Source organism: Trinickia sp., from assembly GCF_051953405.1.
Taxonomy (GTDB): domain Bacteria; phylum Pseudomonadota; class Gammaproteobacteria; order Burkholderiales; family Burkholderiaceae; genus Trinickia.
In genome coordinates this window covers 112228-154859 of record NZ_JBQCIV010000012.1, presented here as the reverse complement: position 1 = coordinate 154859, position 42632 = coordinate 112228, and the positions used below count along the sequence as shown (strand labels likewise).

The window sequence follows — 42632 nt, the reverse complement described above, 5'->3', positions numbered from 1 at the left end:
ATCGCTAATGGAGCGCAGCCATTTGTCGAAGACGTCGATGCCGGCTTGGACGTCGGCAGGATGCAGCTTGTAGAGCGGCGACACGAACACGTCGGTCGGTTTGGGGATTAAGACGCCCGAATCGGCCATGATGGGGTTCTTCTTTGTTCTGGTTCTGTTGTTTTAGGTGGCTTGCGCGATGAAAGGCTCGTTGGCGCGATGGGTCAAAACGATCTCGGTATCGTGGCCAACGCGCGGCCGTTTTGCATCGGCTGCTGCGCGTTCCATTGCGTAAAGCCGCGGACTCTCAGGCGCAATCCGGTTCGATGGAATCGGATTACCGATTGCGCTGCGCGCCACCGTACGATGTCGCGTCGTAGAGCATCGTGGCCCTCATCTCGCCTTTCCATTTATTGCAAGCTTGTTCTTTTAATGCAAAGGCGAGATTCTAATCGATGATTGCCGACGGGCAATCGGTGCATCGAAAAACCACTTAGTTTTCGTGCAACGACCGGACACAACGATTTGCATGCGGCAAAAAATTCCGCGGTCTAGGACTGTTCGGGTGAGCGCTGCGGCATCTTTTGCCGAGTGTGCCGCCCCTCAGCGCTAACCGGTCACGCTAGGTTTTCATTGGCGACGCTTGCTCTACCGCGGCTTGGCCGCACCACTGCGCGAGGTCGCCAACGCGCTTGAGCTGCCGGTGGGGCGTACCTACGTGCATCGCCCAGAGAAAACGCAGCCCCGGCCCAACACGGCTCAAACCACACAAGCTCAAGGTGTGAAATCAATGATGACGCCACGCGCTTAACTCGGGTGGATTGCCGCGACCGCGCGGTGACATGACCCGATAATTCCGGGACAATGGCGAACATCGGTGCTTTTCATCGAAAATTTCCGCGCTAGTTGCCGAGCGGTCTGATACTTATCTATGTGACGTGAAATGGCTGTACACCTAATGTGGAAAACCCTTGTGCCATTTACTCTGGCCGTTGGATTCGTGACCGGTGCCGCCGCGAGCGATGCCGAGGGCGTTAAATATCGCTGTACGGCAGACAAAAACACTGTAAGTCACTACCTAACTGTCCAGGTGAGAGATGGAAAGGTTGGCACCTTTAGCTATACGGCGGCGACGCCTGCAGATGGGATGGTCAATTCCTGTACAGTCGATTCGAGCGGCGCAAAGCAGGCCGATATCGGACCCGGTATGCAGTCATTCCAGACGGACGCTGGGCAGGTCGTCGTGGCCCGGAAGGGGCCGAGGTTCGACTTTGATTTCACGAAGATTTCCATCGGCGATGTGTGCGGCCAATCGTCGACCATAGCTGCCCATATTGAACTCACGCTTGGTTCCAAGCGCTGCACGGAAGTTACGAACCGAGACTGAGTATAGGGTTGAACATATTGTCTATCCCGTTCTTCACGGATATTGCTAATGAAAAAGTTTCTTAAGCTCGTCGTATCCGCAGTGATCTTCTCCTCTGTCGTAGCCCACTCGGCGTTCGCCCGCGATCTGGACAAGAGCGACCCTGACCGCGCGCAGATCCTCGCCGCGGTACACCGCCTAAACGCCCGCGATCCCAATCTAAAGGACAACCGCTATGTTGTGGTCGATCTGGTGAAGGACCATGACGCGGCGTTCGTTTGCGTGGCACTGGCGGAAAAGGACGGCGGCTTGGAACTGACAGACGACCAGGCAGAGATCATGACCTTTGTACTAGCGAAGCGTAACGCGCAATGGACGGCGGTCGCCCTCAACGGCGGGGGATTTGCCCAAGGCGCGAAACCGGCGCAGTCGGATTGCTTCGCCGGTGGTCGTATCGTGAATACGCGTGCCGATATCGACGCTGCGTTGAAGGCGACGGGGCACAAGCCATTCGCTAGCCACTGAACATCCAAGGCTTCGGGCGATGGACATGACTATAGCCACTCGAGTCTCGTTGCTGGCCGCTGGGTTGCTGTTTTCCCAGCAGATATGGAGCGCGCCGGATCGGTTCGAGATAGATTATTCGAACCACGCGCGACTGGTGTACTCGGCCCCGGTTTCGCCTGTCCTCAGTCGTACGTTCGGACCGGGGTGGACACGTCTCACGGTCACTCGACCGGATGGCAGCACATGGCCGATCATGCCGGACGAAACACTCGGTGCCGATGGCGGCGTTATTTTTTCGACCGTCGGAGCTAACGCCCGTTCGCGCGACGGGCGCTATGTCGTGCTCGACGTCGCTCGCAACGGCGTGACGGAAACCGAGGACGGCAAACCTAGCGTCGAGAGTCGAGCGTTTTGTCCGATCCTCGACACCCGAACGGGCTGTGTCGCGCGCGATGACACGGGCGCGGTTTGCGCTGGAGCGTGGGACGATAAGAACGCCGTTTGGCATAGCCAGCTCGATTCCGGCAAGAACGAGTCGCTATCGATGACGACCTTAGAAAAGCCGACAGCGAAGGCGGTATGGACGCAGTTCAGCCAGGCAAAATCCTCTGATATCAAGCCGTTCTTGCGCGTGGCGCTAGGCTTTGAAAATCTTCTGGCCTGCGATCCCCCGAATGCGGAAAACGCAGGCTATTACGCGAAGATTCGAGCCGTGCTGGGTCCCGCGGCCGACGCGGCGAGCGATCGATCGGCCGGTGGATCGATGCCGGCGAATGTTGATGCATCGCCGACATGGACCGTGAAAGTCGACCGATCATGGCTCTATGAGCGGCCTTCGGTGGGAAGTAACCGGCGTGGATATCTGATCCGCGGCGACCATGTTGCCGTCATTGGGGAACAGAAGCCGGATTGGGCGAAAGTTCGCTACGCCCGCGCCGGGAACCCGCCTATCGAGGCCTGGCTAAAGCGAGAGGATCTGTCCAGCTTGCCTATCGCAGCAACGCAGTCCGAACTCCGGTTTCGCTTGCCGGGTGGGGCGACGATTGTCTACAGCAAGCCTGTCAACCCCCAAGATTCCTTGCCCGAACGTGTCTGGAAAACAGCCGTCTTCCGTTTCCCGAATGGAACGTCGTTCGGCCTGTTGCCAAGGACGGGCGAGTCGAACGCCGATGCGGGAACGCAAATGGAACCGCCGAGCGACAGCAACATCTCGCCGTCGGGCCAATACGTTGTCGTCGCACGAGATGAACAGGGAACGGTCTCGACGGGGCCTGGCCAACCGGAGTCCGAACAGGACCGGGAGTACTGTTCCATGATCGAAATACGCACGGGATGTATTACGGCCGATCAAACCGGCGAAATATGTGGGGCTGGTTGGCGGGCTGGCCGGCCTGCGCAGTGGGGAACAGACGAGCAGACTCGCTCCATGCTGACGGGCGACCGGCCATCGGCCAGCCGGCAACTCGCTTTCATCCGCGCCGGTCAACCGCCGAAGCTGACGATCCGCGACGATTCCGGTGCCGATAATCTGCTGCGTTGCGATCCGCCCTCGCAGGTGAACCGCGAGATCTATCGAAAGATCGCGACCACGCTCGAAGCAGCCGGCGCACACAACGACGCGCGGCTGATCGACCGCGCTATGTCCAATGCGGGAGACAACTAGCGATCGAGCTGTGTCCGCCCCGGCCAACCCAAGCGTCGCGCTACGTTGCCCAAGCCACCAAAGCATCGCCTGAGCGCTCCTACACTTGAAGGCCCCCCACGGCCTTTAAGCAAGGAGAAGGATCATGCGTATGCTTCTCAACGTACGAATTCCCCATGAGCCGTTCAATGCCTACGTGCGCGACGGCACCATCGGCGAGGTGATGGACCGGATACTCCAAGAGACGAAACCGGAAGCCATCTACTTCACCGAGCAAGACGGAACACGCGGAGCCATAATCATCGTCAACCTGGACGAGCCCTCGCAGGTTCCCGTCTTCGCCGAACCTTGGTTTCTCATGTTCAACGCCGACTGCCAGTTTCGCGTGGTGATGGTGCCCGACGACCTGAAGAAAGCCGGGCTGGAAAACATCGGATCGAAATGGAAGAAATAACGTAAGCCGGCATGGCAGGGCGCATGCCGGCTTAATCGTTCAGGCTTCTACCGCGCTCAAGTCTTGCGCCGTCTCCGCCACTTCGGGCGTGCGGATCAAGTAATCGAACGCGCTCAAGGCCGCCTTCGCCCCATCGCCTGCGGCAATCACGATCTGCTTGAACGGCACGGTCGTGCAGTCGCCGGCCGCGAACACGCCAGGCAGATTCGTCTGCCCCTTGGCATCCACGACGATTTCGCCGAAGCGGCTCAGTTCCACCGTCCCTTTGAGCCATTCGGTATTCGGCACGAGGCCGATCTGCACGAACACGCCTTCGAGTGCGACCGTATGCTCGGTCCCACTCGTACGATCCTTGTAGCGCAGGCCGTTCACCTTGTTGCCGTCGCCAGTGATTTCGGTCGTCTGCGCGTTCACGTGCACGGTCACGTTCGGCAGGCTGCCGAGCTTGGCCACGAGCACCGCGTCGGCCTTGAGCTGATCGTTGAATTCGATCAACGTGACGTGCGCCACGACACCGGCCAGGTCGATCGCCGCTTCGACACCGGAGTTGCCTCCGCCGATCACCGCCACGCGTTTGCCCTTGAAGAGCGGACCGTCGCAGTGGGGGCAGTAAGCCACGCCCTTGTTCTTGTACTCCTGCTCGCCCGGCACGTTGACGTTGCGCCAACGCGCACCGGTCGAGACGATGACGCTGCGGCTTCTCAGCATGCCGCCGTTTTCCATCCGCACGCTCACGAGGCCGCCCGGTTGCGTGGCCGGAATCAGTTCGACGGCACGCTGTTGCGACATGATGTCGACGCCGTAATGACGCACTTGCGCCTCGAGCGCCGAGGAGAATTTCGGGCCGTCGGTTTCGAGCACCGAGATGTAGTTCTCGATCGAGAGCGTGTCGTTGACTTGGCCGCCCATCCGTTCCACGGTGATGCCCGTATCGATCCCCTTGCGCGCCGCATAGACGGCAGCCGCCGATCCGGCCGGCCCGCCGCCGACGATCAGCACGTCGAAGGCCTGCTTGGCATCGAGCTTGGCCGCCTCGCGCTGCGCGGAGCCGGTGTCGAGCTTGGCGACGATTTCCGCGAGATCCATGCGGCCCGCACCGAACATTTCGCCGTTCAGATAGACGCTCGGGACGGCCATGATCTGGCGTTCGTCCACTTCGCTTTGGAACAGCGCGCCGTCTACCACGACGGTTTTGACGCGCGGGTTGAGCACGGCCATCAAGCTCAACGCTTGCACGACGTCCGGGCAGTTATGGCAGGACAGCGACATATAGACCTCGAAGCGGTAGTCGCCGTCGAGCGCCTTGATTTGCTCGATCAGCTCCGGCTCGACCTTGGGCGGATGACCGCCGGTCCAGAGCAGGGCGAGTACGAGCGAGGTGAATTCGTGACCGAGCGGGATGGCCGCAAAGCGCAGGCTTTGCCCGCCGCCCACCGGGGTCAGGCTGAACGACGGCTTGCGCGCGTCGTTGCCGTCGGTGCGCACGGTGATCTTGTCCGACAGCCCGGCGATCGTCCGCAGCAGTGCTTCGAGTTCGCGAGAGCTGGCTTGCTCGTCCAGCGATGCCACGAGTTCGAACGGCTGGTTCACGCGTTCCAGGTAGGCCTGCAATTGGCCCTTGAGGCTATCGTCCAACATAGTGATCCTCGATGCTTGAGAGATGACGAACGGGGTATATCGATGCCGGCCGGGGCGGGGCCCGGCCGGCGCGTCGATTCACGACTTCAATCGACGGCGATGAGGCTGCTTAGATCTTGCCGACGAGGTCGAGCGACGGGGTCAGCGTTTTCGCGCCTTCCTTCCACTTGGCCGGGCACACTTGGCCGGGGTTGGCGGCCACGAATTGGGCAGCCTTGAGCTTGCGCAGCGTTTCGGAGACGTCGCGAGCGATCGCGTTGTCGTGCACTTCCATCGTCTTGATCGTGCCTTCCGGGTTGATGATGAAGGTGCCGCGCAGGGCCAGGCCTTCTTCCGGGATATGCACGCCGAAGGCGTTCGTCAGTTGATGCGTCGGGTCGCCCACGAGCGGGAACTTGGCCTTACCCACGGCTTCCGACGTTTCGTGCCACACCTTGTGCGAGAAATGCGTATCGGTCGTGACGATGTAGACTTCCGCGCCGGCCTTTTGGAACTCGGCGTAGTTTTCCGCCGCGTCCTCGACTTCGGTCGGGCAGTTGAACGTGAACGCAGCCGGCATGAAGATCACGACCGACCACTTGCCCAGGAGCGACTGTTCCGTCACTTCCACGAACTTGCCATTGTGGAAAGCTTGTGCCTTGAACGGTTGGACTTGGGTGTTGATAAGCGACATAAAGTTTCCTCGAGAAGGGTTGGTGCTACGTTTGCCTGCGTTTGCCGTTTGACGGACTCTATATTGAAGAAAACTAACATTATACGCTAGTTGATAGTTTCAATCTAAGCGATAGGGAGGAGCTAACGACGCCATAGGGACACATTGGCTCTCGCGTATGCGAGGTTCGACGTCTAACAGGCGACGTTAGTCGCGATGTTGCCGGTCGAACGAAAGAAAGAAGCACGCGGTGCTCCTGCATAGCGGTGCGAGCGGTACCCCAGGTAGCGATGGCGCTGACCCATCCCGCGGCGCGGTCGTCGATTTTATACCGGTTGAGCGGCAACTTCCTGTTGGCCCAATTTCGTCGCTGGACATGTTGCGGCTAGTCTGCGATGGCACTATTCAGGGTTTCGCGGTATTCGCGCCGCAGAAATCGTGCTCGGTCGAAATCGCTAGCGGGCGCGTGCGATAGATTGTCTGGCCATGCCAGCCGGCATGCCCGTGCATCGCTGCGATCGACCTCGCGGACGCCGGCAGGACAGAACATTGGATTCAAAAGAAAAGGCCCTGCGTCGTACAGGGCCTTGAAGAACTGGGGGCTTGAGCCAAGCTTAGACCGAGCGGTTGCCACGGAGGCTGCCTCGATCAAAACGCCGCCAGACCGCCTTTGCCACCGCGGCCGATTCGAATGTGCAATGGTTAGCGTGCGCTGTGTGCGAGCGACATAGCCAGCCCTACGCCGACAACAACGACCCACTCCGATAAGCTGTCGCCCCCGCAATCCTCGCCACTTCCATCCCCGCAGTAGCAAAGCGCGTGCGATGCCGTGCATACAGCACACCCGCCGTCCCGGCCTTGAGCGTTTCAACCCGATCGGTAAGCGGATCGACGATATCGGCAATTTCCTGACCTTTCTCGACCCAGATCCCCGCCGGCGTGCGAAACACGAGCACGCCCGAGATCGGAGAAACGAGCGGTTCGGTACCGGCCAGCGGCGTAGCGGGGAAGGCAAGCGGCGGCAAATGCGCCGCCGTCCCCTCGATCAACCCGCGCTGCGTCAGGTATTCGACGATCGCCTGCGAGTCGTGTTCCGCGTGCGCATACGTCACATCGGCCTGACCGCGCAGCTCGACCGTGACCGAAATCGAGCCGTTCGGAATCGGAAACCGGCTGCCGAAGCGCGCGCGCAGTTCCGACCAGCAGAAGCTGTGGATTTCATCGAACGGATTGCCGATCGAATTGAGCGCCAACAGCGAGGCCTTCGCATCGAGGTAGCGGGCGAGCGGCTCGACGTCGGCCCACAGCTCGGGATTCGTATACAGATGCATCGCGCCTTCGAAGTCGCAATGCAGGTCGAGCACGATGTCGGCGTCGCAAGACAGCCGCTGCAGCGCGAGGCGCTGCGATTCGAGTTCCGTGCGCGGCGTTTGTGCATCGAGCGCTTCGCGCATCGCGGCGCGCACCGCACGCAGATTCGCATCGGCGTCGCCCGTCAAGCGGGTTTCGATGCGCGGCATCACAAGCGCCGCGAGATCGTAGAAGTTGCGGTTGAAGTTCGTCGCCGTGTTCGCTTCGAAGCGGCCGATCATTTGCCCCAGCACGTGCTGGCTCAGCCCGATCGGGTTCGGGACCGGCACGACCACGATTTCCGCGTGCAGCATGCCCGCGGCTTCGAGCGCGGCCAGCTTGCGGCGCAGTTCCCAGGCCACGAGCATGCCCGGCAGTTCGTCGGCGTGCAGCGACGATTGCACGTACACCTTCTTGCCGCCCGTCGGGCCGTAATGAAAGCTCGTCAACGTGCGCTCGGTACCGAGCGAAGGGGAAATCAGCGGATGGATCTTCTTTTGCATGGCGATCGGCGGCGCCTGCCCTGCACGCCGCGCAACGAGAATGGTGTTCGATTGTACGTCGGCGCGCGCCCGGCGTTCTATGGGCGAGGCGACGCACAATATAAAAAAGGCCCCGCTTCGAACGCGGAGCCTTTTGTTTCGAGCACCGGGCGCTCACGCCCGGCCGACGATCAGCCCTTCGGGGCGACGTCGAAGTCGAAGTACTTCTTCTCGATCTTTTGGTAGGTGCCGTCCTTCATCATGCCGTCGATCGCCTTGTCGACTTCCGCCTTCAGATCCGCATCTTCCTTGCGCAGACCCATTGCCGCCGCACCGCTCGGGATCGAATCGCCGACTTGCGCGAATTGCGCGCCGCGCGGCTGCTTCAGGAAGCCGAGGTCGGCTTGCACCTTGTCTTGCAAAGCGGCGTCGAGACGGCCCGAGATCAGATCCTGATAGACCTGGTCTTGGTTTTGGTAGGGAACGACCTTCACGCCCTTCAATTCCCAGTTCGATTTCGCATACGATTCTTGGATCGTGCCTTGTTCGACGCCCACCGATTTACCCTTGAGCGAATCGGCCGTCGGCATAAGGCCCGAGCCCTTCTTCGCCACGAGCGCCGTCGGCGTTTCGAACAGCGGCTTCGAGAAGGCGATCTGCTTTTCGCGCTCAGGCGTGATCGTCATCGACGACAGCACGCCGTCGAACTTCTTGGCCTTCAAACCGGGGATCATGCCGTCGAAGTCGTTTTCGACCCAGACGCACTTCGCATGCAGACGTTTGCAGATCTCGTTCCCGAGGTCGATATCGAAGCCGACGAGCTTGCCGTCGGAGGCTTTCGATTCGAAAGGGGCATAGCTTGCGTCGACGCCGATACGAATTTGCTTCCAGTCTTTCGCTTGCGCCACACCGCTCGATACGGCGAGCGTGGCGATGGTCACGGCGGCTAACAATTTTTTCACGTTGACTCCTCGAGTGGTTCGATCGACCTCGATGCGGCGTCAACCAGCATCGAGGTGCCGCTTGCGCGTGGCTTGCGGCCGGTGGTTTTCCCGGGCTGCTTGTGGCAGGCAGCGCGGCGCACAGCATACCGCGTCAAAATAACGGCGCTGCTAGTAAAACACCGGATGACGGCGAAATGCAACATCTCGAAAAACGCGCAATGTGCATTGAATCGAGCGTGTGGCATTGCGTCGCTGGTCGCTTTGTGCTTAGCCAGGCGTCAAGCCGCAATCGCATCATTTCGAAATCCGCAATAAATCAACGTTTTAAATCGCGATTCAGCTTAAATCCCCATACACAGATACTTGACGACGACGTATTCGTCGATCCCGTAGTGCGACCCTTCGCGACCGAGGCCCGATTGCTTGACGCCGCCGAACGGCGCGACTTCGTTCGAGATGATGCCCGTGTTGATGCCGACCATGCCGTATTCGAGCGCTTCGGCTACGCGCCAGACGCGGCCGATGTCGCGGCTGTAGAAGTAGGCGGCTAGACCGAACTCGGTATCGTTGGCCAGGCGCACGACTTCGTCGTCGCTCGCGAACTTGAAGAGCGGGGCCACGGGGCCGAACGTCTCTTCTTTCGCGATCAACATGTTCGACGTCACGCCGGTCAGAATGGTCGGTTCGAAGAAGTTGTGCCCGAGTGCGTGACGTTTGCCGCCCATGGCGAGCTGCGCGCCTTTCGACAGCGCGTCGGCGATATGCGTCTCGACCTTCAGCAACGCTGCTTCGTTGATGAGCGGACCTTGCGTCACCCCCGGCTCCGTGCCGCGGCCAACCTTCAGTTGCTGTTCCACTGCCGCGTGCAGCTTGGCGGCGAACGCGTAGTAGATTTTTTCGTGCACATAGAACCGGTTCGCGCAAACGCACGTCTGGCCGCTGTTTCGGTATTTCGAGGCGATTGCGCCGGCCACGGCCGCGTCGAGATCGGCATCGTCGAATACGATGAACGGCGCATTGCCGCCGAGTTCTAGCGAGAGCTTCTTGACCGTCGCGGCGCACTGCGACATCAACAGCCGACCGACGGCCGTCGAACCGGTGAACGACAGCTTGCGCACGAGCGGGTTGCTCGTCATTTCGGCACCGATCGTCTTCGGATCGCCCGTGACCACGCTAAACACGCCGGCCGGTACGCCAGCGCGTTCGGCCAGCAGGGCCAGTGCCAGTGCCGATAGGGGCGTGGCTTCGGCCGGCTTGACCACGATCGGACAGCCCGCGGCCAGCGCGGGGCCGACCTTGCGCGTGATCATCGCGGCCGGGAAGTTCCACGGCGTAATCGCCGCGCAGACGCCGACCGGTTCCTTGACGACGACAAGGCGTTTGTCCGCCGTCGGGCTCGGAATCGTATCGCCGTACACGCGCTTCGCTTCCTCGCCGAACCACTCCAAGAAGGACGCGGCGTACTGAATCTCGCCCTTGGCTTCGGCAAGCGGCTTGCCTTGCTCGGCGGTCATGATCGCGGCGAGGTCGTCTGCGTGGGCGAGCATGAGGTCGTACCATTTGCGCAGGACAGCGGCGCGCGCCTTGGCCGGCTGCGCACGCCAAGCGCCCCAGGCCGCGTTCGCCGCTTCGATTGCGCGGCGCGTCTCGGCCGCGCCCATCAAAGGCACGCTCGCCAGCACGCGGCCCGTCGCCGGGTTACGCACGTCGAACGTGGCGCCGTTTTCGGCGTCTTGCCAGCTTCCCGCCACGAATGCCTGCGTTTTCAGCAAGGACGGGTCTTTCAGATCGATCGATTCCAGGTTTTGCATATCCACTCCAACGGCGTCTATCGGGAGACTGGAAAGAAACTACTCTACGCCATCGCGCCGACGCTTTCTTTCAACACTTCTTCGAGCAGCCCGAGCGCTTCGTCGAAAATCGCGGCCTCGATCGTCAGCGGGAACAGGAACCGGATGACATTGCCGTAGGTGCCGCACACGAGCAGCAGTAGGCCGCGCTCGAGCGCGCGCGCCTGGACCCGCTTGACGAACGCTTGATTGGGGTTGCCGGTACCGGGTTCCAAGAATTCCGCCGCCACCATGGCGCCGGGGCCGCGCACGTCGGCCAGTTGCGGAATCTCGCCGCGCAACGCTTCGAGCCGGGCTTTCAAGGTGTCGCCGAGCTGTACCGCGCGCTCGCACAGGCGTTCGTCGTCGATCACGTCGAGTACGGCATGGGCCGAGGCCAAGGCCAGCGGATTGCCGGCGTAGGTGCCGCCGAGCCCGCCCGGGGCGGCCGCGTCCATCAAATCGGCCCGGCCGACGACGCCCGACAGCGGCATGCCTCCCGCCAAGCTCTTCGCCATCGTGATGAGATCGGCCGCGACATCGTAGTGCTCCATCGCAAAAAGCTTGCCGGTGCGGGCGAAGCCGGTTTGGACTTCGTCGGCGATGAGGACGATGCCGTGCGCATCGCAGAGGCGGCGCAACCCGCGCACGAACTCGGGCGGCGCGATGTTGAAGCCGCCTTCGCCTTGCACCGGCTCGAAGATGATCGCGGCAACGCGCGACGGCTCGATGTCGGCCTTGAACAGCGTTTCGACGGCATCGAGCGCATCGGCCGTCGAAATGCCGTGCACGCGATTCGGGAACGGCGCGTGATAGACGTCGGACGGGAACGGGCCGAAGCCGATCTTGTACGGCGCCACTTTGCCGGTGAGCGCCATGCCCATCAGCGTGCGCCCGTGAAAACCGCCTGCGAAGGCGATGACGCCGGGGCGGCCCGTCGCGGCGCGCGCGATCTTGACGGCGTTCTCGACGGCTTCGGCGCCGGTAGTGAAGAAGGCTGTTTTCTTGGCGGCGGCACCCGGAGCGCGAGCATTGATTTTTTCCGCCAGTTCCACGTACGATGCGTACGGCACGACCTGGTAGGCGGTGTGCGTAAAACGCTCCAACTGCTGCGCGATCGCGGCGACGATGCGCGGATGACGGTGGCCCGTGTTCAAGACGGCGATGCCCGCGGCGAAATCGATGAAGCGCCGGCCCTCGACGTCCCACAGCTCGGCATTCTCGGCGCGCGCCGCATAGAAGTCGCACATCACCCCGACGCCGCGCGGCGTGGCGGCGTTCTTACGGGCCTGCAGATCGGAATTGCTCACGGTGTTCTCCTCGTCTTGCCGGATCGATGGTGGCTGGATCGGCCCGGTTACCGGCCGACACGGTACGGCGACTATAGCCAGCTTTGGTTCTTAGCTTTAGATCCATTTTGGTGGAAGCGATGGAGCCACTTTGGGCGTGGCGGCCGATGGCACCGTCCTGCACCATCGCCCGAATTGATCGGTGGCCACTCTGAAAAGCCCGGAAAACGGCCTATATTGAGTAAGTCTCAATCGGGTCGTTCGCCGCGACGGCCCACCTCCTTTCGATCGACGCCCGGGCCGCAAGCGATGACTGCCGTTCTTCCCTCGTTGCCCGAGACCACGTTCGCGGAATACGAAGCGCTCATGGCGATCTTGGACGCCGGCAGAGCGCGCATGGCCGTGAGCATCGTGGGCGAAGCGAACGCGCGCGGACGTGCCTTCCCGATTCACGTCGTCACCCTGGGCTCGCTCGATCCGCAAGCGCCCGCGATCGGCTTCTTCGCCGGCATTCACGGGCTCGAGCGGATCGGCACCCAACTGCTGCTCGATTACATGCGTTCGCTCGTCGCTCGGCTCGAATGGGACGAGCTTTTGCAAGACGAGCTGCGTGCCGTGCGGCTCGTGTTCATGCCCATCGTCAATCCCGGTGGCATGTGGGCCATGACGCGCTCCAATCCGAACGGCGTCGATCTCATGCGCAATGCGCCGCAGAACGCGGAGGGACGCGTGCCGTTCCTCGCCGGCGGGCAACGGATCGGTCGTTGGTTGCCGTGGTATCGCGGCGCGAGCGGCGCGCCGATGGAAATCGAGGCGGCTACCTTGCTGCGTGTCGTCGAGCAAGAGCTGTTGCCGCGGCCGCTCAGCTTTGCGCTCGATTGCCACTCGGGCTACGGCTTTCGCGACAGCATTTGGTTTCCCTACGCGAAATCGACGAGGCATATCGGGCATCTGCCGGAGATGTTCATGCTCAAGGCGATGTTCGAGCAAGCGCATCCGCATCACGGCTACGTGTTCGAGCCGCAGAGCATGCAGTATCTGGCGCACGGCGATCTGTGGGACTACGCGTACGATCGATGCCCTGCGTCGTCGATCTTTCTGCCGCTGACGCTCGAACTCGGTTCGTGGCTGTGGATCAAGAAAAATCCGCTGCAGATCTTGCGACGCGAAGGCATGTTCAATCCCATCAAGGCGCACCGTACCGAACGCGTGCTGCGCCGGCATACGAATCTGCTCGATTTCCTCGCACGTGCGGCCTACGGATCGCAGCGGTGGCTGCCGTGCGGTGCGAGCCGCGACCTCTTGATGACGCGCGCGGTCGAGTATTGGTATCGGAGGCCGCGGCGATGAGCGCATGGATCTTGCTGCGCGGGCTGACGCGCGAAGCGAGACATTGGGCGCAGCTTCCCGAGCGCTTGCGCACGCGCGGGCTGGACGGGGAGATCGTGTGTCTCGATCTGCCCGGTAGCGGCCAATGGGCGGGCGAGCGTGCGCCGACGAGCATCGCGGCGACGACGGATTTCGTGCGCGCGCGGCTCGCGGCGCTTGGGCCCGCGCCGCCGTATCGCATCGTCGCACTTTCGCTCGGCGCGATGGTGGCCGTGGATTGGGCGCAGCGCTTTCCGTTGGAGATCGAGCGGCTCGTGCTGATCAACACGAGCCTGCGCCGCTATAGCGAACCGTTCGAGCGGTTGCGGCCGAGCGCATGGCCGCAGGTGCTGCGCGCGGCGTGGTGTTGGCATAAGGGGGCAAGGCGAAGCGCGGAGGCAGCGATCCATGCGCTGACCTGCCGTCGTTCGGACACGCGCGAAGCGGATCTGACAGCCTGGACCGCCCTGTACGACGATGCGCCGCCGAGCCGCGCGAATGCGTTGCGGCAACTCGCGGCGGCGGCGCGTTTCGAGGGGCCGGCTTTGCCGCCGTGTTGCCCGTTGCTGCTCCTCGTTTCGCGTGCCGACGCACTCGTGCATCCGGCTTGCTCGGTCAAGCTGGCGGCTCGCTGGGGCGCCCCGTTGATCGAGCACCCCTGGGCCGGACACGACCTGCCGCACGACGACCCGGCCTGGCTAGCCGATACGATCGCGGCGTGGGTGGGGAATGTCTTGGCTGTCGCCGTGCCGGCGGCGAGCGCATAATCGCGCTTCAGTTGGCCGAGCCCTTTGAACGTCGAGCATCGTCACCCGCCTGCGGAGGCCCCATGCTGTCGAACAACGAAGAAGCCGTCGCTCATCTGCTGACAGACGTCGTCGAATACGCGAGCGGACGCTGGTCGGAGCCCGCGTTCGAGGCGATCGAGTCGCTTCTGCGCTTTTACTACGAACTGGCTGACGCGCAAGACTTACAAAGCCGCAGCATCGCCGATCTATACGGCGCGGCGATGGCGCATTGGCAGACCGCGCAGCGATTCGTCTCGGGCACCGCGGCCCTGCGCGTCTATAACCCCGTGCTCGACGAGCATGGCTGGCACTCCGATCACACTGTCATCGAGATCGTCAACGACGACATGCCGTTCCTCGTCGATTCGGTGACGATGGAAGTGAATCGGTTCGGGCTGACATTGCACTCGGCGATCCACCCTGTCTATCGCGTCTGGCGCGACGCGCAAGGTGCCATCGCGCGTATCGAGCCCGGCGGCGCGGGGAACGGCGAGGCCGATTCGGGGAATCGCTCGCGGCTCGAGTCGTTCATCCACTTCGAAGTCGACCGCTGTAGCGAAGCGGCTAAATTAGCCGAGCTGCGCGCCAACATCGCGCTCGTGCTCGCCAACGTACGGGCGGCCGTCGAGGATTGGCCGAAGATGCAGGCCGTCGCCAAAGAGACGATCGCGGCGCTTGCCGCGCGTGGTTCCAACGACGAGGCGTCGGAGGCGAAGGCGTTTCTCGAATGGATGGCGGCCGATCACTTCACGTTCCTCGGCCTGCGCGACTATGCGCTCGTGCCGCACGAGGGCGGCTTCGCATTGCGCGGCGTCGATCATACCGGCGCGGGGATCTTGCGCGAAAGCTTGCGTCGTCCCGATGCGCCCGATCTCACGCCGCTGCCGCGCACCGCCGCCGCGATCATCGATGCCGACGCGCCGATCTTTCTCACGAAGGCCAATTCGCGTGCGACCGTGCATCGGCCCGGGTATCTCGACTACGTGGGCGTGAAGCTCTTCGGACCCGACGGGAAGCTCGTCGGCGAACGTCGCATCTTGGGGCTATATACGTCGACGGCCTACACGGGATCGATCAGCGATATCCCGATCGTCCGGCGCAAATGCGCGAACGTCGTGCGCCGTGCAGGGTTCCTGGCAAAAGGGCATTTGCATAAGTCGCTCGTCACGGTGCTCGAGCAGTATCCGCGCGACGAACTCTTCCAAGCGAACGAAGACGAGCTTTACGATATCGCGCTCGGTATCTTGCGTCTGCAAGAGCACCAACGCACGCGGATGTTCGTGCGGCGCGACCGCTTCGAGCGCTTCGTGTCGTGTCTCGTCTTCGTCGCGCGGGAAAAGTACAACACCGATCTGCGGCGCCGCATTGCGAAGCTGCTGGCCGGCGCATTCAACGGCACGAGTGTGGAATTTACGCCGCTGCTCTCGGAATCGCCGCTGGCGCGGATCCATATCGTCGTACGCACGAATACGGGCGTATTGCCCGAGGTCGACACGCGAGAACTCGAAGCGCGCCTGGTACTTGCGACGCGGCGCTGGCAGGACGATCTTGCCGATGCATTGCTCGAACGTTTCGGCGAAGAGGAGGGCAATCGTCTGCTGCAGCGCTACGGCGATTCGTTTCCCGCCGGTTATCGCGAAGACTATGCCGCCCGCACGGCGGTGCGCGATATCGAACTCGTCGAAGCCGCGCAGCGCAATGAGACGCTATCGATGAATCTGTACCGGCCCATCGAAGCGAAGCCCCGCGCCTTTCGCTTCAAGGTCTACCGTGCCGGGCAGTCCATTGCGCTGTCGCGCAGTTTGCCGATGCTCGAACATCTGGGCGTGCGCGTGGACGAGGAGCGGCCCTACGTGATCGAGCCGGCCGGATCGAGCCCGGCATGGGTGCAAGACTTCGGCCTGGAATTGACGGACGATGTCGAGTTCGACATCGAGCGTGTGAAGACCTTGTTCGAGGAAGCGTTCGCCCGCGTGTGGTCGGGCGAAGTCGAGAACGACGATTTCAATCGGCTGGTGCTGCGCGGCGGGCTCGCGGCACGCGAGGTGTCGATTTTGCGCGCCTATGCGAAGTATTTGCGACAGGTCGGGTCCACCTTCAGCGATGCATACATCGAACGCGCGGTGACGGGCAATCCGGCGCTTGCCCGAGGGCTCGTCGATTTGTTCCTGACGCGCTTCGATCCCGCGCTCGGTCCCGCGCGCGCCGAGCGCATTGCGGCGTTGCTGCAAGGCATCGAGGCGGCGCTCGATCAAGTGCCGAACCTCGACGAAGACAGGATCTTGCGACAGTTCCTGGGCGTCATCGATGCCAGTATTCGCACGAACTATTTTCACCGGGATGCCGACGGCGAGCCGCTGCCGTACCTCTCGTTCAAGCTCGACCCGTCGCGCGTGCCGGGGTTGCCCGAGCCCAAGCCGATGTTCGAGATCTGGGTCTATTCGCCGCGCGTGGAAGGGGTGCATTTGCGAGGCGGCCGCGTCGCGCGCGGCGGCTTGCGCTGGTCGGACCGGCGCGAGGATTTCCGCACGGAAGTGCTCGGGCTGATGAAGGCGCAGATGGTCAAGAACACCGTCATCGTGCCGGTCGGCTCCAAGGGCGGCTTCGTCGTCAAGAATCCGCCCGCGGCCGGCGATCGAGAAGCCTTCATGCGCGAAGGCATCGCTTGCTACCAAACCTTCCTTCGCGGCTTGCTCGACGTGACGGACAACCGCCAAGCAGGAACCATCGTCGGTCCGCCGGACGTAGTGCGTCACGATAGCGACGATCCTTATCTCGTGGTCGCCGCGGATAAGGGCACAGCTACCTTCTCCGATTACGCGAACGCGATCGCACGCGAATACGGATTTTGGCTCGACGACGCCTTCGCCTCGGGGGGCTCGGTTGGGTACGACCACAAGAAGATGGGTATCACGGCACGCGGCGCGTGGGAATCCGTGAAGCGTCATTTCCGCCAGATGGGCGTCGATACGCAGACCACCGATTTCACGGTAGTGGGCATCGGCGACATGTCGGGCGACGTGTTCGGTAACGGCATGCTGCTCTCGCGCCATATTCGTCTCGTGGCCGCGTTCGATCATCGCCATATCTTTCTCGATCCCGATCCCGATCCGGCAACGAGCTTCGCGGAGCGCGAGCGCATGTTCGCCCTCGAACGATCGAGCTGGGCCGATTACGACCACACGAAGATTTCCGCGGGCGGCGGCGTATTTCCGCGCACGGCGAAGGCGATTCCGATTTCGCCCGCCGTGCAGGCCGTGCTCGGCATCACGGCCTCGGCGCTGGCACCGAGCGAATTGATCCGCGCGATTTTGCTCGCGCCCGTCGATCTGCTCTATAACGGCGGGATCGGCACCTACGTCAAAGCCGCGCGCGAGACGCACGCGCAAGCCGGCGATCGCGCGAACGACGCCGTGCGTGTGAACGGCGCGCAACTGCGCGCGAAGGTGGTGGCCGAGGGCGGCAATCTCGGGCTCACGCAGTTGGGCCGCATCGAATACGCGCAAAAAGGCGGGCGCATCAACACCGATGCGATCGACAATTCGGCGGGCGTCGATTGTTCCGATCATGAAGTCAACATCAAGATTTTGCTCGGCCTCGTCGTGGCCGACGGGGAGATGACGGAAAAGCAGCGCAACGTATTGCTGGCCGAGATGACGGACGAGGTCGGCTTGCTCGTCCTGCGCGACAACTATCAGCAGACGCAGGCGCTCGCCATTGCCGGGCGCTATAGCAGCGAATCGTTCGAGGCCGAAGTGCGGCTCATGCGCTCGCTCGAACGCAGCGGCCGCTTGAATCGGGCGATCGAGTTCTTGCCGAACGACGAGGAAATTGCCGAACGTCAGGCCGCCAAGAGCGGATTGACGTCCCCCGAACGGGCGGTGCTGCTCGCCTACAGCAAGATGTGGCTCTACGACGAACTGCTCGAATCGGATTTGCCCGAAGACGCGCTCGTCGCCGACATGCTGCGCGAGTATTTCCCGAAGCCGCTGCAAACGCGCTTCGCCGATGCCGCCGCACGCCATCCGCTCAAGCGCGAAATTCTCGCGACGCACTTGGCGAATGCGCTCATCAACCGCGTCGGCTGCGCATTCGTGCATCGGCTGCAAGAGGAAACGGACGCAAAAGCGAGCGATATCGTGCGCGCGTGCATGATGGCACGCGACGTCTTCGATATCGACGATATCTGGCTACAGATCGATGCGCTCGACAATCGCGTTGCCGACGACGTCCAGGCGCGCATGTTCGTCGATGTGGCAAGACTCATGGAAAGGGCGGCGCTTTGGTTCCTGCGGCAGTTGCAGACGGAACAAAGCGCGCGCGACGAAGCAGGCGTGCGTGCGTTGATCGAGCGTTGCCGCGAGGCGGCGGCACGGCTTGCGCCGCGCTGGCCTGCGCTGTTGCCGAGCGTTGAACTCGAAGCGCTCGACGAGCGCCGCCGCGCGCTCGAGCTGGCCGGCGTCAATGCCGAATTGGCGGGACGCGTGGCCAGCGGCGAGATATCGGCGGCGGTGCTCGACGTGGCCGAGGTGGCATCGAACGCCGCGCAGCCGCTCGAACTGGTGGCCGGTGTGTACTTTGCGCTGGGCACGACGCTCGACTACGGATTCATCGGCGAGCGGGCGAATGCCTTGCCGACCCACACGCATTGGGACATGCTGGCTAGGGCCGCGGCGCTGGCCGAGCTGGCCAGGATCCGGCGCGCGCTGACGGTGAGCGCGCTCGCCCGCGCGCCCGAACGCGCGACGGCCGAGGCGATCGCGGCCGCTTGGCGCGAGCAGCGTGCGCCGCAACTCGCGCGTTTTGGGCAATTGATCGCCGAGCAACGCGCGGCCGGCGGGGCAAGCCTATCGATGTTGCTTGTGCTCGTGCGCGAAATGACGGTACTGGAACGCGGATGAATCGAGCCATGGACGATCGACACGAGACGCGCGTCGAGGCACCCCGGTTGACGAGCCTGTCTCATGGGGGCGGCTGCGGCTGCAAAATCGCGCCCGGGGTGCTGGCCGAACTGCTTGCGACGCAAGCGTCGCCCTGGCCGAACGCGGCGTTTGCCGACCTGCTCGTGGGCAGGGAAACGGCCGACGATGCCGCGGTGTATCGTCTGAACGACGAACAGGCCATCGTGGCGACGACGGATTTTTTCATGCCGATCGTCGACGATCCTTACGACTTCGGGCGCATCGCCGCCGCCAATGCCTTGTCCGATCTTTATGCGATGGGCGCGCGGCCGATTCTGGCGCTCGCGCTCGTCGGCATGCCGATCGATGTATTGCCGCGCGAGACCATCGCCGCGATCTTGCGCGGGGGGGAGAGCGTGTGCCTCGCTGCGGGCATTCCGGTGGCGGGCGGGCACTCGATCGATTCGGTCGAGCCGATCTACGGTTTGGCCGCGCTCGGCGTCGTGCACCCGGCCCGTGTCAAGCGTAACTCGACCGCTCGGATCGGCGACGTGCTCGTGCTCGGCAAACCGCTCGGCGTGGGCATTTTATCGGCCGCACTCAAGAAGAACGTACTGGATCGAGCGGGGTACGACGCGATGGTCGATTCGACGACGCGGCTGAACCGCCCCGGTATCGCGCTCGCCCAGATGTCCGATGTGCACGCGCTGACCGACGTGACAGGCTTCGGCTTGTTAGGCCACGCGCTGGAACTTGCGCGCGGTGCAACGTGCGGCATTCGTCTGCGTTATCGCGACTTGCCTTGGCTCGAGGGCGTCGAGGCACTGGCCCGGCAAGGCATCGCGACCGGAGCGTCGGCGCGCAATTGGGCATCCTATGGCGCCGAGGCCGAACTCGATCCGGCGTTGCCCGACGTGGCACGCGCATTGCTAACGGATCCCCAGACCTCCGGCGGCTTGCTGGCAGCGTGCGCGCCCCATGCCGTCGAAGACGTGCTCGCCTGCTTTCGCGCCGAGGGTTTCGTCCGTGCCGCGGCGATCGGCGAAGTGGTCGGCGGCAAGCCGCGCATCGTCGTGGATTGAAGGCTAGCGCCGAACGCCGGCACGTTTCGGGATCGTTCGGGTGAGAACGAAGTCACAAGGAAGGGGTGCGATCGCCGGCTCACGTACGGCACGCGCTTCCCGTTCCAGTTGGCGTTTCTTCCTCACGTCTTTATGCCTAAATTGCTATCCGTCGTTCTACTGCTGCTTTCTTTTTGCGTGTCGTCCGCCCATGCCGCGTCCGCCTCGGCGCCCGCGGCCGCGCAGCCCGTCTCCAATCCTTCCAGCGTCGTTCTGACGCCCGAGCAGGCCAAGCATGCGCTGCAGGTGCTCGGCGATCCGAAATCGCGAGCGCAAATGGAAGACACCCTGCGCGCCATCGCGGCGGCCGGTGCCCTCGCCACGCCGCCCGGCGCGAGCGCGCCGGCCGCCGCTTCCGCCACGGGCGCGTCGAGCGTGTTGTCGGCCATTGCCACGTCGAATGGGCTCGTCTCCCAGGTGACGCATCAGGCGGTGCATGCCATTCGCGAGATCGGCACTTCGTTGCGCCATTCCGTGGGCGCGTTGCTCGATGTGCGTTCGGTTCGCGCGTGGTGGGGCTACGAAATCACGAGCCGGGAGGGCCGTGCGCAGCTGGAACAGCTCGCTTGGACGCTCGCGGCGACATTCGTCCCCGCGTGGCTAATCAGCGCATTGCTCACCTGGCTGCTACGCAAGCGCGTAGCAGCGCTAGCCACGGGCAAGGCCGACGGCGATGCGCAAGCCGCAACGAACGACGGTTCGGAGAACGCCAATGCCAACGCCAACGCGCGGGCGGATGCCGACGTGCGCACGCTCAATGCGAACGTCCCCGCCACGAGCATCGACGAACATGCGCAGCGTGCGGCGCGCAATCAGCGCAATGCGGTGCACGCCGGGCGGCAATGGTCGTTGCTGCAACGCTTGCCCTATGCGCTGCTGCATACGCTGCTCCGGGCGATTCCGCTCGCGGCGTTCCTAGGCGTGGCGTTCGTGGCCATGTCGTGGCTGACCGACGACGGCACGCCCGAGGCCGATGTCGTCGAAACGCTCATCGAAATTTACGTCGTGGCGCGGGCGATCGTCCTCGCGAGCGGCTTTTTGTTTGCTGGGGATGCCCCCAGGCTGCGCATGCTGCCGCTCGGCGACACCTGGGCGTCGTTTAGCGATAACTGGGTGTTGCGCCTCGTCTTCGTGCTGGGCATCGGCGTCGCGGTGGCCGAAACGCCGGTGTCGCTGGGCCTCACGGCGGAGGCGCACCTCGGCATCGAGAAAGCCGTGGCGCTGATCGGCCACGTGTTGATTGCGGTACTGATTTTGGACATTCGCCGTCCCGTGGCCGACTGGCTGCGCTCGAAATGCGCGAAGAAGGGATTGCTGCGGTTCCTCGCCAATTGGCTCGCCGATACGTGGGCGGCCGTCGCCGTCTTCATCGTCATGGCGCTGTGGTTCATCTGGGCGCTCGACGTGCGCAACGGCTATCAAGCGTTGCTCGAACACGGCGGTTTTTCGCTATTGATTCTCGTCGGCGCGCGTGTCGTCGCGATCGTCACGCTCGGCGTGCTGGGGCGCATCTTCAAGCCGCGAGACGGCTCGACGCCGTCGATCGCGCTGCAGCGCGCGCAGCGTTACTACCCTTGGCTGCGCCGCTTGGTGGCGCTCGTGGTGTTGCTAGCGGCCGCCGCGTTGATCCTATGGGTGTGGGATATTCACGTGTGGCGTCTGTTCGCGAGCAACTTCGTGGGGCGCCGCTTGGCGTCGGCCTGCGTGACGATCGCGATTGCGGCCTTCGCTGCGCTGTTGGTCTGGGAAGCGATCAACGTCTCGATCGAACGCCGGCTGCACCGCTGGACCGACGCGGGCGACCTCATGCGCGCCGCGCGCTTGCGGACGCTGCTGCCGATGTTGCGCACGGCGTTGCTCGTCGGCATCGTCCTGGTCATCGGGCTCACGGGCCTGAGCGAAATCGGCGTCAATATCGGGCCGTTGCTCGCCGGTGCGAGTATTTTCGGTGTGGCCCTCGGCTTCGGCTCGCAAAAGCTCGTGCAGGATTTCATCACCGGGATGTTCCTGCTGATGGAGAACGCGATGCAGGTCGGCGATTGGGTGACCGTGGCGGGCCTATCGGGAACGGTCGAGTATCTGTCGATTCGCACAGTGCGTTTGCGCGGCGGCGACGGTGCGCTGCATACGGTGCCGTTCAGCTCGGTCTCGACGGTCACCAATTCGAACCGGGGGCTCGGCAATGCTTCGGTGAAGGTCAGCATCGCGTACGGGCAGGATATCGATCTCGCCGCCAAGACGCTCGGCGAAATCGGCGCTCAGTTGCGAGAAGATCCGAAGTTCAAGGACGGCATTATCGGCGACTTTAGCCTGTGGGGCGTCGATCAAGTGGACGGCTCGATGGTGACGCTCGTGGGGCAAATGCAGTGCCGCGATACGGCACGCTGGCCGACCCAGCGCGAATTCAATCGACGGATCGCGCAATGCTTCGGCGAGCGCGGCATCGTCATCGCCAATCCGCTGCGAAACGTGCTCGTGCCGCCGAAGGATGGCCTGAAGGTATCGGTGGCGGAGCAGGACGAGCACGCAAGCGAGGGCACCGAGAACGACGCGACGGATAAACAAGAGCCAGCGAGGCTAGAGGACGGCGCGCAGGACAAGCGCCCCCCGGCGGGGCAATGACGGGCGATGGGCGTACCTCTATACTGACGCGCGCAGTCCCTGCGTCAGCAAGCGGTTCTCTCCGACAAATCTCCCAATCAAAGGAACGCCCATGCTTATTCGCACCATCGCCTCGATCGGCGCCATCGCGCTGACGGCTTGCGCGGCCACGGCCTCGAGCGCGCAAGAAAACGACGCTAGCTTTGCCGAACACCATGGTCACGGCCGGCACGTCAAGGTCATGATCATTTCGATGTTCGCGCCGGAAGGCCAGGTCTGGCTAGATCATCTGGGTCCGTGGGAGGCGATTCCCGTCGCCGGTCTTTCGCCCGATTACCCCGATGTCCACTGCAACAAGCAGGATATTTGCGTGATGACGACCGGCATGGGTCATGCGAACGCCGCGGCGTCCACCATGGCGCTCGCGTTTTCCCCGCGCTTCGATCTACGCCAAACGTACTTCCTGATCGCCGGGATTGCCGGCATCGACCCGGCGCAGGGCACGATCGGATCGGCCGCCTGGGCGAAATATCTCGTCGATTTCGGCATCCAATGGGAACTCGATGGGCGTGAAATCCCGCCGGGTTGGAACACCGGCTACCTCGGCATCAACACGACGAACCCGAACCAGAAGCCGCCGCTCGATTACAAAACCGAAGTGTTCCAACTCAACCCGCAGCTTGCCGATGCAGCCTACGCACTCTCGCGCAACGTCGTATTGACCGATAGCGCGCAAGCGCAAGCGGCGCGCGCGAAGTTCAGCTATGCGCCGGCCAACCAGCCGCCTTCGGTGATCCAGTGCGATACGCTTGCCGGCGATACATGGTTCTCGGGCACAGATATCGGACAGCGCGCACGCGACTGGACGAAGATCATGACCGACGGCAAGGGCACCTATTGCACGACGCAGCAGGAGGACAACGCGACGTTCGAGGCGTTGACGCGCGCTGCCAACGCGCATCGTGTCGATCTTTCGCGCGTGGCCGATTTGCGTACGGGATCCGACTTCGATCGTCCTTATGCCGGCCAGACAAGTGCGGACAATCTGCTGAACTACGCGGCGCAAGGCGGCTTCATGCCTGCGGTCGCGAACCTGTTCGTGACGGGCAATCCGCTCGTGCAGGCGATTGCGACGCACTGGGGCGAATGGCGAGACGGCGTGCCGCAACACTAACCGCATCGGCCGCGGCGGCCGTCCGCCGCCGCGGCGCGAACGGCCTCCAAACGGGCGTGTCGCTGTCCCAGTGATCGAGCATGGAAGGCGAAACGTCGAACATTTAGCGCTCCTTATCGTTAGGAAGGCTGAAAGCCGAAAACGCTGAGGCTGAAGAACGCCGAGCGAATCGCTTACCGGCCGGCCCGTGCAAGTTGCACGTGTGCGTCATGGTTGTCGCTCAGCGCAACACGGTCGGCTTGCGTTTGGCCCGCGAGGCTCAAGTCGGGGTAGCTTTGCTTGTTCAACGTGGGCAGCGTGCCGTCGCGTTGAGCGGCGACGAGTTCGGCGCGAACTTCGGCGCGCGTCTTCGTGCTGGCCGGGATCGAGTCTTGATAGGTACCGTTGTGGCCGATGCCGCCTGCGAATGCGGCCGTGCTGGCGAAGAAGGAAACGAAAAGGGCGGTTGCGATCGTGCGCTTCATGATGTTGCTCCTGTCTGTTCGGTGTATCGGGTGCGGTGCCGGGGATTGGCGTCGCGACAGGTGCAAATTTAGGCGCTTCGGGTATCGGGATAAACCCGATTATTGCGAAATAATTTGTCAGCGTGGCGGAACAATCGGCTCTGGTGCCCCGCCGGGCGCCAGAGCGTTCGATACAAACGGCGCAAACAAGCCTAGACCACCCATTCCGTCAGCACCGGCGTGTCGAGCGTCGGCGCGCGCTCCAGTTGTTCGGGCGTGCGCTTGCTGCAGACGGCGTCGAGATTCTGGCGGCCGCTCAGCAGCGGGCAGCGGTCGAACACTTCCGCCACCCAGTCTACGAATACGCGTACCTTTGGCGAAAGGTGGCGGCTGTGTGGATAGACGGCCGAAATCGGCATCGGCAACGGCTTCCACTCGGGCAGTACTTCCTTCAGTGCACCCGAACGAAGATGCGGCAACACCATGAATAGCGCCATCTGAATCAGGCCGAAGCCTTCGAGCGCACAGGTCACATAGGCATCCGCATCGTTGACGGACACGGAGCCGGGCATCTTCACCTCGATTTCCTTGCCGTCGACGAGAAACGACCAATCGATGATGCGGCCCGTTTTACTCGAGAAGTAATTGACGGCTTGATATTGGCTCAACTCCTCGATCGTGCGCGGTTGGCCCGCGCGCGCAAGATAGTCGGGCGAGGCGCACGTCACGCACTCGAACAATCCGATCCTGCGCGCGACGAGCGACGAATCCTCCAATGCACCGACGCGCAACACGCAATCTACGCCTTCTTGCAGCAGATCGACGGGCCGATCGGAGAAGCCGAGCTGCAGCTCGATATCCGGGTAGCGAGCGCGGAATTCGCACAGCGCAGGGATCACGATCGTACGGCCGAGCGAACCCGGCATGTCGACACGCAACTTGCCGTGCGGCTTCTTGCTGCCGTTTTGCAGCGTGCTTTCGGTTTCGTCGACATCCGCCAAAATTCGCACGCAGCGCTCATAATAAGCAGCGCCGTCAGGCGTAAGGCTCAATCGGCGGGTGGTACGGTGCATGAGCCGCACGCCGAGATAGGCCTCTAAATTCTGGATGATCGTCGTCACGGACGCGCGCGGCAGGTCGAGCGTTTCCGCGGCCTTCGTGAAGCTGTTCGTGTCGACCACACGCGTGAAGACTTGCATGGCCTGAAGGCGATCCATCTTCGTGCTCCAAAAGAAGAATGAACGATTCACCGCCTGTGTGCGCGTCGGTGCACACGTCGGATCCCAACTAATGAGATCTATTGTTCGGGCGCAGTGAATTGTGTTGCCGGATTATAGGCATTTATCCGCAACCTTGCCGAACACACAATTCGGGGCATTGTGAAACAGTCGCGCACTGCGCGTTTCGACCATGCCAACTACGCATTCCCGTGGTCTGTCTCTGTCGACGGGATCGCTTTGGGGCACGCAGCCCCTCGAAGTGAACGAGGTACAGATAGCTGGGTATGAAAGCAATATTCGGGTACGGCTTTATCGCCGCGCCGGGGTAGGCTCTTTGCCGGTCATGCTCTATTTTCATGGTGGCGCATTTATCGGCGGATCGCTGGACGATGCCGAATTCGCCGCCAGGCATTTCGCCGAGCAGTTGCCGGTGTTGGTCATATCCGTAGGTTATTCGCTGGCGCCGAAGCATCCGTTTCCGGCCGCGCTCGAGGATGCGTACCGCGCGGCGCGGTGGGCCGACGGCGCGAGCCGCACGATCGGCGGCGACGGCAAGCGGTTGTTCGCGGCCGGTCATTGCGCGGGCGGGAATCTCGCGAACGGGCTCGCGTTCGTGGCGCGCGACCGCGGCGACGTGCGGATCGGGGCGATCGCGCTGTTCAGTCCCATGCTCGATCCGAGCATGACGTGCCTGGCAGACGAGCGCGCCGTCGATTCCGATATTTCGCCGCGGCAGTGTCTTGCGAGTTATCGCGCGTACCTGCCGAAGGCGTCGCAGCGTATGCACCCGTACGCGGCACCGCTCGACTCGGCGCGGCTCGCGGGTTTGCCGCCGGCATTCATTGCGACGGCGCGCAACGACGTGTTGCACGTCGAAGCCGAAACCTACGCCGCGCGTTTGATCGGCGCGGGCGTGCCGACACAGGTAATGCGCTACTCGAATGCGAGTCACGAGCGAATCGCGTACGATCCGCAAGCACTGCAAGATGCGACGCGTTTTTTCGAGTGTCATTTACAGCCACGTGGCGTCACGATCGGCTGATCTCGAACGTCATAAAAGAAGTCATTACACACCGGAGCCTCGACAATGTCCAAGAAACCTCTTACTCGTTCTCGCATCGCCTACGCGGTCCTTGCCGTTGCAGCGGTTGCCGGCATTGGCGCGTTCAGCGCGATTCGCGTCAACGCGAGTTCGCCCGCGCATGCGGCACCGATGGAGCCGGAGGTCGACGTCGCCACGGTGCTGAACAAAACCGTCACCGATTGGCAGAGCTATTCGGGCAGGCTCGAGGCCGTCGACAAGGTCGACATTCGTCCGCAGGTGTCGGGCACCATCGTGTCAGTCGATTTCAAGGACGGCTCGCTCGTGAAGAAGGGGCAGACGCTGTTCGTGATCGATCCGCGCCCGTACGCGGCCGAAGTCGATCGCGCCAAGGCCCAGCTCGCATCGGCTCAAGCGCATAACAGCTACGCGCAGACCGACTGGCAGCGTGCGCAGCGGCTGATGGCCGACAACGCGATCGCCAAGCGCGACTACGACGAAAAGCAGAACGCCGCGCTGCAAGCCGCCGCCGATGTGAAGGCGGCGCAGGCCGCGCTCGAAACCGCGCAGATCAATCTGGGCTATACGACGGTCGTCGCCCCCGTCGCGGGACGCGTCTCGCGCGCCGAGATCACCGTCGGCAACGTGGTGTCGGCGGGCGCCGGCTCGGCACCGTTGACGACGCTCGTTTCGGTGTCGCCGATCTACGCGTCGTTCGACGTCGACGAGCAGACCTACCTCAAGTACATCGGCCGCGCGCGCAACGGCGCGAACGTGCCCGTGGAGCTTGGGCTCGCGGACGAAACGGGCTACTCGCGCAAGGGCACGATCGCCTCGGTGGACAACCGGCTCGATACGTCGTCGGGCACGATCCGCGTGCGCGCGCGCTTCGACAACGCGGACGGCACGCTCGTGCCGGGCTTGTACGCGCGGATCAAAGTCGGCGGCGGCGAACCGCATTCGGCGCTTTTGATCGACGAAGCCGCGATCGGCACCGACCAAGACAAGAAGTTCGTGCTGGTCGTCGATCCGCAAGGCGCCGTGTCGTACCGCGAAGTGAAGCTCGGCGCCGAGCACGGCAATCTGCGCGTGATCACGGCGGGCTTGAGTGCGACCGATCGTATCGTCGTCAACGGCGTCCAGCGCGTGCGCCCGGGCCAGAAGGTGCAGGCGCACATGGTGCCGATGACGGACGATCCGGCGGGCGGCAGCGACGGCAGCGCTAGCGCGGATGCGGGCAAGGCCGGCCAATCGACGAATTCCTGAGCCAAACGCTTCGACGGCTTGAAGCGCTCAATTACTCAGAAAGCGACATGAACATATCCAAATTTTTTATCGACCGGCCTATCTTCGCAGGGGTGCTGTCGGTCCTGATCCTGTTGGCCGGCGTGATCTCGCTGTTCCAACTGCCGATCTCCGAGTACCCCGAGGTGGTGCCGCCGTCGGTCATCGTTCACGCCCAGTATCCGGGCGCGAACCCGAAGGTGATTGCCGAGACCGTGGCCTCGCCGCTGGAAGAGCAGATCAACGGCGTCGAGAACATGCTTTACATGCAGGCGCAGGCGAACAGCGACGGCAACATGACGCTGACCGTCACGTTCAAGCTCGGCACCGATCCCGACAAGGCGCAGCAGCTCGTGCAGAACCGCGTGTCGCAAGCGATGCCGCGTCTGCCCGACGACGTGCAGCGGCTTGGCGTGACGACGATCAAGAGCTCGCCCACGCTGACGATGGTCGTGCACTTGACGTCGCCCGATCACCGCTACGACATGACCTATCTGCGCAACTACGCGCTGCTTAACGTCAAGGATCGGCTCGAGCGGATCGCCGGCGTGGGCCAGGTGCAGTTGTGGGGCGCGGGCGACTACGCGATGCGGATCTGGCTCGACCCGAACAAGCTTGCCGAACGCAATCTGACCGCGAGCGACGTGGTGAACGCCATTCGCGAGCAGAACGTTCAAGTGGCGGCCGGTGTGATCGGCGGTTCGCCGTCGCTGCCTGACGTGCCGCTGCAGTTGTCGGTCAATGCGCGCGGCCGCTTGCAGACGACGGAGCAATTCGGCGCGATCGTGATCAAGACGACGCCCGACGGCGGCGTGACGTATCTGCGCGACGTCGCGCGCGTCGAGCTGGCCGCGTCCGAGTACGGCTTGCGTTCGCTGCTCGACAATAAGCAAGCCGTCGCGCTCGGTATCAACCAGCAACCCGGCGCGAACTCGCTGGCGATTTCGGATCAGGTCCGCAAGGACATGGCCGATCTGAAGAAGGATTTCCCGGCCGGCGTCGACTACGACATCGTCTATGACCCGACGCAATTCGTGCGCTCGAGCATCGAGGCCGTGATCCACACGCTGCTCGAAGCGATTTCGCTCGTCGTGATTGTCGTGATCGTGTTCTTGCAGACTTGGCGCGCGTCGATCATTCCGCTCGTCGCCGTGCCCGTGTCGATCGTGGGGACGTTTTCGCTGCTGCTTGCGTTCGGGTTTTCGATCAACGCGCTATCGCTGTTCGGGATGGTGCTGGCGATCGGTATCGTCGTCGACGATGCGATCGTCGTGGTGGAAAACGTCGAGCGCAACATCTCGGCGGGCCTGAGCGCGAGAGCCGCCACCTATCGAGCGATGCGAGAGGTGAGCGGGCCGATCATCGCGATTGCGCTGACGCTTGTCGCCGTGTTCGTGCCGCTGGCTTTCATGAGCGGCTTGACGGGCCAGTTCTATAAGCAGTTCGCGATGACGATCGCGATCTCGACGGTGATCTCCGCGTTCAACTCGTTGACATTGTCGCCGGCGCTCTGCGCGATTTTGCTGCGCGGCCACGATGCACCGAAGGATTGGCTCACGCGTGCGATGGATCGCGTGCTCGGCGGGTTCTTCAAGCAATTCAACAAGGTGTTCAAGCGCGGCTCGCAGTCGTACGGTCAAGGCGTGACGCGCGTGCTCGGTCGCAAGTCGCTGATGCTCGGCGTCTACGCGGTGCTCGTCGGCGCGACCTTGCTGGTCACGCATGTCGTGCCGGGCGGCTTCGTGCCCGCGCAGGACAAGGAGTATCTGATCGCATTCGCGCAGTTGCCGAACGGGGCGACGCTCGATCGCACCGAAAGCGTCATCCGCGAAATGGGCGATATCGCGCTGAAGCAGCCTGGCGTGGAGCACTCCGTCGCGTTCCCGGGCTTGTCGGTGAACGGCTTTACGAACAGCTCGAGCGCGGGGATCGTGTTCGTGACGCTCAAGCCGTTCAAGGACCGTGGCTCGAAGGCATTGTCGGCCGGGGCGATCGCGGGGGCGTTGAATCAGAAATATGCGGGGATCAAGGGGGCGTTCGTCGCCGTGTTCCCGCCGCCTCCGGTGCTAGGTTTGGGGACGTTGGGCGGCTTTAAGCTGCAGCTCGAGGATCGCGGCGCGCTCGGCTACGCGCAACTCGACGAAGCGACGCAGGCGTTCATCAAACGCGCGCACGAAGCCCCCGAACTCGGTCCGCTGTTCACGAGCTATCAGATCAACGTGCCGCAGTTGAACGTCGATCTCGATCGCGTGAAGGCCAAGCAGCTCGGCGTGTCGGTCACGGACGTCTTCGACACGATGCAGATCTATCTGGGCTCGCTGTACGTGAACGACTTCAACCGTTTCGGGCGCGTGTATCAAGTGCGTGTGCAAGCCGATGCGCCGTTCCGTGCGCATCCGGACGACATCCTGCAGTTGAAGACGCGTAACGCATCGGGCGAAATGGTGCCGCTGTCGTCACTGGTCAAAGTGTCGCCGACGTTCGGTCCGGAAATGGTCGTGCGCTACAACGGCTACACGGCCGCCGACATCAACGGCGGTCCCGCGCCGGGCTACTCGTCGGATCAGGCACAAGCCGCCATCGAGAAGATCGCCAAGGAAACGCTGCCGCGCGGCGTGAAGTTCGAGTGGACCGACTTGACGTATCAGCAGGTGCTGGCCGGCAACTCGGCGATCTGGGTCTTCCCGATCAGCGTGCTGCTGGTGTTCCTCGTGTTGGCGGCGTTGTACGAGAGCTTGACGCTGCCGCTCGCGGTCATCTTGATCGTGCCGATGAGCGTGCTGTCGGCGTTGACGGGCGTATGGCTGCTGCATGGCGACAACAACATCTTTACGCAGATCGGCTTGATGGTGCTCGTGGGCTTGGCATCGAAGAATGCGATTCTGATCGTCGAGTTCGCGCGCGTACTCGAGCATGACGGACGCACGCCCATCGCCGCGGCGCTCGAAGCGAGCCGGCTGCGGTTGCGCCCGATCTTGATGACGTCGATCGCCTTCATCATGGGCGTAGTGCCGCTCGTGTTGTCCTCGGGTGCCGGCTCGGAAATGCGCCACGCCATGGGTATCGCGGTGTTCTTCGGGATGCTGGGCGTGACGTTGTTCGGTCTGATGCTGACGCCGGTGTTCTATGTCGTGCTGCGTAAGCTGGCCGGCGGAACGATCCATGTGGCGGGCAAGGACTCGCAAAAGGAATCGGACCTCGAGCCCGAGTTGACGGACGCTTGAGGCCAGGAGAAACAGGACAATGAAAAGGTTTGATTCGATTCCCGGGGCTTCGCGCCTCGTGCTGAAGGCGTTGGCGGGCACGCTGTTGATGACGCTCGTGGCCGCCTGTTCGGTCGGCCCGACCTACAAGCGGCCCGACGTCGATACGCCCACGGCGTTCAAGGAAGCACCGTTGCCCGCCTCCGAGGCAGGCACTTGGAAGAGCGCGCAGCCTGCCGAGGCGCTTTCGCGCGGCCAGTGGTGGACGATTTTCGGCGATGCAACGTTGAACCAACTCGAAGACGAAGCGTTGGCGCAGAACCAGAACTTGAAGGCGGCAGCGGCGCGCGTGCGTGAGTCGCGCGCCTCGCTCAATGCCGCGCGTTCGGCCTGGTTCCCCGAATTCGACGCCGGCTTCGGCCCGACGCGCGAGCGCGTCGCGCCCGCTTCGCAGGGCCTGCCGGAAAACGCGTATCTGCCGCCGCAAACGATTTGGCGGGCGCAAGTGACGACGTCGTACGAGGCCCCGTTGTTCGGGCGCGTCAGCGATAACGTCGCGGCCTCGCGTGCCGATTCGCAGCAGCAGGAAGCGTTGTTCCGCTCGGTGCAGCTTGCGCTGCAGGCCGATGTGGCGGCGAACTACTTCTCGCTGCGCGAACTCGACACGGAGCGGGACCTGTATCGCAAGACGGTGGCGTCGCGCGAAGACGGACTGAAGCTGGTCAAGCATCGTTACGATGCGGGCGAAGTGAGCGAACTCGATCTGCAGCAGGCGACCAACGCGCTCGCCTCGACGCGCGCCGAGGCGGCGGGCATCGAGCGGCAGCGCGCGGCCTCCGAGCATGCGCTTGCCGTGCTGCTCGGCAAGCCGCCCGCGGAGTTCACGTTCCCGCAGGAGCCGCTCGTGCCCGTGGTGGCACGCGTGCCGGCCGGGCTGCCATCGGCATTGCTGGAACGCCGCCCCGACATATCGGCTGCCGAACGGGCGATGGCCGCGGCGAACTCGCGTGTCGGCCTCGCGAAATCGGCGTTCTTCCCGCAACTCGATATCACGGGGGCGTTCGGATACGAGTCCGTGGGGTTGGCCCAACTGTTCAAGTGGTCGAGCCGCACGTTCTTGCTGGGGCCGTTGGCCGGTACGGCGCTGACGCTGCCGCTCTTCGATGGCGGGCGACGCAAGGCGCAGTTGGCACAGGCGAGGGCGCAATACGACGAGCAGGTGGCCAACTATCGGTCGCAGGTGCTGACGGCTTTCCGTGAAGTCGAAGATAGTCTGTCCGACATCCGGCTGCTCGACGACCAGATCCGCGCTCAGAACGACGCGGTGAACGCGGCGGCGCGGGCGCAGCATCTGTCGGAGGCGCAGTATCGCGAAGGCGAGGTGAACTACCTCGACGTACTCGACAGCCAGCGCACCACGCTGCAGGCGCAACGGCAGGCGAGCCAACTGGCGGGTTCGCAAGCCGTGGCGACCGTGAACCTCATCCGTGCCTTGGGCGGCGGTTGGGGCGACATGAAGGCGAGCGACACGCAGCAAGTGGCCAAGCAGTGACGAAAGTGCGCCGCCCTCGCTTATCGGCGGGGCGGCGCGTAGAGGATCGGCAGAGCGCGGCTGCACAGCTAGGTCGAGTGTGTGCCGCGCTTCGTTGCCAAGCGCGTGCGCGATAGGCGCACGAAGGATGCGAGGTACAAAGATGAACTCGACGGTGACCCTCGATGACATCGTGCAAGGCGAAAGCTTCGAGCAATTCATGAATTCGCTGCGGGATCCGGCGTTTGCGGCGCCGATCGTATCGGCGCGGCGGTTTTCGGATGCGTTACACATCGATATGCAAACGTTGGCGAAGCAGGCGGGCGTGCATCGCAATACATTGAGCCGCACGCCGGCCTCGGAGAGCGTGCAACGTTTTCTGCGCGAAGCGCTGCGCGTGATTCGCGCTGCGACGGATATTCACGGCTGCGTGAAGCAGGCGCTGTTCTGGTATCGGAACGAACCGCTGTCGGAATTCGAATACAAGACGGCGGAGCAGCTTGTGTCCGGTGGGCGGACGGATGACGTGTTGCGGTATATCGTGGCGGCGGAGGCGCATGCGGGAAGCGGCCGCTAGTCCACTTCGCCTTGCTAGCCGTTAGTCTTTTGGTATGTCCCGCGATGCCCGCTCTGCGATGAATGCGGAGTGGGCGAGTGCGCCGCCGGTGGGGGCTAGCAGGTTAGACGGTTGACTCGTTTGTTCCTTCGGTGTCGGCGGTTCGCTTTTAATTCGGACCGCTTTCAGTCGTCTTGATCGGCGAGCCGCGCCGGGTGGGTCATAGCGGCGAGCCATCGTCCAAGAAATCATTCAATTTGCCTTCCGACCGCTTATAGCGGTGGATGCGTTTCTACAGCCTGACGCACATGTCTCGCTGTTTGAGAGCCGCTGAACCCTGCATCTGATTCTTCTACGCCTGCCGCATGCCGGTCCGTAGACGCTGCGCACGGGCTTTCGTCGGTCCATGCGAGCCATCTGTTCGTCTGATTTTTTTCCAACTTGCATCCGATCTAATCAGTCGGTCGTAGGCTTGACTCGCATCCGCAAGCAAGCGGATGTTTCTACTTTTTCAAGGATATTGCCATGAAGAATGTGAATGTCGAGCCGATGCTGTCGAGCCAATCGAACGATGCATACAACACTCCGGTCACCGTGCCGTCGCAGCTTCAGAAAATCGACCTAGAGCCGTCGTTGTCTGCCCAGTCGAATGATGCCTACAACACCCCAGTGGGGGCGTGAAGTAACTCCTCGGCGTTAGATGAGGTGTCCGATGGCCGGTTAAACACGGCCATCGACGATGTAACCACCGATTTTGAGTGAGCGTATGGAAACAAAATCTAACCCCCTATTTTTCGTAAAAATAATAGATGGAAAGCTGATTCTGTGGGATTACAGGGCACATGCGCAATACGAAGTGTCGCCGTCGCATATTCAACGGATTTTGGATATATCGCGCGGTTCCGAGATAACCGATTCGGCGCTGGATCGAGAAATCGCCGCTTCTCGAGTTCTTGCAGATGATGATCGGGATTTTGCGGCTTGGGGGTGGGATTGTCTGTCGAGAATTTTTCATATAGGGACGCAGGTCGTATTGGAAGAAGGCGCGAGCCTCCCCTCGGACGACAGTTACGAAGGCTATGTCGCTTATTGCACGTCGATCGCCGATAAAGTCCCCGAAGTGAAATATGAGCGGAAGGGAGATCCCATCGACCTCCCGCCCGCGAACAGAGATTTCCATGCTACACGGTTGCTTGTTGATGCATTATTGGAGCGTAAAACCAGTAGATCGTTTATTGCCGATCCAATATCGCTTCAAACGGTGGCGGATGCGATGTACTGGACGTTTGGTACGGTGCATGGAGATAAGCGAGAAGATATGCTGGAAGCTGGTATTAGGCCAGTTGGTTATCGACGCACTTCGCCATCCGGCGGCTCGCTACATCCCAGCGAAGCATATTTGGTCGCGCTCCACATCACTGGGTTGCGCCGAGGAATTTATCATTACCGCGCCAGTAAACATCAATTGACGCTGGTGACCGAGCAAATCAATGGTGAAACACTAGGCCAGTTGCTTTGTGCGCAGATGTTCGCGCGAAATCTAGCATTTGGGGTATTCATAACGTGTCGATTCGATAAAATGTGGTGGAAATATCCCCATTCTCGAGCATATCGGGTTGCCTTGTTGGATGTGGGCTGTCTTGCTCAGACATTCCAGCTTGTCGTAACAGGGCTAGGGCTGAATTCGTGGATAACGGGTTACTTCTTGGATCGAGAAATAAATCGCTTGTTGGGTGTGGATGAAATCAACGAGTCTGTTTTGTTTTTTCTCGGCGCAGGAAGCGGACGAAATACTGCCTTCGCCCCAGAATTGCTGACGGCTATCGAAAAACAAAGAAGTGTGGTTTGAGGAGGAACTATGCTCGTTTTGGGACTGAAGCCGGGGCATGATGGGCATATAACATGTATTGACGATGGCGTCCTGTCTTTTTCATATGAGTCAGAGAAGGACACCAATCCGCGATATGGCCCTGTGACCGTTGAATCGTTTATTGAGGCTTGTGCCGCAGTTAATCGGATTCCGGACATCATCGCCGTCAGCGGGTGGAGTAAAGGCGCGCATCCGGAAAGCGGCTCGCCTATTGGTGCGGGATATTGTGGCCTTGTTCCGCCTCGTTTGACGATGGGTCAAATTTTCGGAGCGCAGGTTCACTTAGCAACAGACTCGCACGAACGGTCGCACATAATGTGTGCATATGGCATGTCTCCGTTTCCACAAGGACAGGTGTGTTATGTATTGCTCTGGGAGGGCTATATAGGGTCGCTCTATTTTGTGAACGAAAATACGGAAATTAAGCATCTCGGAAAAATCATGTCATACCCGGGAATTCGGTACGCGTTTGCCTATAGTGTCGCCGATCCGACATTCAATTTTAGGCCCGGAAGTGTCAGATTGGGGGATGCGGGGAAGTTGATGGCGCTCGCGGCATTTGGACGGCGACGAGCTAGGGGGGATGGACAAGATAGGTTTATCTCCGATGTACTATCGGAGAATCTTACGTTGAATTTGCTTGACAAGAATCTATTTTTCAATTCAGGCTATTTTAATATTGGCGTCGAAAGCGAAGCTTTCAAGGATCTGGCGCGCGTCCTTTCTGACAGAATATTCGATACCTTTCTAAGGCGTGTGCGATTGATGGTTGATCGTGAGGCCCCATTGTTGATCGCTGGTGGATGTGGCCTGAATTGCGATTGGAATCGACAGTGGGTTGACAGTGGACTATTCTCCGACGTGTTTGTTCCGCCGTGCCCGAACGATGTTGGATCCGCGATCGGTACGGCGATTGACGCTCAGTTCGCGTTCACTGGGTACGCTAAGATCCAGTGGGACGTCTATCGTGGCCAGCCCTTTGTCGAGGACATCGACGAGATTGAAGGTTTTTGCAAAAGCGAGATGGACTATCATGCCGTTGCAAAATTCCTATACGGTGGGGCCATTCTCGGTTGGGCCCATGGCAGGGCCGAAATCGGTCCACGAGCCCTTGGAAATCGCTCAATTCTTGCAGCGCCGTTCGCGGTCGCAACCGTGGATCGGCTGAATTGCATCAAGCGCCGCGAATCCTTCCGACCCATCGCACCGATATGCTTAGAGGAGAGTGCGTTCGAATACTTCGACCTCCACGCGACAAGCCCTCATATGCTCTATTTCGCGCGCGTGAAGGCGCACTTCTTGCGTGCAGTTACTCACGTCGACGGATCAAGTAGGCCCCAGACGGTGAACCGACGCCAGAATCCAAGGATGTATGAACTGCTATGCGCGTTCGGCGAAATATCTGGTGTCGGTGTTTTGTGTAATACGTCTCTCAATTTCAATGGGGCTGGATTTATCAACCGAAGCAGCGATCTTGTGCGGTATGCGAGAGAGACTGGCTTGGATGGATTTGTCGTTAATGATAAATTGTATATGAAAATTGGTTGGAATGAGTGTTAACTATGACTGCAACGGTCTCTCTATTTTCGGTGCGTGGTTATTCATCGTTCCTATTCGGGCGTATTTTGAACTCGGTTGCCATATGGGTTGATTTCACATTAATATTTTCGATTTTGTCTTTTCATTATCAAGTTGATCCGAGTGGGTTGGGGCTTTCTGCTGCGCTCTACGGCCTTCCGGGCTTGCTTCTCGGACCATTCGTCGGTGCATTGGCTGATAAAAAATCACCCGCATTGATCATGATCGTGAGTGCGTTCGTGCGTTTCGTTACCTCTATGGGATTGGCATTTTCTGCAAATGAAACGATTTTTATTGTGTGGGTATTTTTGAAGGGTATGGGCAACTTGGGAGCAATTCCTGCGGAGCAGGTTTTGATTAGACGTCTGCTTTCTAATGAGCAGATCATTTCGACTGTCGCGCTTACGTCAGTGCTCGATCAATGCACCAAGATTCTCTCCCCGCTGCTTGGCGTCGGTTTTTCTGTCGCGCTTCATTCTCGCGGCGGTTTTGGGTTCACTGGGGGGCTAGCCCTTCTGTCTATGGGGTGTGCAATCGGCGTGGCCGGTGTCGTTGGATGGGGGAGCGCGGCGGGCGGTTCGCAGCGGCGCTATCCTGATTTTGCGCTTGTTCGGCGGGTGATATCCGAGAGTCCGAGCTTTGCGTTCGCGCTGGGACTTGCGCTCGCGTCTTCGATGGTTCTCGGGCTATATGACTCTATTGTAGTCGTGTTGCTTCGAGAGCATGGCTTGCCCGACAGTTCATTTGGGACAATCGTGAGTTGTACTGCACTCGGTGCGATTGGTTGTGCGGTCGTGCTTAAGAAGCTGTTGGCGCGCGCTTGTGAAGCTACCTCACTAAGTGTGTTTGTTGGCGGATTTAGTGGCTCGGTAGTTGCGGCGGGACTACTTGCGCTTACTCTTCCATCGTTGGGATTAGGCATGCTATGCATGTTATGGCTTATCAACGGGTTTTGTTATGGGGGCGGCATGATGGTGTACGGAATCGCCCTTCAGAAAGAGGTGCCTGCAGACGCACTCGGAGTTGTATCTACTTCGGTGCGTAGTCTGCAACTCGCCGCACTGGTCATCGGACCAATTATTGGATCTTGGATAGCTCAATATGTCGGCGTCGAAGTCACCTTTATAGCAGCGGGTGCGCTAGGGCTCGCGATAGTCGCTTGGGCTTTACTCCGACGCACTCGCAAAATGCGATGCGCCAATCGATCGATAGGCCCAGCCGCGTAATTGCTCCATAGCTTTCGGCTATGCGCGGCTAAGTTTCCTCCTCAAATGGTGGCGCTCCATCTGCACCCGCACGAAATCCCGGAAGCGGCTCAACGCAGGCGTCGGCGCAGCCGATGCGCGCTTGACGGGATCGACTGGTGCATCCGATCCCGGCCGTCGAACCGACGCATCATGCAGCGGTCGAAGCCGACGAGGCGAACAAATCCCGATAGCCCCCATAGATCGACAGCAACATCGGCGGCATCAATGCAAGCGACGTGATCAGCAGAGGAATCTGACGCGCAAGCAGCACCGCATCGGCCACGGCCACGACGTAGATGAGCGTGGTGCGCCAATTGCGGACGGCGCCGTGCAGGCTCGATGCCATCGCATCGAGCGGACCCGCGTCGCGAAGCACGACCAGCGCGGGCGCGAACCACGCGGCGGCCAGGGCGACCGTGAAAATCGGCAGGGCGACGAGCGTCGCGACCGTCCCATGCAAATCGGCGCCGCCGTAGGTAATCGACAGATGATGCACGCCGCTGGTGACGAACGACTTGAGCACCGTCGCATCGACGACGACCGCCGAGAGCACGTAGCCGACAACGATCAGCGTCGCACTGGCTAGCCCGATGGTCAGCAGCGCGTAAGCGTGCTGCGCGACGGTGCCGAGCATGTCTCGCAGGCGTGCGGGGCGCCCGATCCGTACGCGCTCTTGCGCGATCATCAACGTGCCCACGACAAGCGGTGCAAGCAGCACGATGGCAGGGCGCAGGAGCGGCACGCGCTTACAGGCGACAGCGAAAGCGGCACAGACGAACCAAGTGCCGAGCCACAGCAGCGGCTGGGAACGCACGGCGCGCCAGCCCGTTTCGAGCCAATCGAGGATGAACATGGCGTCGAGCTGAAAGCCGTCGAGATGCGCCGGCGCGGGAGCGGGCCGACGCCCAGCCGAACGGGAAACATCGGTGAGATAGTGCAGGCTCATGGCGATTCCTTTCTTTCGATGTGGCGTGAACGGTAGTGGCTAGTCATTAGGACTACTAATTGTCTGGCAAAACTGCCGGCCCTAATGTCGCCGGACCGGTCATACCTGAAGCGTGTGCTACGTCGTGCGTTGTTCGTGTCCGTCGAGCCGAGCCGAGAGCGCGTCGATTTGGCGATGCACATGGCGGGAGAGGGCGCGCCACGTCACACGCGTCAGCCAAATACATACGATCAGGCCGAGCACACCGCCTACCAGCATCGCCAACGCGCAGCGAAACGACGCGGGGCTCATCGACCATCCCATCGGTGCGTCGATACTGAACTTGTCGCTGCCGCTCTTGATGGACAGGCCTTTATCGGGATCGATGACCACCGAATCGGCACCGCTTTTGACCGCGAGACGGCTCGTATTGCCGCGAGCGTCTTGCTCGAACTGCACGTGATCGGCGCCGTCGTCGTCGCGGATATCCCAGACGAAGGCCGAGGGATTGTCATTGGCATGGCCGATCGATACGACTTTGCCCTCGTCGTCCTTGAGCACCAGGGAGGTTACATCCTGTGTCGCGATGCGATAGCGATGATCGCCGGTGGAGGTCAGCAGCTTGTCCGATCCGTGGCCGACGGCGACGATCTTCATCTCGTCGTCTTCGTTCTTGAGCACGACCAAGCCCTCGCGCGTCACGATGGACGCCTGGCTGCCGTCGTCGAGTGTCAGCACGAATTGATCGCCGTCCATCTTGATGCTGCCCAGGTCCGGCGCGCGGTCGCCCGCGTCTTTGTCATCGTTGCTCGAAGCGCCCGACGCTGGGCGGTGCGTGTTCGTGCCGACGTGAATGGACGGTTTGTCGGCCGGCGGCCAGCCGAACAGCTGATGGCTGCCGATGTAGACGACGGCGATCAGGCCGCCGAGCGCGAACGCACCCGATACCATGTAACCCGCCGTCAGCAGTGTGAGGTACAGCATGAACGGGATGAACAAGATGAGGTTCAGCAGGCCGAGCCCGGCGATCGACACCACCACGCGTGCGAGGTTGCCGAACGAGCGGCGCGCTTCCCATTGCCGGTAGGTGGCCTGCGCCTTCAGCTCGCGAGCGAGCTTGTCGGGGTCGCCCAGGGCGGCGAGCACGTCCTCTTCGTTGCGGCCGGCGGCCATCGCGTCGCCAATGTACTCGCGGTAGTCGGCGATAATTTCGTCGACTTCCTGCTTGGGCAAGCTGGCCAGGCCCTGCCGCAACCGCTGAATGAATGCGTCCTGCTTCATTGACGTTCCCCTTTGTCTTGTTCCATACCGGGCCAGCCGAGCACGTGGTTCACTTCGTCGACAAAACCGCGCCATTCCGCTTGCATCGCTTGAAGGCTTCGACGGCCTAGATCCGTCAGCGTGTAGTACTTGCGCGGCGGGCCGGAATTCGATTCGACCAGATACGTCGACACCCAAGCTTCGGCTTGCAGGCGGCGCATGAGCGGGTAGATCGTGCCTTCGCTGATCTCCATCGTCTCCGACAGCGTCGAGACGAGTTCGTACGCGTAGCTGTCGCCGCGGGCGAGCACGGCCAGCACGCACATGTCGAGCGTGCCTTTCTTGAGTTGGGTCTTCATGCTGCGCGCCGGGGGCCGGACTGCTGGGTGCTATGCATCGCAAGGTACTTGGTTTGACATGGTGCGAACTGTAGCAGCCAGTATTGTTTTATGCAAGGTACTGGGTGAAGTAGAGGAGCGGGATGGGCGATGGCGGTTCGACAAGCGCATACCCCCGTCCCCTATCTGCAGTAATATAGCCCCCTACCGTATTTTGGAGCTAGCCGTGAGCCATACGATTCGCGAGAAACAGAAGCTGCTCAACCGGGTTCGTCGTATCAAGGGACAGGTCGAAGCCATTGAGCGCGCACTTGAAGAAGAGCGCGGTTGCATGGATGTGCTGCAGCTCATCACGAGCAGCCGTGGCGCGATGAACGGATTGCTTGCGGTGGTTCTCGAAGACCACATTCGAACGCATCTCGTCGACGCCGAACCGGGCGACGAGCACGGCAGCGGCACCGAGCAACTGATCGAGGTAGTCCACAGCTACTTCAAGTGAGAGGGAAACATGACCAACTTTGAAGATTCCGCTTTCGGCGCGGGACATGATCACATCTTTCTGGGCGCAGCCCATGAAGACAACGAGCGCAGGACCTGGATGGTGATCGCGCTGTGCAGCGCGATGATGGTGGCTGAGATCGTCGGCGGCAGTCTTTTTGGCTCTCTCGCGCTCGTCGCCGACGGCCTGCACATGTCGACGCACGCCGGCGCGATGCTCATCGCCGCTTTGGCTTACACGTACGCGCGCAAGCACGCGACCGACAATCGCTTCGTGTTCGGCACCGGCAAGCTGGGCGACCTCGCGGGCTTTACCAGCGCCATCGTCCTGGCCATGATCGCGTTGCTGATTGCTTACGAGGCCATATCGCGCTTTCTCTCGCCCGTGCCCATCCACTTCAATCAGGCGATCCCTATCGCTGTGCTTGGGCTGCTGGTCAATCTCGCGAGCGTCTGGCTGCTGAGCGGCAACCACCACGGCCACAGTCATGGGCATAGCCACGGACACGGCCACGGACACGGACACGAAGACGAACAGGGTCACGAAAGCGAAGTGCATCGCATCTCTGACCGCAGTGGCAAGTTTGTCTTGTCGGTTTTCGAAGACGGTGTCCCACCCGTCTTCCGTATTACGCCCGAAACGGCTTCCGCGACACTGAGCGCCAGTGCTGTGTCAGTGACGACGATCCGCCCCGACGGCATGCGCCAAACCTTCGCGTTTGCCGATCGCGGTGGCTATCTGGAGTCGAAGGACGACATTCCCGAGCCGCACGCATTCAGGGCCATCGTCCGCCTGCCCGGTGGCGAACATCAGATCGAGTTCGAAGAACACGAGCACGATCGCGACGATGCACAGGCGTCCATGCACCGCGACCACAACATTCGCTCGGCCTACATTCACGTGATTGCCGACGCTGCGATTTCCGTGCTGGCGATCATCGGCCTGCTGTTGGCGCGTGCGTTCGGCTGGGTCTGGATGGACCCGCTCGCAGGTGTGATCGGCGCGCTGGTGATTGCGAACTGGTCGTGGGGTCTGATGCGCGATACGGGCCGCATTCTGCTCGACATGAATCCGGACAAGCGTATGGCTGAGAACGTTCGTCACGTCATTGAAGACAACGGTGACACCGTGCTTGACCTACATGTATGGCGCGTCGGTCCGGGACATATGAGTGCGATCGTATCGGTGGCTACCGGTCACGATCAGCGCACCCCGGGGTTCTACCGCGCGGCACTCAAGCGCTTCAAGGGGCTGTCGCATGTGACGGTCGAAGTGAACCCGACCCGCGTTGTGGCCTGAGGGATGGCAGTCAAATCGCCATGCATTGATGTCTGTGCGTTCGACGGCAAGACCGGTCTTTGCATCGGCTGCCGAGAGGCAGGCGCAGCCGGCCCCGGACAGGTCGTCCGGGGCCGTTGTCAGGCGAGTTAAAGCTCGGGATTAGGTGTTAGTGGGTTTGTCCGGCTTATTCGCAGGGTCTTGGCATCCGCAGGGGGGGGCCTTGTCGGACCCGCAGCTCGAGCAACCGTCCGGGTAAGGTTGGGTGGGCCA

The 42632-nt window shown here is 61.8% G+C and carries 34 protein-coding genes (1 of these 34 running past the window's edge); 22 read left to right on the top strand and 12 right to left on the bottom strand.

The annotated features are described in order from the left end of the window. Positions 1–937: 937 nt before the first annotated feature. From ACTHN9_RS02995 to ACTHN9_RS02980, 4 genes are all read left to right on the top strand, one after another. Complete coding sequence (locus tag ACTHN9_RS02995; RefSeq protein ID WP_440535258.1) at positions 938–1366, top strand: hypothetical protein; 429 nt, start codon at positions 938–940, stop codon at positions 1364–1366. 48 nt (positions 1367–1414) lie between these two features. Then, positions 1415–1870 carry a hypothetical protein gene (locus ACTHN9_RS02990; protein ID WP_440535257.1) on the top strand — a complete coding sequence of 152 codons (456 nt, stop codon included), beginning with the start codon at positions 1415–1417 and terminating at the stop codon, positions 1868–1870. A gap of 25 nt (positions 1871–1895) precedes the next feature. Next, the gene (locus ACTHN9_RS02985) at positions 1896–3515 is read left to right on the top strand and encodes a hypothetical protein (protein ID WP_440535256.1); all 1620 of its coding nucleotides are present in this window, start codon (positions 1896–1898) and stop codon (positions 3513–3515) included. A 124-nt stretch (positions 3516–3639) separates the two neighbouring features. Further along, complete coding sequence (locus ACTHN9_RS02980) at positions 3640–3948, top strand: panthothenate synthetase (RefSeq protein WP_440476111.1); 309 nt, start codon at positions 3640–3642, stop codon at positions 3946–3948. Between the two features lie 39 nt (positions 3949–3987). Here the strand turns inward: ACTHN9_RS02980 and ahpF are convergent, their stop codons facing one another. The 6 genes from ahpF to ACTHN9_RS02950 form a co-directional block, all read right to left on the bottom strand. After that, positions 3988–5586, bottom strand: coding sequence for an alkyl hydroperoxide reductase subunit F (gene ahpF / locus ACTHN9_RS02975; RefSeq protein ID WP_440535255.1), 1599 nt, complete (start codon positions 5584–5586; stop codon positions 3988–3990). 109 nt (positions 5587–5695) lie between these two features. Then, positions 5696–6259, bottom strand: a complete 564-nt coding sequence (ahpC, locus tag ACTHN9_RS02970) for an alkyl hydroperoxide reductase subunit C (RefSeq protein WP_440535254.1) — start codon at positions 6257–6259, stop codon at positions 5696–5698. A gap of 716 nt (positions 6260–6975) precedes the next feature. Next, positions 6976–8091 (bottom strand): succinylglutamate desuccinylase/aspartoacylase family protein, encoded by a 1116-nt coding sequence (locus ACTHN9_RS02965; RefSeq protein WP_440535253.1) that lies wholly within the window; start codon positions 8089–8091, stop codon positions 6976–6978. Between the two features lie 170 nt (positions 8092–8261). Continuing rightward, positions 8262–9032, bottom strand: coding sequence for an ABC transporter substrate-binding protein (locus ACTHN9_RS02960; protein WP_440535252.1), 771 nt, complete (start codon positions 9030–9032; stop codon positions 8262–8264). A gap of 323 nt (positions 9033–9355) precedes the next feature. Further along, positions 9356–10825, bottom strand: a complete 1470-nt coding sequence (locus ACTHN9_RS02955; RefSeq protein WP_440535251.1) for an NAD-dependent succinate-semialdehyde dehydrogenase — start codon at positions 10823–10825, stop codon at positions 9356–9358. Positions 10826–10869: 44 nt separating this feature from the next. After that, the gene (locus ACTHN9_RS02950; RefSeq protein ID WP_440535250.1) at positions 10870–12153 is read right to left on the bottom strand and encodes a 4-aminobutyrate--2-oxoglutarate transaminase; all 1284 of its coding nucleotides are present in this window, start codon (positions 12151–12153) and stop codon (positions 10870–10872) included. A 288-nt stretch (positions 12154–12441) separates the two neighbouring features. On the opposite strand from ACTHN9_RS02950, the gene ACTHN9_RS02945 reads away from it, so the two are divergent. The 6 genes from ACTHN9_RS02945 (at position 12442) to ACTHN9_RS02920 (ending at position 24085) form a co-directional block, all read left to right on the top strand. Continuing rightward, positions 12442–13482, top strand: coding sequence for a M14 family zinc carboxypeptidase (locus ACTHN9_RS02945; RefSeq protein ID WP_440535249.1), 1041 nt, complete (start codon positions 12442–12444; stop codon positions 13480–13482). Further along, positions 13479–14267: an alpha/beta fold hydrolase gene (locus tag ACTHN9_RS02940; protein WP_440535248.1), complete on the top strand. Its 789-nt coding sequence runs from the start codon at positions 13479–13481 to the stop codon at positions 14265–14267. Before ACTHN9_RS02945 ends, ACTHN9_RS02940 begins: the two co-directional genes overlap by 4 nt. Before the next feature lie 62 nt (positions 14268–14329). Further along, positions 14330–19189, top strand: coding sequence for an NAD-glutamate dehydrogenase (locus tag ACTHN9_RS02935; RefSeq protein ID WP_440535247.1), 4860 nt, complete (start codon positions 14330–14332; stop codon positions 19187–19189). A gap of 8 nt (positions 19190–19197) precedes the next feature. Beyond that, entirely contained in the window at positions 19198–20271 is a 1074-nt protein-coding gene (gene selD / locus ACTHN9_RS02930) for a selenide, water dikinase SelD (RefSeq protein ID WP_440535246.1), read from the top strand. A 132-nt stretch (positions 20272–20403) separates the two neighbouring features. After that, a complete protein-coding gene (locus tag ACTHN9_RS02925; RefSeq protein WP_440535245.1) occupies positions 20404–22932 on the top strand; it encodes a mechanosensitive ion channel family protein in 2529 nt (842 codons plus the stop codon). Positions 22933–23023: 91 nt separating this feature from the next. Then, positions 23024–24085: a purine-nucleoside phosphorylase gene (locus tag ACTHN9_RS02920; RefSeq protein WP_440535244.1), complete on the top strand. Its 1062-nt coding sequence runs from the start codon at positions 23024–23026 to the stop codon at positions 24083–24085. Positions 24086–24258: 173 nt separating this feature from the next. Here ACTHN9_RS02920 and ACTHN9_RS02915 read toward each other — a convergent pair whose 3' ends face one another. Further along, the gene (locus ACTHN9_RS02915; protein WP_440535243.1) at positions 24259–24549 is read right to left on the bottom strand and encodes a DUF4148 domain-containing protein; all 291 of its coding nucleotides are present in this window, start codon (positions 24547–24549) and stop codon (positions 24259–24261) included. A 191-nt stretch (positions 24550–24740) separates the two neighbouring features. Beyond that, a complete protein-coding gene (locus ACTHN9_RS02910) occupies positions 24741–25745 on the bottom strand; it encodes a LysR family transcriptional regulator (protein ID WP_440535242.1) in 1005 nt (334 codons plus the stop codon). Positions 25746–25968: 223 nt separating this feature from the next. Between ACTHN9_RS02910 and ACTHN9_RS02905 the strand changes: the two genes are divergently transcribed. From ACTHN9_RS02905 to ACTHN9_RS02865, 9 genes are all read left to right on the top strand, one after another. Next, complete coding sequence (locus ACTHN9_RS02905) at positions 25969–26790, top strand: alpha/beta hydrolase (RefSeq protein ID WP_440535268.1); 822 nt, start codon at positions 25969–25971, stop codon at positions 26788–26790. A 45-nt stretch (positions 26791–26835) separates the two neighbouring features. After that, on the top strand, positions 26836–28056 hold the full coding sequence (locus ACTHN9_RS02900) for an efflux RND transporter periplasmic adaptor subunit (protein ID WP_440535241.1): 1221 nt from the start codon (positions 26836–26838) through the stop codon (positions 28054–28056). Between the two features lie 47 nt (positions 28057–28103). Continuing rightward, positions 28104–31298: an efflux RND transporter permease subunit gene (locus ACTHN9_RS02895; RefSeq protein ID WP_440535240.1), complete on the top strand. Its 3195-nt coding sequence runs from the start codon at positions 28104–28106 to the stop codon at positions 31296–31298. A 19-nt stretch (positions 31299–31317) separates the two neighbouring features. Beyond that, complete coding sequence (locus ACTHN9_RS02890; protein WP_440535239.1) at positions 31318–32829, top strand: efflux transporter outer membrane subunit; 1512 nt, start codon at positions 31318–31320, stop codon at positions 32827–32829. 142 nt (positions 32830–32971) lie between these two features. Then, a complete protein-coding gene (locus ACTHN9_RS02885; protein ID WP_440535238.1) occupies positions 32972–33385 on the top strand; it encodes a DUF2384 domain-containing protein in 414 nt (137 codons plus the stop codon). A 504-nt stretch (positions 33386–33889) separates the two neighbouring features. Next, complete coding sequence (locus ACTHN9_RS02880; protein ID WP_440535237.1) at positions 33890–34045, top strand: hypothetical protein; 156 nt, start codon at positions 33890–33892, stop codon at positions 34043–34045. A gap of 85 nt (positions 34046–34130) precedes the next feature. Beyond that, positions 34131–35213, top strand: a complete 1083-nt coding sequence (locus ACTHN9_RS02875; protein WP_440535236.1) for a SagB family peptide dehydrogenase — start codon at positions 34131–34133, stop codon at positions 35211–35213. Between the two features lie 9 nt (positions 35214–35222). Next, the gene (locus tag ACTHN9_RS02870; RefSeq protein ID WP_440535235.1) at positions 35223–36794 is read left to right on the top strand and encodes a carbamoyltransferase C-terminal domain-containing protein; all 1572 of its coding nucleotides are present in this window, start codon (positions 35223–35225) and stop codon (positions 36792–36794) included. Between the two features lie 2 nt (positions 36795–36796). Continuing rightward, entirely contained in the window at positions 36797–38038 is a 1242-nt protein-coding gene (locus ACTHN9_RS02865) for an MFS transporter (RefSeq protein ID WP_440535234.1), read from the top strand. A 169-nt stretch (positions 38039–38207) separates the two neighbouring features. On the opposite strand, the gene ACTHN9_RS02860 is transcribed toward ACTHN9_RS02865, so the two are convergent. The 3 genes from ACTHN9_RS02860 to ACTHN9_RS02850 all read right to left on the bottom strand — a co-directional run bounded on the left by ACTHN9_RS02860 (position 38208) and on the right by ACTHN9_RS02850 (position 40603). Continuing rightward, entirely contained in the window at positions 38208–39005 is a 798-nt protein-coding gene (locus ACTHN9_RS02860) for a BPSS1780 family membrane protein (protein ID WP_440535233.1), read from the bottom strand. A gap of 117 nt (positions 39006–39122) precedes the next feature. Further along, entirely contained in the window at positions 39123–40265 is a 1143-nt protein-coding gene (locus ACTHN9_RS02855; protein ID WP_440535232.1) for a DUF1700 domain-containing protein, read from the bottom strand. Then, positions 40262–40603 carry a PadR family transcriptional regulator gene (locus ACTHN9_RS02850; RefSeq protein ID WP_440535231.1) on the bottom strand — a complete coding sequence of 114 codons (342 nt, stop codon included), beginning with the start codon at positions 40601–40603 and terminating at the stop codon, positions 40262–40264. The genes ACTHN9_RS02855 and ACTHN9_RS02850 overlap by 4 nt, the downstream gene beginning before the upstream one ends. A gap of 205 nt (positions 40604–40808) precedes the next feature. Between ACTHN9_RS02850 and ACTHN9_RS02845 the strand changes: the two genes are divergently transcribed. Genes ACTHN9_RS02845 through ACTHN9_RS02835 form a run of 3 tightly spaced genes read left to right on the top strand, consistent with a single transcriptional unit; the run spans position 40809 to position 42512 of the window. Then, the gene (locus ACTHN9_RS02845; RefSeq protein ID WP_440535230.1) at positions 40809–41081 is read left to right on the top strand and encodes a metal/formaldehyde-sensitive transcriptional repressor; all 273 of its coding nucleotides are present in this window, start codon (positions 40809–40811) and stop codon (positions 41079–41081) included. 9 nt (positions 41082–41090) lie between these two features. Continuing rightward, positions 41091–42380, top strand: coding sequence for a CDF family Co(II)/Ni(II) efflux transporter DmeF (gene dmeF / locus ACTHN9_RS02840; RefSeq protein ID WP_440535229.1), 1290 nt, complete (start codon positions 41091–41093; stop codon positions 42378–42380). A gap of 3 nt (positions 42381–42383) precedes the next feature. Next, positions 42384–42512 carry a DUF1289 domain-containing protein gene (locus ACTHN9_RS02835; protein ID WP_440535228.1) on the top strand — a complete coding sequence of 43 codons (129 nt, stop codon included), beginning with the start codon at positions 42384–42386 and terminating at the stop codon, positions 42510–42512. A 9-nt stretch (positions 42513–42521) separates the two neighbouring features. Here ACTHN9_RS02835 and ACTHN9_RS02830 read toward each other — a convergent pair whose 3' ends face one another. Continuing rightward, positions 42522–42632, bottom strand: the 3' end of a protein-coding gene (locus ACTHN9_RS02830) for a hypothetical protein (RefSeq protein ID WP_440535227.1). It continues 876 nt past the right edge of the window; the window shows 111 of its 987 coding nt (coding positions 877–987); its start codon lies off the right edge, out of view — the gene reads right to left on this strand; the stop codon is at positions 42522–42524.

Bases quoted from the DNA above. Each gene is read 5' to 3' on its own strand.
- ACTHN9_RS02835 (WP_440535228.1), top strand. From the start codon at position 42,384: ATGGCAGTCAAATCGCCATGCATTGATGTCTGTGCGTTCGACGGCAAG.
- ACTHN9_RS02945 (WP_440535249.1), top strand. From the start codon at position 12,442: ATGACTGCCGTTCTTCCCTCGTTGCCCGAGACCACGTTCGCGGAATAC.
- ACTHN9_RS02980 (WP_440476111.1), top strand. From the start codon at position 3,640: ATGCGTATGCTTCTCAACGTACGAATTCCCCATGAGCCGTTCAATGCC.
- ACTHN9_RS02875 (WP_440535236.1), top strand. From the start codon at position 34,131: ATGGAAACAAAATCTAACCCCCTATTTTTCGTAAAAATAATAGATGGA.
- ACTHN9_RS02925 (WP_440535245.1), top strand. From the start codon at position 20,404: ATGCCTAAATTGCTATCCGTCGTTCTACTGCTGCTTTCTTTTTGCGTG.
- ACTHN9_RS02985 (WP_440535256.1), top strand. From the start codon at position 1,896: ATGACTATAGCCACTCGAGTCTCGTTGCTGGCCGCTGGGTTGCTGTTT.
- ACTHN9_RS02865 (WP_440535234.1), top strand. From the start codon at position 36,797: ATGACTGCAACGGTCTCTCTATTTTCGGTGCGTGGTTATTCATCGTTC.
- ACTHN9_RS02880 (WP_440535237.1), top strand. From the start codon at position 33,890: ATGAAGAATGTGAATGTCGAGCCGATGCTGTCGAGCCAATCGAACGAT.
- ACTHN9_RS02915 (WP_440535243.1), bottom strand. From the start codon at position 24,549: ATGAAGCGCACGATCGCAACCGCCCTTTTCGTTTCCTTCTTCGCCAGC.
- ACTHN9_RS02870 (WP_440535235.1), top strand. From the start codon at position 35,223: ATGCTCGTTTTGGGACTGAAGCCGGGGCATGATGGGCATATAACATGT.
- ACTHN9_RS02900 (WP_440535241.1), top strand. From the start codon at position 26,836: ATGTCCAAGAAACCTCTTACTCGTTCTCGCATCGCCTACGCGGTCCTT.
- ACTHN9_RS02920 (WP_440535244.1), top strand. From the start codon at position 23,024: ATGCTTATTCGCACCATCGCCTCGATCGGCGCCATCGCGCTGACGGCT.
- ACTHN9_RS02935 (WP_440535247.1), top strand. From the start codon at position 14,330: ATGCTGTCGAACAACGAAGAAGCCGTCGCTCATCTGCTGACAGACGTC.
- ACTHN9_RS02850 (WP_440535231.1), bottom strand. From the start codon at position 40,603: ATGAAGACCCAACTCAAGAAAGGCACGCTCGACATGTGCGTGCTGGCC.
- ACTHN9_RS02990 (WP_440535257.1), top strand. From the start codon at position 1,415: ATGAAAAAGTTTCTTAAGCTCGTCGTATCCGCAGTGATCTTCTCCTCT.
- ACTHN9_RS02860 (WP_440535233.1), bottom strand. From the start codon at position 39,005: ATGAGCCTGCACTATCTCACCGATGTTTCCCGTTCGGCTGGGCGTCGG.
- ACTHN9_RS02895 (WP_440535240.1), top strand. From the start codon at position 28,104: ATGAACATATCCAAATTTTTTATCGACCGGCCTATCTTCGCAGGGGTG.
- selD (WP_440535246.1), top strand. From the start codon at position 19,198: ATGGACGATCGACACGAGACGCGCGTCGAGGCACCCCGGTTGACGAGC.
- ahpF (WP_440535255.1), bottom strand. From the start codon at position 5,586: ATGTTGGACGATAGCCTCAAGGGCCAATTGCAGGCCTACCTGGAACGC.
- ACTHN9_RS02910 (WP_440535242.1), bottom strand. From the start codon at position 25,745: ATGGATCGCCTTCAGGCCATGCAAGTCTTCACGCGTGTGGTCGACACG.
- ACTHN9_RS02940 (WP_440535248.1), top strand. From the start codon at position 13,479: ATGAGCGCATGGATCTTGCTGCGCGGGCTGACGCGCGAAGCGAGACAT.
- ahpC (WP_440535254.1), bottom strand. From the start codon at position 6,259: ATGTCGCTTATCAACACCCAAGTCCAACCGTTCAAGGCACAAGCTTTC.
- ACTHN9_RS02965 (WP_440535253.1), bottom strand. From the start codon at position 8,091: ATGCAAAAGAAGATCCATCCGCTGATTTCCCCTTCGCTCGGTACCGAG.
- dmeF (WP_440535229.1), top strand. From the start codon at position 41,091: ATGACCAACTTTGAAGATTCCGCTTTCGGCGCGGGACATGATCACATC.
- ACTHN9_RS02995 (WP_440535258.1), top strand. From the start codon at position 938: ATGTGGAAAACCCTTGTGCCATTTACTCTGGCCGTTGGATTCGTGACC.
- ACTHN9_RS02885 (WP_440535238.1), top strand. From the start codon at position 32,972: ATGAACTCGACGGTGACCCTCGATGACATCGTGCAAGGCGAAAGCTTC.
- ACTHN9_RS02855 (WP_440535232.1), bottom strand. From the start codon at position 40,265: ATGAAGCAGGACGCATTCATTCAGCGGTTGCGGCAGGGCCTGGCCAGC.
- ACTHN9_RS02890 (WP_440535239.1), top strand. From the start codon at position 31,318: ATGAAAAGGTTTGATTCGATTCCCGGGGCTTCGCGCCTCGTGCTGAAG.
- ACTHN9_RS02955 (WP_440535251.1), bottom strand. From the start codon at position 10,825: ATGCAAAACCTGGAATCGATCGATCTGAAAGACCCGTCCTTGCTGAAA.